Origin of the sequence: Psychrobacter sp. Ps4 (assembly GCF_022129285.1) — a bacterium.
Lineage (GTDB): Bacteria > Pseudomonadota > Gammaproteobacteria > Pseudomonadales > Moraxellaceae > Psychrobacter > Psychrobacter immobilis_A.
Genome location: NZ_JADQAK010000005.1, coordinates 57,672 through 115,342, shown reverse-complemented (window position 1 = coordinate 115,342; position 57,671 = coordinate 57,672). Strand labels below are relative to the sequence as shown.

Genomic DNA, 57,671 nt, shown 5'->3' with positions numbered 1-57,671 from the left:
ACGGTGCTTTGGTCGTCAACCTTACTAATCTCATTACTCTCATTGCTCTCATTGATGTGACGACTGTCACTAAAATTTGTCGTTTCATAATATTGTATTAACGTGTCAGCGCTAGCCGGTAATGCTGTACTAATTATAACCTGCTGCTGCTCATACATCTGCCACAGTGCTTGTAAATGATGCTCAAAGCCGTATTGTTGTATTTGCTGCGTCAATAGCTCAATATCTGCATAAAGATGCACGCGCTGACCTAGACTTGCCAGCACCACGGCGCTAGTAATGGCCTCAATGCTATGACCAATAAGCACACAAACTTGCTTGCTTGCAGTGCTTTGTGGTTTAGATTCATGCGTATATTTAGGTGTATTGTCATTTATAGAAACAGCGCTCATGCGTTCACCTTTAATGATTATCGACTTAGTAGCAAAACGATCAAGACAACTGCTGAATATGTTTTAACAGCTGGTTAGTGGAGCTGTCAAATTGGCTCTCGCCTGCTTTCTGCATGGCATCATGAACGGACTCTGCCATCTGCTTACCCATCTCAACGCCCCATTGATCAAACGGGTTAATATCCCAAATGCTGGCCATGACATAGACTTTATGCTCATAAAGTGCAATCAGTGCTCCCAAACTGTGCGGCGTTAGCTCGTCGATAAGTAGCGTGGTTGAAGGCTGATTGCCACGGTAATATTTGTATTTATCAGCGGCAGAAGCTACTTGAACCTCAGACTCTTGGAGCGCGGCATTACCAAAAGCCAGCACTCGGCTCTGTGCTAGACAATTGGCCAAAGACAGCTCATGCTGCTGCTGTAATGGCGCGTTTTGCGATTGACCACTATAGCGGCGCACACAAGCGATAAAGTCACAAGACACCTGCTGTGTGCCTTGATGTAGCAACTGATAAAAGGCATGCTGCGCATTGGAGCCAATTTCACCCCATAGAATCGGGCATGTATCATAGTCAATATGATCGCCATGCTGGGTAACCGATTTACCATTACTCTCCATCTCAAGCTGGGTTAAGTAGCTTGGTAAATAGCTGAGACGACCATCATAGGGCAATACGGTATGAGCATTTACCTGTAAAAAGGTACTGTTCCAAACAGCAAGCAAACCCAACAATACTGGTAAATTTTCCGAAAAATCAGCCTGAGCAAAGTGCTCATCCATACTATGCGCACCAGCCAATAATGCTTTAAACCCATCTATACCGATACGAATAGCAATAGCAAGACCAATCGCTGACCATAAAGAAAAACGACCGCCAATCCACTCCCAAAGCTGCAGCTGGTGCTCAGGATGAATACCCCAAGCACGCATTTTTTCGCTGTTAGCGGAGATACCAATAAAGTGGCGGCGTAGCACACTGTCTTCAGTACCTGCACGCAGCTTGGCAGTGGCAAGCAGCCATGACAAGGCTGTCTTAGCATTAGATAACGTATCAACCGTACCAAATGACTTGGACGAGATGATAAACAAGGTCGTTTCAGGATTGAGGTGCTTCAGCAAATTATCAAGCTGAGTACCGTCCATATTAGAGACGAAATGTACTTCAATGTCGGTATCTGCCCACTCATCTAGCGCGGTCGTCGCCATAAGCGGCCCAAGGTCAGAGCCACCAACGCCAATATTGACCACATCCGTGATGGCTTTACCAGAAAATCCGCGCCATGTACCACTACGGACACGTTCAGATAAACGTGCTACTTGCGACAGACTATCATGCACATCAGCGACGACATTTTGCCCATCAACGTCTAGTTTGGCAGACTCTGGCAATCGTAGTGCTGTATGCAAGGCAGCACGCTCCTCGCTAGTATTGACCATCGCACCTTGCATAAGTGCATCAATCCTTGTGGGCAATTCACAGCTTTCTGCTAGCTGCAAAAGACTTGCCAGTACCTGCTCGTCAATACATTGCTTGCTATAGTCCATATATAGCGCGCCAGCTTGCATGCTAAAGCGCGTTGCACGACTGTCATCTTGTGCAAACAAAGCTGCCAGTGACCATGGCTGCTTTGCTAGCATTTGTAGCTGCTGCCAGTATTTAGAGTTTCGAGCACTGTTATAAGCGCTATTGCCCTTTATCTCAGCCATCAGCTATTCATCTTCTACTAATTGCTGCTCGGCAAAATATATAAATGCTTGCATATATGAGCGCATATCACCTGCATCATAGCTATCGCCGCGCATGGTCGTGACATTCACGCCGTATTCACTAATCAAGGCATCAATCGCATCGGTCAGCTGAATTTCACCACCGACCGAGGCTTCGGTATTGGCCAAATAGTCAAAAATGTGATTGCTAAAGACATAACGACCAACGACTGCTAACTTAGAAGGAGCATCGGCTAAGTTAGGCTTTTCTACAAATCCTGCGACTTTGAAGCTGGCATTACTATCTGCTTCACCATCTTCCCTGCTCTCCTCACTAAACGCTTCATGCAGTTTGGCAATACCATATTTATGCACATCTTCATCAGCGACTTTATCGACCAATATCTGTGAATGGTTATCTTCAGCAAAAGCATCAATCATAAAGGCTAAGTTATCAGCAGCCATATCGCCCGTAAAAGGATCAAGTACAACGTCGGGCAATAATACGGCGAAATCGTGCTCACCAATAATGGGGCGAGCCGCGAGTACCGCATGACCCAAACCTAATGCTTTACCTTGACGTATCATCGATACGGTCACATCGTCTGGCAGCCAGTTTAAGCTATCGGCTAGCTCATCTTTACCTTTATGACGCAGCTGGTTGTCCAGCTCAGCATTGATATCGAAGTAGTTTTCAATCGCGCTCTTTTGTGCATGACCAACCAAGACAATATGCTTAATACCAGCAGCAATCGCCTCTTCAACCACATAATGAATGGCAGGACGATTGCCAAGTGGCAATAGCTCTTTTGGCACAGCTTTAGACAATGGCAACATACGGGTACCAAAGCCTGCAACAGGGATGACGGCGTGAGTTATTTTTTTCATAATTTTTAAACTTTATTAAAAGAGGTGTGAGATAAAGGTTATATTTTATAAAAACTAAGCTAGATTATAGCCATTCGGATTCGTACTTTGCCACCGCCAGCTATCTTGGCACATCTCAGTAATTGATAATCTTGCTTGCCACTCTAACAGGTTTTTCGCTTTATCAGCACTCGCGTAGCAGCTGGCTATGTCACCTGCGCGGCGGTCTGCGAATTGATAAGGAATTGGTTGTCCAGAAACGTTAGAAAATGCCGTTACTAACTCTAATACAGAAGTCCCTTTACCAGTGCCTAAATTAATCGGTAAAAATCCTACTGGTGCCACTTGTCGCTCTAAATAATTTAACGCAGCGACATGACCTGTTGCCAAGTCAGTGACATGGATAAAATCACGCACGCCAGTACCATCAGTAGTTGGATAGTCATTACCAAAAATATTAAGTTTGGCAAGCTTACCAACAGCGACTTGCGAGATATAAGGCATCAAATTATTTGGGATATCATTAGGGTCTTCACCAATCTGCCCTGATGGATGCGCCCCTACTGGATTAAAGTATCTCAAAGGGATGAGATTCCAGCTTTCATCCGATACAGCAAGATCTTCTAATATGTGCTCAACTACCAGCTTGCTCTGACCATAGGGATTGGTGCAAGAGCGCTTTGAGTTCTCATCAATTGGCAATACTTCAGGATCACCATAAACAGTCGCAGAAGAAGAAAAAACGAGGTTTTTGACATCATACTCAGCCATCACTTCTAGCAAGGTAATGGTACCACTGACGTTGTTATTGTAGTATAGCAATGGCTTGGCAACAGATTCACCAACTGCTTTTAGTCCAGCGAAGTGAATCACGCCGAAGAAATGATGAGATAAAAATACTTGTCTAAGTGACTCAGCATCGCGAATATCGCCTTCGATAAACTCAATAGGCTGACCAATGAGAGTAGAGGCACGATTGATTGCTTCACGACTACTATTAGATAAATTGTCGTAAACTACAATCTCATAGCCAGCTTCATGCAGTGCGATACAGGTGTGTGTGCCAATATAGCCCGCACCACCCGTGACTAGTATCTTGTTTTTCATAATATCGACCCATTATTTTTTAAAGCTATTATTTTTCGAAGTAGATATTCGTTTTTACTCGTAAATGCAACTATACTGGGAACGATAAAACATTGCCAACGTAAATGCCCCAATCATGCCTATCTGCTCTTCCGCTATCAATCTAAGCCAGCCAACATATTATGAAATTTAACGCTTACATCCGACCGCTATTATCAGGTTATTATAAACATAATCGTCAGCCAAAACAGCGTTTGGCGTTAGTCGTTGGTATGCTGCCATGGCAAGACTTGGTTGGTGATTGGGTATTGGAGTCGTCGCATATTCAAATACAACGGCATTTCGATATGCGCTACTTCGCTATGTGGTTGAAGCCATTTATCAAGCATGTAAACCCTGTTATCTATATTTGGGGTTATAAAGCGCCTGAGTATTTTATTGATTATATCCGCAAGCAAGGTCTAGATATTTTCTTTTTAGAAGATGGATTTATTCGTTCAGGTCCTGATGATGAGAGCGATGCGCCACCATTATCTATCGTCATGGACAGTCAAGCACCTTACTTCGATACCACGCGTCCAAACGATTTGACTGATCTCATCGCCAACTTTGACTTTGAACAGGACGGCTATGATGAAGCACTAGCACAAGAAATGCTCAATTATTACGTTTCTCATCGCGTGAGCAAATACAACCATCAGCCTTATGTCAATGTCATACCACTATATGGCGTTAAGAGTAAAAAACGTATATTAGTATTAGGCCAAGTGCCGCATGATGATTCATTAAAATATGGTGGCGGTATTGGTATTACGTTGCTTGATGTGGTCAATCAAGCAATTGAAGAAAATCCTGACGCACAAATCATTGTGAAACCACATCCAATGACACTCGATGATTTATCTATCGTCCATATACTCACTGAGCTAGATTGTCTTATCCTTACCCAGCCTATTCATTTGGTCGATGCTTTAGAAACAGTCGATCACGTATATACAATTACGTCATTAGGTGGCTTTGAAGCATTATTGAGAGGCAAAAAGGTCACCGTATTAGGGCGACCTTTTTATGAAACTCTGTGTCAAACAGAAAATACTAGATATCAGTACTTCCTATTATGCTACCTATACAGTCAACAAAGTCACTGTGTAATATTGGCATGAATTTTCAAGAATGTAGAAGAATCTTCTATCAACTTAGAGTTGCCTTGCTCAATCAAGATTTTATCAGCCAATTCACGTAAAGCACCAAAACCACCTTTGGTTTCCAGCACTAAATCACATTTAACCTTGACATACTCAGGAGCATCAGCAACAGCCACTGCTACACCACAGCTGATAAAAGCTGGTAAATCAATAGTATCATCACCGATATAGACAGTATTCACTTTAGTAGTGTTTGCACGCTGAATAATCTCTTTACAAGCCACTTCTTTATTTTTGATACCTAGCAGAAAAATATCAATTCCTAAGTCAGAAATTCTTTTTCTCAAAGACTGTGAATCCCTACCTGATAACACCGCCACCTTCACTCCAGCTTGTTGCAAAAACTTAATACCTAAACCATCGCGGACATGAAAACGCTTAATACATTCGCCATTTTTATCATAATAGATACCACCATCTGTCAATACACCATCGACGTCAGTAATAACTAAATTAATACTAGAAAGTAAAGACTTAGTGCTATCTAATGCTAACGACTGACCTTTAAGAATAGCGATTACTTTCTCCAAATCTTCTGGAGTATCAACGCCCGGACCTGTCTCCATTACCTCAAAAGCATGGATATCTATGTCACTATCAAGTAATCTTAGCTGCTCAAGCTGCTCTGCTATCTCAATACTAGATTCATCTAATTGAGCATATCTCTCTAAAATAGACTTACGATAAGCATATACACCGATGTGTTGCTTATAGTCAGTCTGTACTTCTTTATCTCTAATAAAAGGTATAGGGGAGCGACTAAAATAGCAAGCACGACCACTGTGAGATGTTACCACTTTGACTGTATTAGGATCTTTAGCCTGATGCGCACTAATAGAATGATAAAGCGTTCCAACTTCAATTAATTTATCTGCTGTCATAGCACTAATTAGCAGCTCTAGATCCTCAGGACGAACCAAAGGCTCATCGCCCTGCAAGTTGATATACAGATCAGCATCAATTTTACTCATTACTTCTACTAGTCGGTCAGTACCTGAAGCATGAGTTGAGCTTGTCATCACTCCCTTGCCACCAAAACTGTTAACTACTGAAAGAATCCTTTCATCATCTGTGGCCACTACTACGCTAGCGCCTTTAACAGATGCTGCTTTCTCATATACATGCTGAATCATTGGTTTACCCAAAATATCAGCAAGCGGCTTGCCGGGAAACCGTGAAGATGCATAGCGTGCAGGGATAATAATTGCAACAGAGTCCATCTAATACACCTTTAAATACATTTTATTGAATATCAATGCTTGGTAATGATTTGATTAAATCATCAACCTGCTTCATCTGTTGCAAGAATGGCTCTAACTTATCTAGTGGCAGTGCACTTGGCCCATCACATTTAGCTTCACTAGGATTTGGATGTGCCTCTAAGAATAGTCCTGCAAGTCCAGCAGCCATGCCAGAACGAGCCAATTCTATAATCTGGTCTCTGCGGCCTCCTGATGCATCACTACCTGAGCTTCTAGTCTGTAGTGCATGCGTCACATCAAATATAATAGGTAAATTATTACTGACACGTTTCATTACACCTAGACCAAGCATATCGACCACTAGATTGTCATAACCAAAACAGCTGCCACGCTCACAAAGCATTAATTTATCGTTACCCATCTCGTGAAATTTATTAATGATATTTTTCATTTGCTCTGGACTAAGAAACTGCGGTTTTTTAATATTAATCGGCCGACCTGTTTCTGCTATCGCTTTTATCAAATCCGTCTGGCGTGCTAAAAAAGCAGGTAACTGCAAGATGTCAATTACTTCAGCTGCTGGCTGACACTGATATATTTCATGGACATCTGAAATAATGGGTACCCCAAAAGTCTCTTTAACTTCTTGTAAAATCTTTAACCCTTCATCTAATCCAGGACCACGAAAAGAATGTATTGAAGATCTGTTTGCCTTATCAAAGCTCGCCTTAAAAACGTATGGGATACCAAGCTTTTGTGTGATGTCGACATACGCCTCACAAGCTCTTAGCGCAAGGTCTCGTGATTCAATGACATTGATACCACCAAATAAGACAAAAGGCTTGTCATTACCAACGCTAATAGTTTCAGTAATTTTCATATCATACTTCCTCATCGTTATGACTATAGCAGCCATTTATATTTAGTTAATGCCTGCTTGCACTAAGTCACGTAAAGCCAATACCCCAACCAATTTGTCATCTTCTAATACGATAAGCTGATTGACCTTTTTTTGTCTCATGATGTCTAATGCTTCTGAGGCCATCATGTCCGGATAAGCTGTAATCGGCGTGTTTTTCATCACACTCGCAATAGGCTGATCCATATCCTGATTGATCGTGAGCAGTCGACGAATATCACCATCTGTTAGTACGCCATAGCCCTGAACATCATCTTTGACAACTGTCATGCCCAGTCTTTTTTCGGTAATCTCAAATAAAGCTTCGAGAATACTGGTACTGCCTGATACTAAAGGAATCTCCTCGCCTGATTTCATCAAGCCACTGACATGGGTCAATAGCTTCTTACCTAAAGATCCGGCAGGGTGTGACAAGGCAAAATCTTCAGAGTTAAAACCGCGAGCTTCAAGCAAGGCGATAGCCAATGCATCCCCCAATACCATAGTAGCGGTGGTACTTGAGGTAGGCGCTAACCCTAACGGACAAGCTTCTTCAAAGTCGCCAAGCGTTAGGGCAATATCAGCTTCTTGTGGTAAGCGACCTTGACCATTTTTGCTAATGCTGATTAGAGGAATATTCAGATGCTTGATAACGGGCAAGAGAACATTGATCTCATCACTGTTGCCTGAGTTTGAGATAGCCAATACGACATCACCTTTTACAATCATGCCTAGGTCGCCATGACCCGCTTCACCCGGATGCACAAAGAATGCAGGCGTGCCAGTAGATGCCATAGTTGCAGACATCTTACGGCCGACTAGGCCTGACTTGCCCATTCCTGTGATAACAAGACGCCCTTTGCAGTTTAGGATAGTTTCGCAAGCTTTTTGAAAATTTATATCAATATCTCTTTTTAAAGATTTTAGAGCATTTATTTCAATATCTATTACTTCTCTTGCGCTCTTTACATATTTCATAAAAATCTACATATCTCATATCAAAATTTATATTATATTATTCAAAATAATTTACTGCCTTCAATATTGTAGCCTTATCAAGTAAAGCATCATGCGTAGCATTTTCAGTTCTTTTCACTATAAAATGAGATCTGCGCTTAAGGAGTGAATGTATTAAATTCTCAGCTGCTAATTTATCTGCCATATAATTACCGTACTCAATATATATATTTACTACTTCGTTATATCGATAAACTAATTTATCTAAATCATACCAATCATCACCGATTTGACGTATTATCTTCTCCCAGTTCCTATAAGCATGAGCTTGCGCAGAGGAATAATCAACCTGTGGGTTACTAACTATAGCGGAATTTAATGATAGATAAAAAGCAAAATAAATTGCTGCATAACCTCCCATAGATGAACCGATAGCAAATACTTGATTCGACTCTACATTACATAAGCCCATATACTCTTTTATAATTTTAGCGTATTTATCTCTTTCAGGCTTCTGTGGATTGCCAAGATAATATTGAAGCGAGTCATCCTTTATAAATAGATAGCTACTTTCATCCCAACTTTCATTTTCATCCCAAAACCAGCTATATCTATCATATTTATCAACATGCATACTTGAAAAGAAAACTAATAGTCTTTTAGGTTTTGAACTTGGGTAAAATATTACCTTTTCACCCAAAACCTCATTAGTATATTTCTCTCGAACATAATCCTTGTCCCATTTCATAACATTTTTATCCTTTCTAAAAAATAGAATCATAATCCTTATAAGGTATGTAAGGTCTAACAAAAGAACCATCACTACAGTTGAAAAGACCTATATTCTTTTCAGATAGAAAATTAAATGCCTTTCTCAGATTAAAAATCTGTACAGAAATAAATGGATCTGGAAATTCTATTGCTTTCTCTTTATAAAAGCGCATGCTGCCACTCATATAATTCAAATCCACCCCCAGTAAAAATATATCCTTGCAACCCAAATAATATGCTAATTGAATCGCAAGCATAGTAGTTGAACATCCAAAATAATACCCATATTCTAAATTCCCACTAAAACCGTCTCTACCTATAGCTCTTATATAATAAGTTCTATTAAAATACTCCTTATCATCATATGCCTTAATTTCCTCACGAAATACTCGTATAGTGTTTTGATCTAACATAGCAGTTGCACAATCACGTTTGTTAGAATTTGTAATAAACCTAACATCTGATACTACATAGTAATTAGATTTTATATTGTATTTTTTCTCTAAGATAGTAGACGAATTCATTCCTATTATAATATCATTTTTATTTATTCTAGAAAGATCAAAACTAGAGAGGGAAGGGCCATTACCCAAGATAAACACTCTGCTACCTTCTTCTAACCCACATAAAGTATTTATAGAATTATGAGTCATGAAGAACCTCATTATATATTTTTTTATATTGAGAGATTAAAGCAGAAGGATCTAAATTATTCTTTGCATAATTAAAAGATTTCTTTTGATAATCTCTTATTAAATCATAATTAGCCACTAGATTTAATATATCTTTTTTAAAATCTTTTGTATTTGTATAATAAAATGGTATTTCTTCATTAGATTTTATTGATAGATTAAATATAGATTTTGTAAAATAATCAGCAGCATTTATTGTTAGGTTTCCAGCCGTTAAACCCTCTAAAGAAACCTGATGAAAAGAGCCTGTTACAATCTCATCAATTGTAATATGACAGGTACGCCTTATTTCAAACAAAGTATCTGGCTTCATATTACTAGCATTTATATACTTTATCATACCAATATTATCTAGACTTTCTAAAACCTCTACCATATTTTTCGAATATTTATTATTCCATCTTCCAGGACGTAAGTGTGTAGGAGAATAAATTACTCTAACTAATTCATCATTTTGAATTAGATTTATAGATGGTTTCCTTACAATTATATTTGGCACTGGGATAAATTTCTGATATATGCGTGGTTGGTACTGTGCAACCGTTAAATGCTCTTCAAATATTCCTTCAAATTTTCTATATTGAGGAAAAAATAGCGGACCTTCCTTTAAGGGACTATGTATATGATATATATATTTACATCTATCATTAATTCTAAATATTTTTTCAAGATTTTCCTCTTTTATTGAGTTATGTATATGAACAATATCTGCGCCTTCAATAAAATGATTTATGATTTCTTGATTTAGCACTTCCTCGTTATTGAGGACAAGAGAATCTCTAGTAAACTCTTTATATAACGTACCGTTATTTGGATAATCGCTCTCAACTATATGTTTTGAGTTATAGTCTACAAGATCATTAGTCAAATTAGATATGTTAGCAGGAGATCCAACTAGTGGAGTATTAGACCAGTGTACTATATTAATGGATGACATTGAACCTTACACCTTTCTTTAGTAAAAACATCAAATTATCTTCAACATTTATATTTTTATAAATATCAGAAACTACTTTAGGATATTTATTATATATAGACTCAAGCAAACCTAAAGATACAATATCTGAAAATAAATCTAAACACATATCATGAAAGTTATTAGATTTTAGATCAATATTTTTATCTTTAAGCATAATAAATCCATCATAGTCTGTATTATTAAAATCTTTAAATATCTCACTTTGACTATCATGATAACCTAGTATCGGCAATAAAAAATCCAAATCTCTATGCACATTGTCTTTAATAAATTTATCGATAGAACTTTTCATTCCTAACAAATCTTCATAAAGATAAATAGTTTGATAATCATATTTCTTAAATTTCATATTAGAGTAAGTAACTATATTAGTAGAAGAGCGACTTACTTCATTAACTTCTGAACCTGACGTATAAACAATTATAATATTCTTTTCATATAAACTATAAGTAAAAAGGTCAACTATATGATCAGTAGGGTTAAATAATATAATATTTCTAAATTCATTTAAGTAAGAAAGATTGCCATAATTAACTTTATCAAATAAATTAAATCTAGGTAAATGACTATCGTGATTTACTTCAAACTTGCCAATGAAATTATTCGAAGACATAAACAGTTTTTCTTTGTTCTTCTTGTAAACACTTTCCAATCTATATATTTCATCAATACTACTGTTACTAAATACTATTAAATTAGAGTTCTTAGGGATATTTACTTTTTTGAAAGTTATTTCCTCATTTTTTTTTATATAGAAGAAAAACCCTTTGTTTAATGTAAGTCCCTTATTACTAATTAAATTATTCGAACTAATTTCTGTTGATTTTTTTTTATTATCACTACTTGTATTAGCAGTATTTGACATATCTGACAAAAAATATTTATCAACAGCGCTAGTTAAAAACACATTTTTTTTTATAAATTTAAAATCTCTTAAAAAATGATAAGGATCTTTAATAGCTTTTCTGCTATATTTCAGCATTTTTCTTGAATTCCCGTTAGTAATTTCTTGGTCTAATTTAAGATATATAACGTTTCTATAATTATCAATCTTTTTTTTCATTAGTATTGATTTCCTATGTTTAAACAAAAGAGGATAAGTAGTTAATATATAGTAAAAATAATCCAATAAAAACCTGTCAGTACTAATGTTTTTTCCTACGATCATATCTTTAATATGAGAAGAGTACATATTGTTAATATTTATAGACAAAGAATTTTTACTCACAATATCTGCATGATATTTTTTATCAAAAATAATAGATTCAAATTTATGTTTTAAGTCATGTTTAGAGAAAGATTCTACTGTGTAAATATATTTTTTATCTATATATTCAGTTGCTCCAATGTGCTTCCAAGTTAATACTTTAGTACCACATGCAACACTTTCAATTGCTACCATCGAGAAACTTTCATAATAACTAGGAATAATACATAGGTAAGACTTAGAAAGATAATAAAACTTAGTTTCATCGTCGATTATTTTTTTGAAAAATATATTATCATTTTTTACATTTGGAACATCAGGTACAAGCGCAACAAAAACTATGTCCTTGTTATTTTTAAATTTTTCAGCTAAGTACTCAAAGTAATAAATCCCTTTTAACTTCTGCCACCGTCCAAGAAAAACTATTACTTTTTTATCTTTAAAAAAACCTTTTTCATGAAATGTAGGTTTATAGTTTATGACACTTTTTGAACCTTCGAAAGATACGGGATTCGGCATTATAGAGACATCTTTTGGTAAGGTATTAAAAGCCTTAGTTACAAAGAGATTTATTTTCGATGGAGATGATACCCAAAGTGCCTTATTTATTTCTTTTTGTTCATCTAGTAATATAGATTGTTCAATACTCAATCCTTGAATAAACTTACCTATAGTTCTTGAACCGTGTAATCTAATATGTATGGGGTACTTTTCGTCTATATACCTTGAGGTAGTATATGTTTCTGGAAATTCAATACAGGCTATAGTGTTAAAATCATGACTATCCAGTTCCTTTTTTAATCTTTTAGAGAAATTTTCGATTGTTTCATTACCATTTATACTTATGATATAGATATCGAAATCTTTACACAATATCTCTTCTGCATATTGAACATACTTAGTTATACCACTATTAGGAGAATTAATAGGATCTACAAAGAAATATTTTTTCATAACATATTCTATATAAGAAAAGACACCCCATTGTAGGGGTGTCTTTGTTTCTTTGCAATGCAGTTTTGGTAGTTAAACTGTAGACTTATGCCTATCTTACCAACCAGTAACTTCTTTTAGTTTCTCGCCAAGCTTAGATGGGTCACGTGTATACGCGATACCAGCATCTTCAAAGGCTTTGAATTTCTCTTCAGCCGTACCTTGACCACCAGAGATAATCGCGCCGGCATGACCCATACGCTTACCTTCTGGAGCGGTAACACCAGCGATATAACCAACAACTGGCTTAGTCACATGGTCTTTGATATAAGCGGCTGCTTCTTCTTCAGCAGTACCACCAATCTCACCGATTAGGATGATCGCTTCAGTTTGTGGATCTTCTTGGAACAGTTTCAATGCGTCAATTTGGTTCATACCGGGGATAGGATCGCCACCGATACCGATACAAGTTGATTGACCAAAACCAAGCTTAGTGGTCTGAGCAACGGCTTCATAAGTCAATGTACCAGAGCGTGAGATGATACCCACTTTACCTGGCAAATGGATATGACCTGGCATGATACCAATTTTGCACTGACCTGGCGTGATAACACCTGGGCAGTTAGGACCAACCATGCGTACGCCTTCAGCTTCTTCGATATAACGTTTTGCTTTTAGCATGTCTAAAGTAGGCACGCCTTCAGTAATAACGATAATCAATTTAACACCAGCATCTACCGCTTCAACGATAGAATCTAGTACAAATGGTGCTGGTACGTAGATAACAGAAGCGTCAGCTTGGGTGGCTTCCATAGCTTCTGCCATCGTGTTGAATACTGGTAGGCCTAAATGCGTTTGACCGCCTTTACCTGGGGTTACGCCGCCGACAACTTTAGTACCGTATTCGATCGCTTGCTCAGAGTGGAACGTACCATTTTTACCAGTAAAACCTTGTACCAATACTTTGGTATCTTTATCGATTAATACACTCATTATTTATTCCTTGTATTCGGTTGTCTTGCAATAGCCACTTGATGATGTGTTATCCATTAAATGTTAATGATAAATTTATACCAACAAGCTGCTATTACGCGTTGACTACTATGCTTAAGCACATATATTTAGAGGACTATGCCTCAAATATATTAAGCTTTAACAGCATCGACAATTTTTTGAGCCGCATCTGATAAGCCTTGGGCAGAAATCAATTTCAGACCAGACTCTTCTAGGATTTGCGCGCCTTTTTCAGCGTTGTTACCCTCTAGACGGACAACAACAGGTACTTTTACGTCAACTTCTTTGATAGCAGCGATAATCGCTTCTGCGATCATGTCACAACGTACGATACCACCGAAGATGTTGATTAGAACACCTTCAACGCTGCTGTCTTCAAGAATAATCTTGAATGCTTCAACAACGCGATCTTTAGTTGCGCCGCCGCCAACGTCCAAGAAGTTAGCAGGCTTGCCGCCGTACAATTTGATGATGTCCATCGTTGCCATTGCAAGACCAGCACCGTTAACCATACAACCGATATTGCCTTCTAGAGCAACATAGTTTAGGTCAAACTCAGCCGCTTTAAGCTCACGCTCATTTTCTTGTGACTTGTCTTGTAGTGCTGCGATTTTAGGCAGACGATACAGTGCGTTTGAATCAATACCAATTTTGCCATCAACACAAACGATTTCGCCATTTTCACGAACCGCTAGAGGGTTGATTTCTAACAAGGCAAAATCGTTATCGATGAATGCTTGATAAGCACCCGTCATCAATTTAACGAATTGATTGATTTGCTTGCCTTCTAAACCTAGTTTGAATGCCACATCACGTGCTTGGAAAGGCATCAAACCAACTAAAGGATCAACGTTTACTTTAAAGATTTTTTCTGGGGTTTCGTTAGCGACTTCTTCGATATCAACGCCGCCTTCGGTTGATGCCATGAACGTTACGCGACGCGTAGAACGATCAACGACTGCACCAAGATATAGCTCAGTTTGTACTGGATACATATCTTCTGCAACCAATACGAAGTTAACTGGTTGGCCATCAGCGTCAGTTTGGAAAGTAACCAAATTGGTACCGATTAGCTCTTCAGCAACTTGCTTGGCTTCTTCACGAGTTTTAACCAGCTTTACGCCACCCGCTTTACCGCGACCACCAGCATGTACTTGCGCTTTAATAACCGCAATGTCTGTTGGCGTTTTATCAAAAGCAGCAGCAGCTTCGTCGCCGTTATAGGCAATTATGCCTTCTTGAATCGGCAAACCATAGCTTTTTAATAGCTCTTTTGCTTGATACTCATGTAAATTCATTGATTGTATCCTTTATTTTTTACAATTAATAAAAAGTGAAAACAAGTGCGCGTATATACATATTAGACAGGCATATGGCGCACTCATGACCGTGGTGGAAGCCATAACGACCCCACCGCGATCAGGTTATAAGTTGGTACTGATCAAACTAACGACTTATTTCTTACGCTTTTTACGCTGAATGGCGTGAATAGCACGGCCATCAGCAGACAGAGCAGCTTCATGCACGGCTTCTGAAATGGTTGGATGAGCAAAAGTCATCAACTGCAAATCTTCGATACTAGAGACAAATTCCATCGCAATCATACCCTGATGGACGATATCACCAGCACCAGCAGAGATAGCATGCATACCTAATAGGCGATCTGTTTTAGCATCAGCCACGACTTTGATAGAGCCTTCTGCTTCGCTTTGAGCCAATGCACGGCCGTTCGCTGCTAGGTTGAATGAACCTGTTTTAACTTCGTAGCCAGCGGCTTCAGCTTCTTGCTCAGTCAAACCAACCCATGCGATTTCTGGATGGGTATAGATGACGTTAATGATCGTGTCATAATTAACTTGGGCTTTTTCGCCATGAATGCGCTCAACGGCCATCATGCCTTCTTCCATCGCTTTATGCGCAAGCATTGGACCACGAACCAAATCACCGATGGCATAAACACCATCAAGATTGGTTTTACATTGATCATTCACGTCGATAAGACCACGTTCAGTCAATTGAATGCCACTGTCATCACCAAGTAATTTTTCAGAATAAGCACGGCGACCAACACAAACGATCAGTTTGTCGAAGCTTTCTTCAGCTGACTCGCCTTTGGTTTCGCTCGTGACAACAACTTGATCGCCTTTGACTTCAGCATTAGTTACTTTGGTATCAACGCGGATATCAAGACCTTGCTTCTTCAGCATTTTGCCCGCTTCTTTTGCGATATCTTTGTCAGCGGCTGCTAAGAAACTTGGCAACGCTTCATAAACAACCACTTCAGCGCCTAGACGACGCCATACTGAACCAAGCTCAAGACCGATGACACCAGCACCAATCACGCCTAAACGCTTAGGTACAGCAGTGAAGTCAAGGGCGCCAGTAGAGTCAACGATGCGATCACCATCAGTTTTAGCAACTGGGATATCGATCGGCACAGAACCTGCCGCAAGAATCACGTTTTTAGCAGTGATGGTCGTTTCTGCTTCATCTGCAAGCGCGGTAAATTTAACTTTTTTATCAGCGCCCTTGCCGTCTTCTAACGTGCCCCAGCCTTGTAGCCAGTCAACGCCATTGCCTTTCAATAATGCTGCAACGCCGCCCGTCAATTGCTTAACGATACCTTCTTTACGTGCAATCATTTGCTCAATATCGATAGCAACGTCGCCGGTGCTGATACCATGTTCAGCAAGGTCATGCTTCGTCGCTTCGTAACGATGCGAGCTATCAAGTAGTGCTTTTGATGGAATGCAACCAACGTTTAAGCAAGTGCCGCCAAGTGCTGGCTCACCTTTATAAACACGTTTTTCGATACAAGCAACGCTCATACCTAACTGACCTGCACGGATAGCGGCTTCATAACCACCAGGACCGCCGCCGATGACGACTAAATCATAATTGTCTTTCATAGTACGTTCCTATTTTTAATTATCGTTCTAATTGTAAATATCGTTTACACTGAGGATTGTCTCGTTAATAAATAAGCCATATTTTGGTTCCAATTTTTTCACTTTACGGTAAATACACCATATCAGCGAAGCATTCTTATTTATTAATAAACAACTAGCACCACTGTTTAGACTAAAGTTAAAAAGCTTGTATCAGCGGTTGCCAATACAAGCTTAAAAGCTTACAGGTCTAGGAGCAACATAGCTGGATCTTCAACCAATTCTTTGATGGTTACTAAGAACTGTACCGCTTCTTTACCATCAATCATACGATGGTCATAAGACAATGCAAGATACATCATCGGTAGAATTTCAACTTTACCATCAACAGCCATTGGGCGGTCGTTGATCGCATGCATACCTAGGATAGCCGTTTGTGGTGGGTTCAAAATCGGTGTTGACATCAATGAGCCAAATACACCGCCATTTGAGATAGTGAAAGTACCACCAGTCATGTCATCTAGACCAAGTTTGCCTTTTTGAGCCAAGCCACCAAGCTCACGGATACGGCTTTCAACATCAGCCATGCTCATGCGATCGGTATCACGTAGTACTGGAACAACCAAACCACGATCAGATGATACAGCAACACCGATATCGTAGAAACCATGATAAACAATGTCATCACCGTCTAGTGACGCGTTTACTGCTGGGAAGCGCTTAAGTGCTTCGGTTGCCGCTTTCACGAACAATGACATAAAGCCTAAACGTACGCCATGACGTTTTTCGAACTGGTCTTTATATTTAGCGCGCATGTCCATTAATGGCTTCATGTTCACTTCGTTAAACGTCGTTAGCATCGCCGTTTCTTGTGAAGCTGCTAGCAGACGATTGGCGACTGTCTTACGTAGACGCGTCATTGGAACACGTTTCTCAGTACGCTCACCCATTGATTCAGCCACTGGACGGCCGCTATCAGATTTGATGCTGCTGTCTGCTTTCAATGTTGGGTTAGCCATATCCGTTTTGGTCACACGACCGCCGCGACCACTGCCTTCCACTTCTTTAGGATCAACGCCAGACTCTTTCGCTGCTTTACGAACCGCTGGGCTTTGATCTTTATGATCCGCTTCGTCTTTTTTATCTGCTGCTTGCTTAGCTTGTACTGGTGCTGCTGGTTGATCTGGATCTACCGCAGGAGCATTATCTGCACTGGCGCTTGCACCAGCTTCGAATTGACCAATGATCTCGTCAGACAACACGGTATCATCAACCTGCTTAACGATTTTGGTCACAACGCCGTTATCAGGCGCTACAACTTCTAATACGACTTTATCAGTTTCGATTTCAGCCAATAGGTCATCACGATTGACTTGCTGACCTTCAGTGACATGCCACTCAACGATAGTACCGTCGGCAACTGATTCTGGAAAAACGGGGGCTTTGATATCAGCCATCGATATACTCCTTAGATTGGGATGTTCATATTTGTTATTAAGTCGTGATAGGCAGTCAGTGCCATCTTGCATAGCGATCTTAGATAATACTATCTAGATTTTATTACAACATACTGACTGTTATCGCCTGATTCATTTATCTTCAATAATCTGTTACTTAGCCAACTCATCGACACTGATACCAAGACCACCAGCGATCAACGCTTGCTGCTGCTGAGCATGCAGTTTCGGTGACCCTGTGGCAGGTGCTGCACTCGCAGGACGAGCCACTGGCTCCATGACTTTCGCCTTGGTTGGGTGTGGTACGACGATACGGAACATATGCGGTGCTAAATAATACCAAGCGCCTTGGTTCAGCGGCTCTTCTTGCGTCCAAACGATCTCAGCCAAGTTGCTGTATTTTTCAATCTCAGCCATCAAACGCTGCTCTGGTAATGGGTAGAGCTGCTCAATACGAACAATAGCGACATGATCTAGACCTAATGCGCGGCGCTGCTCAAGCAAGTCGTAATAAACTTTACCACCACAAAGCACCATACGAGTGACTTTGTCTGCATTTTGGTTGTCCATCTCTGGCAGTACCGTTTCAAACTTACCATTCGCCAGCTCTTCAAGTTTTGAAGTGGCTAGCTTATGACGTAGTAAACTCTTCGGCGACATGACAATCAATGGCTTACGAATTGGGCGAACTGCTTGACGACGTAGCGCATGATAGATCTGCGCAGGTGTCGTTGGCGTTATTACTTGCATATTGTCTTCAGCACATAGCTGTAAGAAACGCTCAAGACGAGCAGATGAATGCTCAGGACCTTGACCTTCAAAACCGTGTGGTAATAACATAGTTAAACCACAAACGCGCTGCCACTTGGTCTCACCACTTGAGATAAACTGGTCAATCACTACCTGCGCGCCGTTGACGAAGTCACCAAACTGCGCTTCCCAGACGATCAAGGCATTTGGTACTGTCGTTGCATAACCATATTCAAAGGCTAATACCGCTTCTTCTGACAACAGTGAGTTATAAGTGGCAAAGCGGGCTTGAGTGTCACTCATATGAGCCAATGGCACATACATACTGCCATCATTGATATTATAGATTTCGCTATGACGATGTGAGAAAGTACCCCGACCCACATCTTCACCAGTAATACGTACCAATACTTTATCGTTATCGACTAGTGATGCGTATGCCAACGTTTCAGCTGCACCCCAGTTTAATGGCTCTTCGCCTGTCTGCATGGCCAAGCGCTGCTCAACCACTTTTTGGACTTGGCGTTGTAACTTATAGCCTTCTGGCATTTCCGCCATACGACGTCCATACCCTTTTAGAATCTCGATGTCGACACTGGTATCCCAATCATCCACCAAATCGTGACCTAAATAAGGTTTCCAATCGACGAACAATTCTTCGTTAGGCTCATTAACCAATGAGTTTGCAACATAGTCACCACGGTCTAAAGACTCACGATAGTCATCTTCATACTGCTTTTCTTCTTCAGCATTCAAAATACCGTCTTCGATGAGTTTTTGTGCATAAATCGTACGAGTCGTTGGTAGCTTCTTGATAACTGCATACATGAGTGGTTGAGTCGCTGACGGCTCATCGGCTTCATTATGACCATTACGGCGATAGCAGAACAGATCGATAATGATGTCTTTATCAAACTCGTGACGGTAATCTAATGCTAACTGCGCGGCAAATACGACCGACTCAGGATCATCACCATTCACATGTAGGATAGGTGCATGTACCATTTTTGCAACGTCAGTACAGTACTCAGTCGAACGCACATCTTCTTGACGGCTGGTCGTGAAACCGACTTGGTTATTGATCACAATATGTACAGTACCACCAGTGGTATAAGCACGGGTTTGTGACATTTGGAACGTTTCTTGAACCACGCCTTGACCAGCAAACGCAGCATCACCATGAATAACGATTGGCAATACTGAATTACCGCCTTTATTGTCTAAAAGTGGCTGATCGTTGCGACGCACCTGACGGGCACGTACAGAGCCTTGCAATACCGGTGCGACAATCTCAAGATGTGATGGGTTAAATGCTAAAGCCAAATGCGCTTCACCGCCTGGCGTCATCACGTTTGATGAAAAACCATTATGGTATTTAACGTCACCTGAGCCTTTTTCTGGCTGTACTTTACCATCAAACTCGTCAAACAAGTCTGCAGGGTTTTTACCTAAGATATTGACCAGTAGGTTTAGGCGACCACGGTGAGCCATACCAATGACCATCTCTTTAGTGCCATAACCGCCTGCACGTTGGATGATTTCATTGATAGCAGGGATAAAGCTTTCGCCGCCCTCTAGTCCGAAACGCTTAACGCCCGTATATTTACGTGCTAAGTATTTTTCTAGACCTTCAGCTGCTGTTAGGCGCTCAAGAATAGATAAGCGCTTTTCTTTATCAAACTTGATGTAACCTAAGTTGGTTTCTAGATACTTTTCCATCCAGCGTTTTTCAGTACTGGTGGTAACGTGCATGTATTCAGTACCAATGTAACGGCAGTAAACACGTTCCATAATTTCGATGATTTCACGCAATGGCGCTTCGTCTTTACCGATATTTAAATCATTGGTAGGAAATACTGTATCAAGGTCAGCTTCTGAAAGATTATGATAAGCAAGGGTCAAATCTTCCACTTCTGCACGTGGATGTAGATTTAACGGATCAAGCTTGGCGCGGCGATGGCCACGGCGACGGTAAGCTGAAATTAGCTGTTGTACACCCATGTGTTTAGGGTTGGCACAGTCGGCTAAGCCTGCATTTTTATCAGGCGCTTGAGTGTTAGCTTTGTTGGCAGTTTGGTTGCGAGCAAGCAACAAAAACTGCTCCTTAATAGCGTTATGCTGTGCATCGTTTGGCGATTTGTATTGTTCAAAATACGTCTGCCAATCGGTATCAACGCTATCAGGGTCGTTTAGGTACTGCTCATAAAGAGCTTCTATATAGCTGGCGTTGTCAGCAGCCAGTTCTGTATGTCCTAGGCTTGCGGCTTCTTTAGTTATACTATTCATAATAATCGTCTATTTGATAGATAAATGAATGGAATCGTGCTTATTATTGTGTAATCTGTTGTATGTGAGACATCTAAATACTTAATGCTATAAAAACTCAATCGTATTCTGTTCAGTACTGATTTATGAACCACACTTATTACTATAAAAGAAGTACGCTTGTCTGTGCTTTTGCTTATGACAGACAGTGATGCTAAATAGTGATAATAAGTGCCATTACAATACCTATATTAAAAATATAATTATTTGTGAACGTCCAGTTTTGTTATCTGACTCGTCTCACAACATTAATTTATATATACTGAAGTTAGTCATAACCAATTCATCAAAGATAAACGATCGATGAATTATTGACGCCTTCAGCTGGCCTATTATTTGGCTATCCTCGCTGGAACGTTTGGTTATTTCCGAGCTATCATTGCTTTTATGGCAAACATACGTTGCTGTATAGAGTAGCATGACAGCGTTTCGCGCCATAGTTTGTTTGTTCAATACTAACTATTTAGGTAATGAATATCTACTATCATTTTGGGTGCATTATTCCAGTCTATTACTTGTTTTGAATACTTATTTATCAGTAAGTTAAACATTAATGACTGATAGTGGTTCGTCAAAACGACTAATTATTAAAATAATGCGCTATTCTAACATTTAACGTGGTGAATATCTCTGGCTGAATACTTTTTTTCTAACAGCAATTATATAGATTGCTGACGTATATATCATGCCTTCTTACATACAACCAACGTATTGATAGCCCAGCCTTACCTTTAACCATGTCGAATAATCGTCTCTATAAGCCCTATCTGGCACTGAAAAAATTAAATAATTTTAGATATATTGTTCATAAAAAACACCACCTAATGATTAGGTGGTGTTTTTCGTACGCTATCTGCAAAAAAACCAGACAATTATAAACGATTAACCTGCTTGGTCAATGAGCATATTACGTAAGTGACCAATTGCTTTGGTTGGATTTAAACCTTTTGGACAAACTGATACACAGTTCATGATACCGCGGCAACGGAATAGGCTAAATGGATCATCTAAACGCGCTAAACGTGCTTGCGTATCACCATCACGGCTATCAGCCACGAAGCGATAAGCATGCAGTAGTGCTGATGGACCTAAGAATTTATCAGGGTTCCACCAGAACGATGGGCAGCTGGTTGAACAGCATGCGCATAGAATACATTCGTACAAACCGTTTAGCTTTTCGCGTTGCTCAGGTGACTGCAAACGCTCAGTTGGCGGCGCTGGCTGGTCATTGATCAAGTACGGATGTACTTTCTCATATTGCTCATAGAATTGGTTCATATCAACAACCAAATCGCGAACAACAGGTAGACCTGGTAATGGACGAACCGTGACTTTTTCTGGCAGAGTGTTCATGTTAATGAGACACGCTAGGCCATTTTTGCCATTGATGTTCATGCCATCAGAGCCACAAATACCTTCACGGCAAGAGCGACGGAAGGTCAGTGTTTCGTCTTCCTTTTTCAGGCGTAATAACACGTCAAGCAACATACGATCTGAGTCTAGCAACTCAATCGTATACGTTTGCATGCGCGGCGCTGCGTCCAGATCAGGATCGTAGCGATAGATTTCGATGGTGCGAGTACCTCGGCTCATAATGCTAAACTCCACACGTAGGTGATGGCGGGCATACAAAGGTTGCAGCATATCAGCGCTATTGATTAGCCCATATTGACAGTAATTATCAAATATCAACTAATCATATTGTCACGCTGGCATGAGCATGTAGCTGGCGGTCACCTTTTAATAAATGAATAAAAAATAAAACGTTTACGCTGTTCGTATCGCTAAATTGCGCAGTCTAAAATTAGTAGACGCGAACTTTCGGTTCGATATAATCAACCGTTAGTGGTACTTTACGAACTGGCTTATAAATGATGCGATTGCCTTCAGAATACCATAAGGTATGCTTCATCCACTCGTGGTCGTTACGGCCATTTGGTGCGTAATCATCATCTTCTGGACGGTCATAGTCAGACACACTATGAGCACCGCGGCTTTCGTGACGCATTGCCGCTGATACCATCGTCGCTTTGGCCACTTCATACAAGTTAGCCACTTCGAATGCTTCAATGCGCGCTGTGTTAAATACTTGTGATTTATCAGCCAAATGGATTTTTTCAATCTTGTCACCAAGCGCTAAAATCTTTTCAACACCTTCGTCCATCATCGCTTGCGTACGGAACACACTCGCATGCGCTTGCATGGTCGCACGAATCTCGTCAGCCACGTCTTGGGCATTGTAGCCTTCAGTCGACTGTTGCAGCTTGTCTAGACGACCGACCGTATAATCTAGCACGCGTGGATCTAGAGGCTTATAGTTATGATCGGCATGATGGAATTCATCAACGATATGTTTACCAGCAGCACGACCAAATACCAATAGATCAAGCAAAGAGTTGGTACCTAAACGGTTGGCACCGTGAACACTGACACAAGCACATTCACCGATAGCATAAAGACCTTTGACCACGTTGCCTTTTGCATATAGACCGTCTTCATCCGTACCTGCTTCTAGATCAGGCTTAATGACTTGACCATGGATGGTAGTTGGAATACCGCCCATCATATAGTGAATGGTTGGAATAACGGGAATTGGCTCTTTGGTGATATCAACGTTAGCGAAGTTTTTACCAATCTCAAATACCGATGGCAAACGCTTCATGATAGTTTCTACACCCAAATGGGTCATATCCATTACGATATGGTCAGCGTTTGGACCACAGCCGCGACCTTCTTTGATCTCTTGATCCATAGAACGAGAAACCAAATCACGTGGTGCCAAATCTTTCACGGTTGGCGCGTAACGCTCCATGAACGCTTCGCCATCTTTGTTACGTAAGATAGCACCTTCACCACGGCAACCTTCAGTTAACAGTACGCCTGCACCGTGGACACCCGTTGGGTGGAACTGCCAAAACTCCATGTCTTGTAATGGAATACCAGCACGAACGGCCATGCCAATACCGTCACCAGTATTGATATAAGCGTTAGTAGAAGCAGCAAAGATACGACCTGCACCACCTGTCGCTAAGACAGTAATTGGTGATTGGAATACGGCAACCGTACCTGTTTCTTGCTCAAGCGCGATAACACCGTTGATATTACCCGCTTCGTCTTTAATCAAATCAAGCGCAATCCACTCGATAAAGAACTCAGTGCCTTGCTGCAAATTCTTCTGATACAACGTATGTAATAGCGCGTGACCCGTACGGTCAGCTGCAGCACACGCACGTTGTACGGCTTTTTCGCCATAGTTCGACGTATGACCACCGAATGGGCGCTGATAAATCGTGCCGTCTTCGTTACGGTCAAACGGCATGCCCATGTGCTCAAGCTCATAGACTACTTTAGGCGCTTCACGGCACATGTATTCAATCGCGTCTTGGTCACCTAACCAATCTGACCCTTTAACAGTGTCATAAAAGTGGAAATGCCAGTTATCGTTGCTCATGTTGCCCAAACTTGCGCCGATACCGCCCTGAGCCGCAACTGTGTGCGAACGGGTTGGGAATACTTTGGTCAAAACGGCAACTTTCATGCCCGCTTCTGCCAAATGTAGTGAAGCACGCATACCTGAGCCGCCGCCACCAACGATGACTGCATCGTAGTTTAGCGTCTTAATATTACTAATGGTATTATCTTGTCTAGTTGCCATTACGGTTTTCCTAATGCCTATTAATGCTTAGAAGTAAATAAAAAGGCTGTCTCAAAATCATCCTATTGCTGGACAAAACACTTTATTGTCTTGCCACTATTTGCAATGATCAAAGTGGACGACGCTCACAACCTTTAACCACCTAATTTGCATATCTATCGTTATATTGGGTTCGTTCACTGACTAAACCATAGCGCACCTATGATATAAGTGACTGACTAAGTCAATGATGTCCAACGCTATGATTGGCTATGACTATTTTTGGCTACTAACGGATGACTTTGACATTTGCTAGTCGCGTCCGTTATTGTTTATAGATAGTAGAGGTGATAACTCATTGGTTAAACAGCAACCACACCAAAACCAGTACCCCAAAAAATCATGATGCCCCAAAATAGAAACACTAAAATAGCGATAATCATCAATGACTGTAGCACTAAGCGTAGACCTGCTGCGCTTGAGCCCAATTTGCCAGTCGTGATATAGTCGGTGAACACGGTCCACATACCAACCCAAGCATGACCAGCTAGGGCAAGTACCGCCACCAAGCTAAATAGGCGCATCGGTAAACTGGTCATAAATGATGACCATTCAAGATAGGTAACATCGCCGTGCGTCAAAAAGAAGCCCAGCAATACCACACTATAAACGGCTAAAACGACAGCGCTAATACGCTGGATAATCCAATCGCGTGAGCCTGAACCTGTCAGACCAGTCGCACTTTTGATTCCTGAATCATTTTTTATCATTAGAACATCACCCATACAAATGACGCGACAATTAGAATCGCTGCAATCACAAAACTAACCATAGACGCAGTGCGGCCAGATTTTAGCTCTTCGTTCATGCCCATATCAGCAAATAAGTGCTTAATGCCCATCACAAAGTGATAAGCAATCGCGGCAACAAATATCCATGCTAAAAAGCGCACAAGTACGTTGTCAAATACGGTTTCAAAGCTCTCAGCCGAAGCCAATGAGTTCTGTAGTAACCACAGCATGACAGGAATCAATAAAAATAAAATAATGCCAGAGATACGATGCAAGATAGAGGCGATCGCAATCGGTGAGCGATTAACGCTAATCACTTGGCTTAAAGGCAGATCAATAGGTCGGTTGCTTTTCACAGCGGGCATCCTTTTTGCGGTTATACTCCTGTATCTGCTATCAACGCTTGATATCACTGATGTCGATTAAGCATTGAGCAACACACGAGACGAATAAAGTAAGGAAGAGCTAGCTGACTTCGTTTAGTTTGCGCTAAATATGAAGAAAGGATCGTGGGGTTCAAGGTATTGATAAACTGTTTAATATCGCTCGTCAAATCGACAGGTCTATAAAACAACCCGTCTATTATACAACAAAGAAAATAAACATGAGTAAGATCGATTAACTAGTCTATTTTTACTGGTCATATCAATAAAGACAGCGCTACTCCGTCATCGATATCAATACAGCCCTTTTACTAATGACTTAAAAATAGAACAGTTAACAAAAGCATTCAAACCCTGGATTACAGATATTGTCTATCAAAACGCTAGCGCGTCGTTGCTCTGGTGCTACTCAGCCATAACCGAGTATGAATAGAAAAACGACACTACATCATGACCACTTATCAATTCGCACAAAGCGAGTGCCAGTTAAGTTCCTACAATTATAAAATGACTGGGCGATAATTACAAATTTATCCCCTAAGTAGTAAAAGGCAAACGCTAGGTTAACAAATAAATAGACAGCGGTCATACGTATCTGCCAAAATTGCTCAATTTTGAGGGAATTTACGCCAAACTCAATTTGTCTACTACGCATACTCTGTCTGTTTTTAACCCGAATATTAATAAAACCTGCTACATTATTATCGTAAAATCCTTTAAAAATTATGCGGATAATGTAGCTGTACTTACTGTCATAAAAACAAGCTTTCTAAGCAAAATAACCAATCAGACATATTTTGATACAAAAATTACAGTGAATAAACACGACTAAACCGTGCCAATTGGTGCTATTGATGGTAAAAGTCTTTTCAAATCATAAGTAATTACTGCTAATATACCCTGCGTATTAAATGAGTTAAATGCATTTTTATGATTTGACTAACGATAGACCGAGGGTATGCGTCTGTCGTAATTTTATTCTAACAAGCTAAAACCAATGGAGAGCAATTTATGGCTGACACTAATGCCAAACTAACCGTCAATGGTAAAGAATACGAGTTTCCTATTATCGAAGGTACTTTAGGGCGTCCAGTTCTAGATATTGCTGCTCTACAAGAATCAGGATTTTGGTCTTATGACCCTGGTTTTAAAGTAACCGCCCCTGTTGAATCAAAGATTACTTATATTGATGGCGGTAAAGGTGAGCTACTACACCGCGGCTACCCTATCGATCAATTGGCAAACAATGCTGAATATTTAGAAGTGGCTTATGCCTTGATTCATGGCGATTTGCCGAACGCTGAGCAAAAAGCAGATTTCTTTGAAAAAATCCGTAAGCATACGGGTGTTCATGATCAATTGCGTAAGTTCTTTGAAGGCTTCCGCCGTGACGCACATCCAATGGCCATTATGGTTGGTGTCGTTGGTGCTTTATCCGCGTTTTATCATGAAGCATTAGATGTCAGTAACGAAGAGCATCGTGAAATCACGGCTATCCGTCTAATCGCTAAAATGCCAACGCTTGCTGCGATGAGTTATAAATACTCGCAAGGCGAACCGTTCATGTATCCACGCAATGACTTTAGCTATGCTGAAAACTTCTTATACATGATGTTTGCCACGCCTGCTGATGTTGATTACCAAACCAATGACGTCATCACTCGCGCCATGGACAAAATCTTTACTTTGCATGCTGACCACGAGCAAAACGCGTCAACGTCTACGGTACGTCTAGCTGGTTCTACTGGCGCTAACCCTTATGCGTGTATCGCTGCTGGTATCGCCGCCCTTTGGGGACCATCACATGGCGGCGCGAACGAAGCCGTGCTTGAGATGTTAGATGAGATCGGTTCAGTTGAAAATGTGCCTGAATTCATGGAAAAAGTGAAAAGCCGTGAAGTGAAGCTCATGGGCTTTGGTCATCGCGTTTATAAAAACTTTGACCCACGCGCACAAGTAATGAAAGAAACTTGTGACGAAGTATTAGGCGCATTGGGCATCAATGATCCTAAGCTTGAGCTTGCCATGGCACTTGAGAAAATCGCTTTAGAAGACCCGTTCTTCGTTGAGCGTAACTTGTATCCAAACGTTGATTTTTACTCGGGCATTATCCTTAAAGCCATCGGTATCCCAACGTCAATGTTTACCGTTATTTTCTCATTGGCTCGTACTTCTGGTTGGATCAGCCATTGGTTAGAGATGCACAGCACACCGTTCAAAATCGGTCGTCCACGTCAGTTATACACTGGTGAAACGCATCGCGACTTCGTTAAAGTTGAAGACCGTAAATAGTCACTTATATTTTAGTTTTTAGAACCATAAAAAATCCCGCCATCGTGCGGGATTTTTTATGGTTCTTGTTTTATGGTTCTTACCGTCTCATTTGATACGGTTAGCCACATTACATTTTATAGAAACCCTATCCGTTACTGAATGAATAACTGAGTGAGTGACAGAATTGCGGCTACTGGAATTCTTTTAGTGTTTGCTCATATTTGGCAATTTGCTCATCATAACCTTTAATGGTGTCATTAAACTTAGTCATAAGCGTCTCAAATTCTTTTTGTTGATTCAGTTTCATCTGCTGCATATCAATCACTTGCTGAGCTTCTATCTGCTCCCAAACTTGATGCTGAATAATCAAACGCGCTAATGCTGGGCTCTTGGCACTGAGCCTACCGGCAATTTCTGCATGCTCAAATAACTGCGGAGCCAATGTCGCGATATTGATTAACGTATCAACATCTTCTGCGCTAAGAGGCGTCGTCACAGGCTGATAAAGCGCTTCTATCGCTTGCTGGTAGCTTTCGATGATTTGATCTTCTGTTAGCATGACAGGCTTACGCGGCTCAAGGCTAATGCGCTTTAACACCGTTAAATCACGCTCGCCAACTTCCGTACTGGTATTGATATCAGCCTCAGCGGAGATATCCACTTCATCATTTGTGGTGTCAGCAGATAGTGAGCTGCTATCAGCTGTGTCATTTTTATTCTCCATCACGTTATCAGTATTAGTATCGCTAGCAGTATCATCATTAAGCAGCAATGAATCCTCACTATCTGAGCTATCAGCGGCTTGTAGGGATTCATACTCTGCTTGTAAACGACGCTGTAGCCTTTGTGCTTGCGCGACATATATGGGCTGAAACTGCTTTATACGGGCAGCAGCAGAATCACTTGGGCGCATAGGCTGACTGTCTTCAGTGCTCGTTTTTTCAACGCTCTGACTGTCTTCTGGCGCAGGTTGAGTCTCTGCTTGCTGCTGACAACCACTTAACAGCAGTACGCCGCTAAGTGTTACCGCAAGCAAGGTTGACGAGTGCTGTAAAAGGGTGTTGTTTTGATTGATAGAATTATCAACCACACCTTTCTTCATTTTATAATTAGGCTTTTTTGGCAAAAATTTAAACATAAGGGTACGTGTCCTTGTTAAGGCAAAATAATAAAAACCAAAGTCGTCATGGCAATCCATTGCCAATGGATATCACTTCATATTGTCGTCAGACTTCACGATTAAAAATGGAGTACAAGCTTCTAATGCTTGACAGTCTTGTCCACGCTGACGACGAATAAAATAATCCTGAACCATACGCGCCTGCTGTTCGATACCGTAGTTAAAGAAGGATTTGCCTGTCTTGAGCACATAATCATAACGGCGATCAATAAGCGCACCGCGCACCACTTTTAAGCCTTGCTGTAATTGCCATACATGGGTTAATTCATGTATCAGCCAGCTTTTTTTACTCAATGAAGCATCGCTAAAATCTATTATCCAATCTGCTGGGTTAAAATAAATATTGCCATTAGGACTAACGGCATAATGTTTCAACACCCACCAAGCAGTCTTGAGCTGAACCTCATCGAGATTGATACTGTCGCCAAATACTGAGCGCGCCAGCGCTATCTCACCTGTAGTAAGCAAACGTGATTGCTGCTTGGCACTGCCATATAAATAGCGAGCAAACAAGCGCTGCAATATCGGCGGAGACATCATGACGGTAATACCTTATGCCTAATGAATGGATGATCAAAAATGATAGATCGTAAATCGCGCGTATCGCGCGTGATATCTGCGATCTATCAATGCTGTTGAACCGTTAATAGGGATAAAAGCATAAAAATCAAAGTGTTTGGGACATAAGCTGTACACTTGATTGACTTTTATTAACGTAAATCTGCGTTAGCCTATTGTGTATGCCACATACCAAGACACATACCAAATAGCATCTTTATAAATTAGCCTACTTTCACCATTAATGTCTAATATTCATTAGTGCGAAAATCATGCCAAACAGACAGATATGGTCTTTTTCCATAGCAATGATGAATGTAATCTAGGATGTAGTCATTTAGATGCAACAATAAAAACCCATTAATCACTGTCGTTATGAACTAATTGATAGCTGTTTAAATTGATAATAGAGATTTCTATGCCGCCTAATTTTCATGCCGATACACCCCTTGCTCAGCGTATGCGCCCAACGACACTTGATGCAATCATTGGTCAGGAACATCTACTAGCGGCAGGTGCGCCCTTGCGGCGTTTGGTCGAACAAGGGCATCTGCCATCGATTATTTTGCATGGTGAAGCTGGCATCGGCAAAACGACTATTGCCATGCTGCTGGCTGATGCTGTTGGCAGACCTTTTCATGCCTTGTCTGCCTTGAATACTGGGGTCAAACAGCTGCGAGAAGTGTTAGACAATAAGAACTCATTGGCATTTGAATCGCCAGTGGTGTTTATCGATGAGATACACCGCTTTAACAAGGCTCAGCAGGATGCCTTACTGGGCGCGGTCGAATCTGGTGATATTACCTTGATTGGTGCGACAACTGAAAACCCGTCCTTTAGCATCAATAATGCGCTGCTATCACGTTGCCAAGTGTATCGTTTAGAGCCACTGACGCCTGAACAAATCAGTGCGGTATTGCAAAGGGCAATTTCAGAAGATTCAGTGCTGAAAAATTTGACGGTTGATTTACAAGCACAGGACACTATCAGCCAACTGGCGCATGGCGATGCTAGAAAGGCGCTGAATTTATTAGAGCTGGCTATTCAAACGGCGGACACTAAGCAATCACCCCTCGTCATTAACGATGAATTGGTCGCTCGTGTCGCCCAAACAGCTCTAGTTCGCTATGACAAAGATGGCGAGCAGCATTACGATATTATCTCGGCGATGATAAAGTCCGTACGTGGCTCAGACCCTGATGCTGCGCTTTATTGGATGGCGCGGATGTTAGTTGGCGGTGAGCCTGCTGATTTTATCGCGCGGCGTTTGGTCATCTTGGCCAGTGAAGATATTGGTAATGCCAACCCTAATGCTTTACTGCTTGCCGATGCAGCATTACGTAGTGTGCAATCAATTGGTATGCCAGAAGCGCGTATTATCTTGGGACAAGTAGTGGTTTATCTGGCGACCAGTGCCAAAAGTAACAGCACTTATAAAGCCATCAATGCTGCCATGACGTTGGCAGAAAAAGATGCCTCTCCTGTGCCGCTACACCTACGTAATGGCGTAACCAAACTGATGCGCAATCAAGGCTATGGTCAAGGTTACGCCTATCCACACGATTATCCCAATCACTATTATCCGCAGTCTTATTTACCAGATAATTTAGTAGGTACCAGCTTTTATGAATTTGCCGACAACCAGCGCGAGCAACACAGTAAACAGTTTATGGATTGGCTAAAAAGCCAAGCAGCCAGTAACGACTGATGGCTCACAATATAGGTTAGCCCATTGCTTACTGCGTCATTGAATATATGAATCGTCGGGACCATTAGTAATACTTATCACTATATTTGACAGACTGGCCCATATAGTTTTGAGATGAATCAGCACAGTGGGCTGAAAAGCGTTAAAATGTCCTCATATTGATATATAAGCAATGATTAGATAATGTCTACGGTGGATCAATTTGATCCGATGCACTTTGCCTAACCGCAACAGCGCTCTGTAGCATCTACTGTTACAATAGACAGATAATGCTTTGTATTCCACATCACACCTATCTATAAATAATAAAATATTGAGACTTACTATGAGTTTAAATACGATTCCTGAGATTATCGAAGACATTCGTGCTGGCAAGATGGTCATCTTAATGGATGATGAAGACCGTGAAAATGAAGGTGATATCATTATGGCAGCGACCCATGTGCGCCCTGAAGATATTAACTTTATGATTACTCATGCACGTGGTTTGGTCTGCTTGACCTTGTCACAAGCACGCTGCCAACAGTTGGCGTTGCCGCTGATGTCTGATCGTAACGAGGCAAAATTTAGTACCAACTTTACGGTCTCTATCGAAGCCGCTGAAGGCGTTACAACGGGTATCTCTGCTGCTGATCGCGCTCGTACAATTCAAGCAGCGGTTTCTTCTTCGGCAAAACCTGAAGACATCGTCCAGCCTGGACATATCTTCCCAATCATGGCTCAAAATGGTGGCGTCTTGCATCGCGCTGGACATACAGAAGCTGGTTGTGATTTAGCACGCCTAGCAGGGCTTGAGCCCGCAGCAGTGATTGTCGAAATCATCAATGCCGATGGTACGATGGCTCGCCGTGATGATCTAGAGATATTTGCCGAAGAGCATGGCATCAAGATGGGTACAATTGCTGACCTCATCAACTACCGCATCGCGAACGAGCAAACGGTAGAAGAAATTGAGTCGCGTCCTTTTGAAACGGAATACGGCACCTTTACGCTACATCGCTTCCGCGAATTTGGCGCTGATGAAACGCATTTGGCTTTGGTAAAAGGCGATGTGAGCGAAGGCGTCAGCACTGTCCGTGTCCATGGTTTTCACCCACTACGCGACTTGTTTGCTGCCAAAAATGATATGACGGGTCGTAGTGGCTGGAGCGTACGCTCAGCGCTGGAGGAAATTAGTAATTCAGATCGCGGCGTATTAGTTTGGATTGGTAGCAACCAGCCAATAGATTTAGGAGAGGCGTTAGACAAAGCGGCAGACAATGAATCGCAATCGACCATTGCTCAGCAGCCGTATCGCAGCATTGGTGTTGGTGCACAGATTTTGCGTCATTTAGGCGTTCGTGATATGCGTTTATTATCATCACCCATGAAGTTTTACGCATTATCAGGCTTTGACTTGAACGTCATCGATTTCGTACATGCGCCAAAGCAAGATTAATGTTTGATTGACTGACTGTTTGACTGGCTAATTCGATATCAGTCAAATAGCAAAAGGGCACGCTAACGTTACGTTAGCGTGCCCTTTTTTCACATATTTAATATTCAGTGCTAAAGCTTTGGTGTATGACCAACTTTCGCTTCTAATGCCAATAGCCGAGCGCGCTCTTCCTCTGTCCAAGCTAATTTACGCTTTCCCTCACTATCGAGACGTACCACGACTGCCTCAGCTGTCGCGACGATGGACGCTTGCGCGGTGCTATAGTAGCTATATTCCATCACGATACTCGTATTGCCCAAGCGCTGACAGCGCACTCCTAATAGCAAAGTATCAGGATAAGTCACAGGGCGTAAATACTGGCAGCTAGATTGTGCCAATACCGTCACCATATTACCATCAAACATACCTAGCGCCTGCAAATAGCCAATTCGTGCTGATTCAGCATAACGGTAATAAATCACATTATTTAAATGGTTAAACGCATCCATCTCGCCCCAGTGAATGGGCTGGTGATGAATAATGGGATAATGAGACAATTCGTCAGGATGATTATCTGCGATATTGGAGGCTGCATGTGCTGCTTGATTCAAACTGTCCATAACGTCACTTCTCTTATTTTTGTATTCATAAATCTATCAATCAACATCCATTGAACCACTAACGCTGAGATTTATCCAAAATCTGAGTGGTCAACAATGGCGTTGGTTTCGGTGCATTGGCAATCAATTTATCTAACCAATCTATGACTTCTGCGATATTTGTGGGAGAAGATCTGGTTGGTAGGTTCTTGTCGGTAGAGGTTTGTTTTTTGCCTGTGGACGCAGCATTAGAGGAACTTTCAGTATTAGTCATGGCTGCCTTTGGCGCTGACTCTTGAGGAATATCAGACTTCGGCACCAAGGTTTGTAGTTGATTTCGTGCTTGACGCAAATAACCAACCAGCTGCTCTTGTTCGCGCATATTGCTGGCTTGACTGGCCAGATTTAAGGTCATAATCACTTCGTGAATGGTCAGTTGTTTGCGCGAGAGGCTCATATTATTATCAGCGCTATTGTGCGATGTCGCCTCACTACTCACACGCTTATAGCTGTGCAAAAACTCTTGAATATTTTGGATGGCGAGGTTTTGTAGCTGCCAAGGACTAGGCTGAGTGCTGCTCGCCTGCAAACGTTCGATGTCTTTCATCAAGCTTTGTTTGATCACAACCGTTAGCGCTGGAGCAATCTCATTGCTACTTTGCGAAAGCTGCCAATGCAGACCACGCAACAAATCAATAGCCGCACTGTCGTTATTGTCTGCCAACAATCTATCAGCGGCTTGTATCTGAATACGCAGTAAATCTAACTGGTTTTGCGCTTGGCTACTGGCGGCAGATCGAGGCTCTGGCAGCGTCTGCTGACTCATCGCAAATAGACGGTCATCCATCTCATTCAGACGGCTGACGACTTGCTCGTTGCTTTGCAAACGCTCATTAACACTATGTTGGAAACGCTGCTGGCTGATGTAGAGCCACAATAGGGCTGCCATAAGCAACAAGATAACCAGCCACTGCAGGCGCAACAAAAACACATTTGCTTGTCGGCGCTGCTGAGTAGCAGAAGGTTCCTGAGATAACGATTCAGAATTTATTGACATAAGGCAGCACCGTTATTTTGGCTAAAACAAGTTTAAAGCGAATAAATAAAAAGTGAAACATAATAGATAAGGACAGATCATCGGTTGGTACATTTATACATTTAACAGGCTTTAGCATGGATAGCAGCAAGAATGGTTTCTGGCGCCAAATCTTCCACACGCCAATAACTTAACTGCTGCTCAGCGACCATATTGGCTAAACGCTCACCCAACACCACATAAGAAAAGTCTGACAATTTATAGGGCAAAATAGCAGGAGTTTCTCTGGCTGTTTCTTGCTCTAATGCCTTTTCTGTTACAGCCCGAACGATGCTTTCCCAATGTTCAAAGGCTGTACCGCTACTGACCACAACGATTGGCTTTGGCTGACTAGCTGATGTATCTTGCATACCATTGCGAGCTAAAACCCCTTGTAGCCACTGCTCGTATTGAGCCATCGCCTCGACTGGCATTATGCGCTCATACCAAGCAATGCTATCGATATGCACACCGCGTGCCAGCAACGTATCGACCAATAATCGCCTACCACCCAATCCGCGCCACACGAGCAACTTGTCACCTGCTTGCAAACGCTCAATCTCAGGCATCGCTAGCATACCTTCGTTATTGGCAATATGAGGCTGAAGCACTTGGTAATTCGTTGCCTCGATTTTGGCATTGTTTAATACCGACGCGGTCGCTTCACCCACGGCAATCAAATAGCTCGGCGCTTGCAGAGCATTAATTGCTATATCTTTTCGCTCATTATTATTATCATCGTCATTGTCATGGTTTTGAGCTTGACGCTCATCTTCAAGCGCTTGCCACACAGCCAGTCCTGAAGCGGCTGCCGTTGGGCTAACAATCACAAGCGCCTTATAATTGCCTGCTAGCCACTGCCGCATCAGCGTCATGTCTTGCTCAGTCGTTGGGCGCGATTGTAACGTCAACATTGGTATCTCCACCACCGTCAGCCCTGCTGCTTGTAGATGATCCGTCAATGCAGCGGCACGCTCCACTGGGCGAGTATTAATGACTACTTGCGTGAGTGATGACTCATTATTTGATTGACCGTTAGCAATAAGCTGGGCGTGATTTAATGTTGATGACATAGACGTACCATGACAAAAGACTGATAGAATTGGCTTAACGATAGCCCTAGCATCAATAATACTGGGGCTATGACTAAGATAATCAAAATACTGGTATGTTATTCAGGATGATAAATCGCTGATAAGATATCACCCGCGCCATCGGCAAGCAGTATATTGGCAACATCAATACCAAGCTGATTAGCCTGTACTTCTTGCTCGGCTTGTGTGCCAATCAACGTGACGCGTTTTTCTGCTTTTAGCAGCTCGCTGCCATCCGCTTGACCGACGCGGCCACGTAGCCATAACACATTGCCGTTGTCGTTATTGCCATTGTCACCGTTATCATCATTGTTGCTGCTCGTTTCATCCGCCATTTGTAACACGGCATAAGCGGCGATCGGCACTTGGCAGCCACCCTCTAAGTGACGGTTTAGCGCGCGCTCAGCAATGAGGCGGATACGAGCTTTATCATCATTCAGTGGTGCCAGTAATGTTAACACTTCATCATCACCTTCACGGCATTCGATCGCTAAGGCGCCCTGACCAACCGCAGGCAGGCAGGCATTGATATCAAGCTCGCCGCGTATGCGCTCATCCAGCTCGATACGCTGCAAACCACTGGTTGCTAAAATAATCGCATCATACTCGCCAGCATCTAGCTTGCCCAAACGTGTACCAACGTTACCGCGTAGGGTTTTGATTTGTAGGTCTGGGCGATAGGCTTTAAGCTGACACTGACGACGCAAACTTGACGTGCCAACGACTGCCCCTTGCGGCAACTCATCAATACTATTATAGGTGTTAGACACAAAAGCATCAGTCGGTGAGGCGCGTTTGCAATAGACGCCCAGCATCAAGCCTTCAGGAAGCTGCATCGGTACGTCCTTTAATGAATGTACCGCGATGTCCGCTTGTTTGTCATATAGTGCTTGCTCAAGCTCTTTGACAAACAAACCTTTACCGCCTATTTTAGCCAAAGGTGTGTCCAAAATCTTGTCACCCTTAGTGACAATTTTTAGCAAGTTAATCGTCAATTCAGGATAAAAATCTAGTAGACGAGCACGGATATGCTCAGCTTGCCATAGTGCTAAAGGGCTCTGACGCGTGGCGATATTCAAGGTAGTCAAAGCAGTTTGCTGCGGATTGCTCATAAAGGGCCTCAATAAATTCGATACTGTTCACGTCAGTACTATGCAGGTCAGTATTAAACAATACTGCAAATTTTCCACAAAAAATGGGCGATATAAACCATATATAGTCAATGCTGACGCAAAAAAATACCCCTATTTAAGCATAAATAAAGGCTTGATGATATGGGATGATTATTTCACGGTTATTTTGCTGTTATTTCACTAGACAAACCGCAGCTTACATGCTTTGAATCTTGTCACGTAATGCAGGTAAGTGACGGCGGCTAACCGCGAGTGTCTCATCAATGCCTTTAAAGCGTATTTGATATTGTCCTGCATCCAACGTTTCTAAAAAGTCCAAAAAGCTAAGGTTGATGATGGCATTACGGTGCACCCGAAAAAGCCGATCCTCAAATTCTTGTTCAAGCTCTTTTAGCGTCTCATCAATCAGGACAATGCCATCTTTGTGACGGACTTTGACGTACTTTTGATCGGCGGTAAAATAATAGATATCTTTGAGCTTGATGAGCTCAACGCCTCGGTGAGTACGAGCAGCGATATGCTCACGTACTGGACGCGCTGTTGGGTCTTCGAGTTTACGAATCTCATTTAACTGCGCCGCGTTCAAATTTTTCGCTTTATCTAGTGCTTCTAGTAACTCGTCTTTATTGGCAGGCTTTAATAAATAACCAATCGCATTGGCTTTTAGCGCGGCAATGGCATAATGATCATAAGCGGTGACAAATATAATGGCTGGCGGATGCTCAAGTTTGGCAAGCTCTTGCGCACAGCGCACCCCATCCATCTCAGGCATACGAATATCTAATAATATGATGTCTGGCTGCTGAGTTTTGACAGCGATAATGGCTTCTGCACCCGTGGTTGCTTGAGCAACGACTTGATGACCTGACTCCTGTACAATTCTAACCAAACGCTCACGTGCTAGTGGCTCATCATCACAAACTACGATACGCATGCAAACTCCAATCCCAGGATAAAATTAGTATTTTTTTCAATGACCTTACCAACATATTAGCACTCATTACCAATCACTTAGCATAAAAATCTTTAATTATTTCATAAAACAATGACTGGCTATATTGACGTTGATAGCCTTGTGCATTGAGTTTTATTGCGATGCATTTATCGATAATAATTTTTATGGGGAATCATGGCTAAATACAAAGTAAAACAACCCATTCCATTAGCTATAGAGATGGTGCAATAAGTATGCCATACCTATTTCTTGAGAAATAAAATACAAAATTAAGCCCAAAAAAAACGATCATAAACTAACATCTTGCAGCGGATAGTCGATGACGGTAATAATTCGACTACTGGTAACGCTACTTTTAATATCCGCACTTTGACCGAAATAAGCCCGTAAACGTTCCGCTTGAATATAAAAGTTCATGTGCTGACGTAAATCATGGTTAATAATCATGGTTTTTTTCGGCAGCGCGACACCAATCGTAATCACAACCCGATGCTGCTGCCAAGTGACTCTAATATTGATATAAATGGTTTCAGTGGTCATCTCCACCACATTCAGCAGCATTTTTTCTAGCACGCTCTGTAAGGTCAAGGCGGTAATCACCATGTCATACATGACATCCTCGTCAGGCAATTGCCAACTCACTTCAAGCTTATCCGCTAAGCGGCTAGACTCAATCGCTAGATAGTGCTCACAAAGAGCAATTTCTTCTTCAAAACTAATCTCTCGTGCCCCATTGAAACTGGCACGGAATAAGGCAGAAACGTGCTGTAATAAAGCAGAAGCTCTTGCTGGATTGGACTCTATCAGTGACACAAGGGTATTAATGGTATTAAAGAAAAAATGCGGGGCAATTCGCGCTTTGATCACATCATTTTGTGCACTCAATTTCTGCTCAAACGATTGTTTGAGCGCATTCGTCTCACGATAACGACGTAAAAAATACAGTAAGAACACCAAGGTAAAGCCACCACTAATCAATACATTAAATAATATATTTAGAATAAAAGTCTGACGATCATATTCAAACCAACCAATATTAATCATCACCAGCATGACTAAAATCATGGATATGGTAGATGCCACCATGAGTAAGGCAAGCACATACATGCTGGCTTTAGGTATACTCATGCCCTTAAAAATGGGGCGCAAATAATCAATGAGGTATAAGGAAGGAATAATACTCAAGGTGTTTTGCAGGACTCTGCTAAACAGCTGAATCAAAAAATCTGACCACGTGGCAATATCATAGCGATTTATTACCGTGACAAATAGTGACCAAAAAAAGATATAAATGAACCACTGCCAAGGCTTCATGACTTCCATGAGCTTAGGAATAAAAAACTCTAAGCGCTCCGCTAGTAAGGCAACCTCATCCTTTGCTATACTTGAGCTCTTATTCTGCTGACTTGTCTTGTACCGATATGAACGCCAATTCTTCAAAACCTAGTAGTCCCGAATCAAATGTAAACCCATCTGTCTCTGATTCTAGCACAGATGCTCCGATAACAAATAACGCTGCACAAAACAACCCTGTAAGCAGTCCTTCAAACAGCCAAGGTCAGCAGATGTGGGGCGGACGCTTCAGTGAAGCGACGGACAGCTTTGTCGCTGCCTTCACCGCCTCTGTTGGCTTTGATCAACGCTTTGCGCGTCACGATATTCAAGGCTCAATCGCCCACGCGACCATGCTGAAAGAATGTGACATTTTGACCGCTGACGAAGTAGCCACCATTATTGATGGTCTGCATCAGGTACTGCGCGAGATTGAGGCTGGCGAGTTTAACTGGTCAATCGCGCTAGAAGACGTGCACATGAATGTTGAGTCGCGCTTGACTGACATCATCGGCGCTGTTGGTAAAAAACTGCATACGGGTCGTAGCCGTAACGATCAGGTTGCCACCGATATTCGTCTTTGGCTACGCGAAGAGACTGATAATATCATTGCCTTATTAGTACGCTTGCAAAGTGGTTTACTTGATTTGGCTGAGCAGCATACTGACACTATTATGCCCGGCTTTACGCATTTACAAACGGCGCAGCCAGTGAGCTTTGGTCATCACGTCATGGCGTGGTTTGAGATGTTATATCGCGATACCGAACGTCTGGTCGATGCGCGCCGCCGTATTAATCAGATGCCACTTGGTAGTGCTGCCCTTGCTGGCACGACATTCCCAATCGATCGTACCATTACTGCTGAGTTGTTAGGTTTCGAAGGTATTTGCCAAAACTCGCTTGATGCCGTATCAGACCGTGACTTTGCGATTGAATTTACCTCAGCCGCTTCTATCTTGATGATGCATATGTCACGGATGAGCGAAGAGATTATCCTATGGATGTCAGCGCAGTTTAACTTTGTACAAATCCCTGATCGCTTTTGTACTGGCTCATCTATCATGCCGCAAAAGAAAAATCCTGATGTGCCAGAGTTGGTCCGCGGTAAAGCAGCACGTGTTTTTGGCCAATTGATGACACTCCTTAGCCTGATGAAAAGCCAGCCACTGGCTTATAACAAAGACAACCAAGAAGACAAAGAGCCGTTGTTTGATTGCGTCGATACGCTTACCGGCTGTTTATTGGCTTTTGCTGATATGCTACCGAATATCACTCCAAATAAAGAAAACATGCGCGCCGCTACGATGAAAGGCTATGCGACTGCGACTGACCTTGCAGATTATTTGGTACGCCAAGGCGTGGCGTTCCGTGATGCTCATGAAGTGGTGGGTAATGCCGTTGCTTTGGGTATCAAAGAAGGTGTTGATTTGAGCGATTTGTCATTGGCACAGCTACAGCAATTTAGCGATGCAATCGGTGATGATGTCTTTGAATATTTAACGCTAGAAGGCTCATTAGCAGCCCGTGACCACTTAGGTGGTACAGCGCCAAATCAAGTTAAGCAAGCAGTTGCTCGCGGTCGCAGCCGTTTAGAGGTATTTGCGTAAAGGCGCATTGTTGACCAGACAGCTTTTACCATAAAAAACACCCGCCCCTGCTGCGGGTGTTTTTGATACCATGATGGGGTAAAGTAAATTCAGCTAATAATATTTAAGTCACTTATGCTGAATAAGTGCTAACTAATACCATTCACAGAAATTAGAGTAGCAAGGAAAACGAGTGAAAGTACTACGCCTTGTAGGCTAAGCGAGTTTGACACAGCCAATCTTACTTTTTGGGTTTGGTATAACTATTCTCATGAGTGATTCAATAATATATTCTTATAATAACCAAACCCTAATAAGGAGCGCCTCATGACTGAGACTTTTAATCCACAAGCCAATACGGTATTTTGCCGTAAGTATCAGCAAGAATTGCCAAAGATGCCGCACCCGCCTTTCCCTAATAAAAAAGGTCAGGAGCTACAAGAAACGGTATCTGACAAAGCGTGGAAAGAATGGCTTGAACAGCAAACGATGCTGATTAATGAAAACCATCTAAGTATGTTAGATCCTGCTGCCAAAAAATTCCTCACCGAACAACGTGATAAATTTTTAGATAATGAAGATTATGAGCGTGCACAAGGTTGGACGCCAGAGAGCTAATTGTTTTTATTATTGCCACAATATAAAAAATGCGCTATTTAATATAGCGCGTTTTTTTGGATGTAAAATTAACGATGAACTGTTTTTTTTAGCCCTCATCACCGTTTGAGTCTACAACATCCGTGGCTGACTTGATGGCAGGTTTAGTGGCAGACAGGGTACTGACTTGGCGCGCCGCCATACGGTCATTGGCTTCTTGCACCGCTTTTTCTACCAGCGCATAGTCGGAATGACGCACATCTTGCCCACTAATATAGTTAATCACCAGTTCTGCAATATTTTGTGCATGATCGCCTACCCGCTCAAGCGCGCGCAATACCCACATAATATTAATGACTTTTGAGACGTGCCGTGAATCTTCCATAATATAGGTCATCAAAGCACGGATGGCTGACTGATACTCATCATTGACCATGCTATCGTTACGCATGACCTCAAACGCTTGCTCAGCATTCGATTGGCTAAATGCCTCTAGCGCATTGTGCAGCATCAAACGAACCTGATTGCTAAGATGTTGAACTTCTGCATAGCCATATGACAGTTTACCTTGTGCCGCAATTTTTTTGGCCATCTGAGCGATTTTCACGGCTTCATCACCGATGCGTTCTAAATCAACCACGCCTTTACTGATGGACATGACCAAGCGTAAATCACTGGCGGCGGGCTGACGTTTTGCGACCAATAGCAAGATATGCTCATCCAACTCGACTTCCATTCGATTGATATCAAAGTCCATATCAATCACCTCTTGCGCCAGTGTCTCATTTTTATCGATAAGCGCATGGATCGCTTTCGCCACTTGGTTGGCCGCGCTATCACCCATGTATAAAAACAAACGGATAGCTTCATCAAGGTCTTGGTCAAAACTTTTGGAGATATGCTTATCGCTTTGCATAAGAGGTATTCCCTAAAATCCATATTTTGGTAGCGCGGTGTGGCTGTTGAGTCGAACAGATTGGCTCATGATATCTTATTGAACGTATCGAGCACGTCGTCCTTGCTCAGACCGCGATGTTAGCCATAACGACCCGTAATATAGTCTTCTGTGGCGGTTTGGGCAGGCTTGGTAAATATCTGGTCGGTCTCGCCCATCTCAATCATATCGCCTAAGTACATATAAACGGTATAGTCAGACACGCGCGCGGCCTGTTGCATGTTATGCGTAACGATGGCAATGGTGTAATCCTGCTTTAAGTCTTCAATCAAATCTTCGATAGCACCTGTCGAAATAGGATCTAACGCTGATGTCGGCTCATCAAGCAATAACACTTCAGGCTTGGTCGCGACGCTACGTGCGATACACAAGCGTTGCTGCTGACCACCGGATAACGAAAGCCCTGACGCTTTCAATTTGTCTTTCACTTCTGGCCATAGTGCGGATTTTTTCAGCGCCCATTCCACCCGATTATCCAGCTCAGCTTTGCTTAATTTTTCATAAAGACGTACCCCAAAGGCGACATTGTCATAAATGGACATCGGGAATGGGGTAGGTTTCTGAAAGACCATACCGACTTGGGCGCGTAGCAAATTGACATCGACGTCTTTGCCCAAGATATTGTTGCCATCAAGATTAATATTGCCTTCTGCCCGCATCCCTGGATATAAATCATACATACGGTTGAAGGTACGCAACAGCGTCGATTTTCCGCAACCTGAAGGACCAATGAAAGCAGTGACTTTTTTATCAGGAATATCGATATTGATATTTTTTAGCGCCTGAAAGTCACCATAATAAAAATTCAGATCCCGAATTTGCATTTTTGCAGCAGGCATGTTTTTGGGAATATCATGAAGCGTTTGTTTGGTTAGGCTGGCAATATCTGGCTGCTCCATTTGTGCTGCCGTCGACATCGGTCTGTTTAATAAACTGTCTGTTGTTGGATTAAATTTATCTGCCGCATTGAATTTATCGACAGGCTTTTTTGTACGGATTTTGCTCATGACGTCATTCATAATGTGTTCCAATCCAGCTCAATGAATATAAATGGAAGTAAATGCTCGAGGTAATCTAGGACAAGCCTTAATTTACCATCAGCCTTTATTTAGCCTGACCTCTACTACCGATGAATCTCGCCAAAATATTTAATACCAAGACAGAGGTCGTGATCAGCAACGCTGCCGCCCACGCTAAGGTATGCCAGTTATCATAAGGACTCATCGCAAACTGGTAGATGGTATTGGGTAAGTTAGCAATAGGCTGGCTCATATCGGTACTGAAATATTGGTTGTTAAGCGCCGTAAATAGCAACGGTGCTGTTTCACCAGTGATTCGAGCAAATGCCAGTAACACCCCAGTGGTCAGTCCTGCTCTAGCCGCCTTAATCGTTACTTGAGTCACCATTTTCCACTTGGGTGTGCCAAGTGCGTAGGCCGCTTCACGAATGCTATTAGGAACCAGATTGAGCATATTCTCAGTGGTACGCACGACCACAGGAATAACGATTAATGCCAATGCTAACGCGCCTGCCCAACCAGAGAAACTTTGACCTTTTACCATCAATGCATAAATAAAGAGACCGATGACAATCGAGGGTGCGGATAGCAAAATATCATTTAAGAAACGCGTTACCTTGCCAAGCATACTGCCTTGAGCGAACTCAGATAAATAAATACCCGTCATGAGGCCAATAGGTGCACCGATAAACAAACCTGAAAACGCGAGCATTATTGAACCGACAATGGCGTTACGCAGCCCGCCCGCACTCATCGGTGGCGGTGTGTCAGCAGTAAAAATAGGCAGCTGCACAATACCTTGAAAGCCTTCAACAAAGAGCGTCAACAAAATCCAAAACAACCAAAACAGTCCAAAAACCATCGCCGACATGGCAAAGCCTAGACCTAACTTGTTGGTCAAACGGCGCTTGTTATAAAGGCTTTGATTGTAGCGGCTAGCGCTGTTTGGCTGAGTCGGTAGTGGTGCATTGATCGCATTGTTAGCAGCCATACTATTTATTTCCCATATCTTTTATCAATATCTATCAATGTTTATTGATGTCCAATCAATCCGTAAAAGACCTATCAAGATTGTCAAACGACTACCGATTGCCTGCCTTGTGATCCATGCGCATGAGCATGAGTTTTGCTAGAGATAGTACAATGAAGGTGATGACAAATAAGATTAAGCCTAAATGTAATAAAGAAGCCAAATGTAGCTCACTCGACGCTTCGGCAAACTCGTTGGCTAAAGCTGAGGTAATAGTGACACCAGAGGTAAACAGACTCGGACTGATGTTAAAGGCATTACCAATCAAGAAAGTCACTGCCATCGTCTCACCCAATGCCCGACCCAGTCCTAAGATCACGCCACCAACCACGCCAGCTTTGGTATACGGCAAAATGATCTTGAACATGACTTCCCACGTCGTTGCGCCCATACCATATGCCGACTCTTTGAGTAGGTCTGGCACGACCGAAAAAACATCGCGCATGGTGGCGGCGATAAATGGAATAATCATGATGGCCAGTACCAACGAGGCGGTAAACATACCCAATCCCATTGGTGCGCCCGTAAATAGCTTGCCAATGATAGGCAATGGACCGACGTGCTCAATAAACCAAGGCTGAATATGATCGCCAAAGAACGGCGCAAAGACAAACAATCCCCACATACCGTAAATGATAGAAGGAATACCCGCTAATAACTCAATGGCAATACCAAGTGGTTTTTTGAGGAAGGTTGGGCACATCTCGGTCAAAAATATGGCAATGCCAAAACTGATTGGTACTGCAATGAGAATAGCTATAAATGACGTTACTAGCGTGCCATAAATAGGGGCAAGAGCCCCGTACTCATTGGCGACCGTATCCCAATTATTACTGGTATAAAATCCAAGACCAAATGTTTGAATGCTCGGCCACGCTCCGATGATTAAGGAGACTAAAATGCCGCCCAACGATAAGAGTACTAATATGGCAAAAGCCTTAGTAGCATTCACAAACAATAAGTCATAGCGCTTTTGTTTAGCCAGTTGGGACCTTAAATCATTCATAAGTGTCTCAGCATTAAATAGAATCAAGTCAAAATAGTAGAAGCATTCATTCGGTTTTATCACAACAAACTTGTCATCAAACTTGCTGTGATAAAACCTCTCAAATAACTACCGGAGAATAGTTATTCGAGAGGATAACTCGAAAGGGACTAGTAAGGCACTGACAAGGTATTAAAGAATATTTAGCAGAAACAGGTTACTGAGCAGGCTTATACACAGGCTGTCCATCACTGCCTTTTACCTCGTTCCATTTTTCCTTGAATAAGGCAACCGCTGCATCAGAGAATGGTACGTAATCGAGTGCCATAGCATCGTCATCACCTTGGGTATAAGCCCAATCAAAGAAGTTCAACACGCCAGCCACTTGCTGAGGATTCTCTGGTTGCTTATGTACTAGGATAAAGGTCGCAGCAGCGATCGGCCATGCTTGCTCAGTCTCAGAGTTGGTGATGACTTTATAAAAGCCTGCTTGCTGTGACCAGTCGATATCACCTGCCGCAGCAAATGTCTCAGCAGATGGCTGAACGACGTTGCCAGCAGCGTTTTTCAATGCAGTATGTGACATGTTGTTTTGCTTGGCATAAGCATACTCAACGTAGCCGATAGAGTTTTTCATACGATTTACGTAGCTTGAAACCCCTTCGTTACCTTTACCACCTGCACCAGTCGCAGACGTTGGCCATTTGACTGTTTTATCAACACCAACTGTGTCTTTCCAGTCTGGCGAGACTTTAGCAAGATAATCCGTAAAGTTAAACGTTGTGCCAGAACCATCTGAGCGGAATACTGTCGTAATAGCTGCATCAGGCAAAGTCAAATCTGGGTTCATGGCTTTGATGGCTGGGTCATTCCAGTTGCTAATCTTACCCAAATAGATGTCTGCCAACGTTGCACCGTCTAATTTCAACGCGCCCGGCTCAATACCATCGATGTTGACGATTGGCACGACGCCACCGATAACCGTCGGAAACTGAATCAAGCCTGCTGCGTCTAGCTCTTCAGGCGTCATCGGCGCGTCAGACGCCCCAAAATCGACTGTTTTTGATTCGATTTGTTTGATACCACCAGAAGAGCCAATCGATTGGTAATTGACTTGGCCACCGGTAGCAGCGTTGTAGTCGTAAGACCATTTAGCATAAATAGGCTGCGGGAACGATGCCCCTGCACCCGTGATATTCATAGCGATATTCTCAGCAGATTTAAAACCTGCTGCAGAAGCAGATGTTGTCTGAGTAGTTGCTTCAGTGGTGGTGACAGCGCTACTGCTATCCGCAGCTGGCTCTGTCGTTTCAGTCGATTTATTACATGCCGTAAGCACTAATGTACAACTAACGGCCACTGCTAATAACGAATAACGCATGTAGGACTCCTAAAGTTTAACAACGATACAAAAAAGCATTGTTTATGACATGCGTGCTATCTTGCCAAATCTTTATGACAGTTTAATGACAACCTCCAGAATCTTTCATTCGCTTTACATAATATTTAGATAAGCTATCTACAGCTCAGTAATATCAAGTGATTTCAATCACTGGTACTCTAGAGTCGTTCTCATAAAAACATCGAACCTCAAACTCAACGCCTGATATTTTCATCTAAATATCATTAGCCCTCATTGCAGAACTTTGTTAGTATTGATGTGATTTACAACACTGACAGACTCGGGGTGCGGTGTATTATCGGCTCACTTTATAAGCTTTCCTTATTAAAGTAGTCGCCTTTATACATTCGCTGAGAGATCACCCGCCGAACCTGATGCGGTTAGTACCGACGCAGGGAAGTCTTAAGCACTTTGTTATTTATGGCAAAGGACGTGCAGAAATGCCTTTTTTATCCTCATTACTATCTTAATGTGCGTGATGTGCTATTAAGTAGTGAAGACTGATATAAAGCTGCGTCCAACGTTTGATGAGCATCATCCGTGACTATATTATTTGGTCGTAGGCTGATGCTCATGAGCTGAATTTGTCTGGATCACAGATGCTCCCCCCGCAGCTACTGGCGGTGTTGCTTTTATTCAAAAACCAACACGCTAGGACAGCATATGACAACTTTATTAGCCACTTCTCCTTCTCAAAAACCTTCTAAGACAGATGCGTTAAAGACCCCTGCTCACCGCAGTGCCAGTGATGCGCGCTTCGAGGAAGATGCGCGTGATTTGCATCGCATCTTACCTGCTTCGCGCAAAGTCTATATCGAAGGCTCTAGATCCGATATTCAAGTACCCATGCGTGAAATCACCCTTGATCCTACCCCTGTGCAAGGCGTCCCTGAAAGCGAATGGGAGCAAAATCCACCGTTTTATGTCTATGACACCTCTGGCGTGTATACCGACCCCAACGTCGAGATTGATTTGACCAAAGGCTTGCCGAAACTGCGTGAAGGTTGGATAAATGAGCGCGGTGATACCGAGCAATTAAGCGGACTGTCTAGCTTTTATGGAATGGCACGCGCCCGCGATATCAGCACTGCCAATCTACGATTTGCTCATATCGATAAACCTCGCCGCGCCAAAGATGTCGATGGCAAAGCTGGCAACGTCACGCAGATGTACTATGCACGCCGCGGCATTATCACCCCTGAGATGGAATACATCGCCATTCGCGAAACGCAAAAACAGCATGAGCTGACCGATATGCGTCAACATGACGGTGAAAACTTTGGCGCTAATACGCCGACGGTTATCACTCCTGAGTTTGTGCGGAGTGAAGTGGCTGCAGGTCGCGCCATTATCCCAAATAACATCAATCACCCTGAATCTGAGCCGATGATTATCGGGCGTAATTTTTTGGTAAAAATTAATGCCAATATTGGTAACTCAGCGCTCGGCTCTTCTATCGATGAAGAGGTGTCTAAAATGACGTGGGCCACGCGTTGGGGTGCGGATAACATCATGGATTTGTCGACTGGCAATCATATTCACGAAACGCGCGAATGGCTGATTCGTAACTCGCCAGTGCCGATTGGTACTGTACCGATTTACCAAGCGCTAGAAAAAGTCGATGGCGTGGCTGAAGATTTAACGTGGGAGATATTCCGCGATACGCTGATTGAGCAAGCCGAACAAGGTGTCGATTACTTTACTATCCATGCGGGTGTTTTATTAGAGTACGTGCCGCTAACTGCTGGACGCTTAACGGGCATCGTCTCGCGTGGCGGATCTATCATGGCGCAGTGGTGCATGTTTCATAATAAAGAGAGCTTTTTATATACTCATTTTGAAGATATATGTGAAATCATGAAGCAGTACGATGTGGCGTTTAGTCTAGGCGATGGCTTACGTCCAGGCTGTTTGCAAGATGCCAATGACGAGGCGCAATTTGGTGAGCTGCGTACCCTTGGCGAGTTGACCCAAGTGGCGTGGAGGCATGACGTACAGGTCATGATTGAAGGTCCGGGGCACGTGGCGATGAACCGTATTAAAGAGAATATGGACTTGCAATTAGAAGTTTGTGCCGACGCACCTTTTTATACCTTAGGACCCTTAACCACCGATATCGCACCCGGTTATGACCATATCACCAGTGCAATTGGTGCGGCAATGATCGGCTGGTTTGGTACCGCGATGCTGTGCTATGTGACGCCAAAAGAGCATTTAGGTCTGCCTAATAAAAAAGATGTTAAAGACGGTATCATCACTTATAAAATCGCTGCTCATGCCGCCGACCTTGCCAAAGGACATCCGGGCGCACAAGCTCGTGATAATGCGTTATCTAAAGCCCGATTTGAATTCCGCTGGGACGACCAATTCAATCTGGCGCTCGACCCAGATACCGCCCGTGAGTTCCATGATGAAACCTTGCCTAAAGACGCGCATAAGACGGCGCACTTTTGCTCGATGTGTGGACCTAAGTTTTGCTCGATGAAAATCACTCAGAACGTGCGGGATTATGCGGCAGGACTGGATAAAGATGCCGCTAACCAAAAAGTTATTTCATAAATAGATGACTTAATGGATATGAATCATTTGATTGAGGTGATAAATATACTAGCGAAGGATGTCAGTTATATAGAGAGATGTAGGCAACCTATATAGCAGCGCATCAAAAAAGCTCAAACCTGATAATCAGGTTCGAGCTTTTTTTAAAATAACTCTTAACATCTTTAAAAACTAAATACTCAATTCAGTGGATATTTTTTCTCAATTTTTCGAATTTCATCAATACCTCCAGATTCTAGCTTGGAAACAATGTAAAACTCTTTGTCACTGCCAAAATTATCTAGGGCATTATTGAGTCCTTTTATGTACTCATAAAACTCTGCGTAAGAATAAACTTCTTCATTATAGCGAATATCAGGTTTATCTATATAGAGGTATGCAGAACCTTCGCACTGTGTTACTTCACCTTTGATATTTGTCTCAGCCTCATAGGAGCTTGATGTCAATATTTTATTGCTGTTGTAACTCATACATACTTTCTGTCCGCCTCTATTCATTGTTTCAAACTTATAACTATCCAGTTTTTGATTTAAGTTGGATTTCAGTTCTGAAAAATCTGTCTCATTTGCTGAAGCATCCAAATTACCCAAAACAACATCTACTTCTGTCAGAGAACTCAGCATAACTTTGTCGTTAGTGCCTCCCATCGCACTGAGTAAACCAATATGGTGAATACCTTTGCGAGATAGTTCATCAATAATTTGCTGTACTGAGCTCGTAGTGCCAAGGACGTCATCACTATAAGCCACGCCAATCCATGCCATTGTCTTCCCCCACGCTATTTCTTGAGTGAGATAGGGTTCAATAGTTACACCCAGAGCTTTCAAAGCCTTACTTTTATCCTCAGGTAAGTTGGCTGCCAGTACTGCCGTATCCTCTTTACAAAAAGTATTGTTGTTCAAATGATTGATAAAATTTGATAAATCCTGAGACTGCATTGATAGCTCTTGCTCACCAAGCGTTAACGCTCGAGAACACGTATAGCGAAGAAACTCAGCTTCACGTTTACCTTTATAGAGCTTGTAGCTATTACTACTGGTGTCTACAAGATTTCCAGATAGCATGTTGAAAATATCAGGTAGACTTGGGTTTTTATCTTGTAGCAAATCTTCAAAAGAGGCCATGGTAGCAAGATTGCCTTTGTTGACAGTCACATAGCTATCGCTTTCAGGGTAAAAAATCCTAGTAGTTTCAATACTGTCAGCGTTATATAGGTTTCCAAGGTGAGTCCCAGAAATTGGCAAAACCTTATACATTTTCCCAGTTTCGTTATTTAACCTAGCAGGTGCGCGAATGTACTGATCGACGTCCTCGCCTTCTTCAGCCGCCATTTCGTTAGAAAAGGTGACATCTGGCACCTGTGGTTCAATCTTATCTGGTTTAGTAGTTGGTATGACTGGCGTCTCTGGCGTACCACCACTATTTTTATTACCGCCATCACTACCACCACCGCAGCCATAAAGTGCCAACATAGAAGCCAAAGCCAAACTTAGATAGCGTTTATTCATCAATACATATCCATTTAGGTTAACGGTAGATCAATATAGAAGTGAACTTAATTTCGCTAATAATAAATTGAAAACGATACTAAATCAATACAAATAAACAAAAAAATCCCAACAGATCTTTTATCTGTTGGGATTTTGGTGAGTACAAATTATAGCTTTTAAACTCTATTTGTTGAAATACAGTTGTTAAACTTTCGACGCCTCATAAATCTCTTCGATAGATGTGTTGATAGTATTAGCAAACTCATCATCACTTTGCTGTTTGCTCAATCCTTCGGTAAAGGCACGTGAGAAGCTGGCTATCATACCGGGGTTTTGCTTAAGCTTGGCACAAGCATCGCCACGGCTGTAGCCGCCCGATAACGCCACAACTTTTAATACTTTTGGATGATCAATCAGCTCTTGGTAAAAACCCGCTTCTTCTGGTAAAGTCAGTTTTAGCATGACTTGCTGGTCGTCAGTCAAACGATCCAGATTGTGCAAAATGCTGGTCTTTAGTATGACTTCACATTCATGTTTTTTGCTACTGTCGATATCGACTTCAGGCTCTACGATTGGCATCAGGCCTTTTGAGAGTATCTGTCTTGCCACATCGAATTGCTGTTGCACGACCAGCTCAATGCCATCGAAATTCGGCTCATAAATTACTGAGCGCATTTTGGTACCAAATACTGGATAGTTTTTGGCTTTATCGAGTAACAAATCTAAATTTGGCATCGGACGCATCACTTGGACGCCATTCATTTGCTCAGCCAAACCCTTATCCACTTTTAAAAATGGGACGATATTTTTATCTTCCCATAGATAATTGGCCGTCGGTTTGCCATTGACCTCACGTTCCATCGTGTCTTCGAACAAAATCGCCCCAAGCACACGCTCATTATCAAAAGCCTCACAAGTCATGATACGCGCGCGCATCTCATGCACTTGGTCGAACATGGCTTCATCGTTGTCATAATCATCGCCTATGACACCATAATTCTCTAACGCTTTTGGTGTACTGCCACCACTTTGATCAAGTGCCGCAATGAACCCTGAACCATTTTTAATACGTTGTAGCTGTTTTTTATATTGGTTTTGATATTCCATTGAGAGTGCGTCCTATTGTTATTGGTTGAGGTCAAGTGTCACAAAGTAAATCGCTTTTTATTGGCTTATATCAGCCTTACTGTTTGTAGACAACCTTATCATAGGACGCTCTTTGTGCCTATATCTGATAAGTTAACGCGTTGATAAAATAATTATCACCTATCCTATAAGCAAACTCACTAGGCTGAACGTTTATGCTAAAAACAGCACTGCCACACAGCAAATGGCTAATAATAAACCCAATACATTAATACGGTTAAGCGACTCCTTAAACACACCAACCCCTATCAAGGTTGCCACTGCAATGACACCGACATTCATACCGGTAAAGACGATGCTAGGCGACTCGGATAATAATTGATGCGCACGTACATAAGCATAAATATTGCCCATATTGAGCGCACCTAATAACAATCCCCCTGCCAGCGCATCCCCCTGCCAGCGCACCCGCGTAATCAGCAAATACATAAACAGCAATAATCCTGCTAAACCAAAACTGACAAATAATGTCAGAGGAAAAGCAGTGCCCTGCTTGGCAACTTGCTTGAACAAGATATCAATAATGCCATAGCCTGCCCATACGCCAAACAGCCATAGCGGTGTATGCTTCGCTTGTCTGCTAATCTGACCCTGCTGTGGACGATAAATCAACGCTCCGAGTGCTAGAAAGCCTAATAACAGCCCAAATATTCGCGTGCTGGTCAGTACTTCACCAAACAATAAAAAAGCCGCGACGATAGGAATAATCAACGATAGCCGCTGAGCCGCATCGGTTGCTACCATTCCCACAGATTCAATCGCCCTTCCAAGGACAATAAACACGGCGGGAAGTAGGATACCAAGAGCAATAATAATCGCCCAAGCACCGCCAAGTGCATTCATGCCACTGACGTCTGGCTTCAATAAAAACCACGTCAGCAGAAAAGCGACCGGATAGCCTGCGACGATGGTCTGGCGTATGTCTATATTTTTCTGTCGTAACACTTTTAGCAATACTGAAACGGCGACACTACAAAGCACCGCTATCGTCAAATATATCATGAGCTATTACCTTGTTAAACTGCCACTTTACGGGGGTATTATTCGGTCATCATTCATATACTGAAGACAAAGCGCGAACTGCCAATCAGGATAAAGCCATAGAATGTAACAAAGTATTTCTTACACAGCAATCTATTTATTGGCTTTTATTCGACTGCTGACAAGTAGCTCTTTAGCGGTCAATTTACAATTAGCATGCAGGTCTGATTGGGAAGTTTGCTAAAATAGTACTCAATCCTAATAACAAAAGTAAAGATTCAAAATAACGAGTAATGTCGTTGATTTTGGCGTACTGCTATTGATGTTTTATGACTGCCTATGAATGCTCTATTTCGATTTTTTGAAACTCGCCTCCCTGCCTTTCCTGAAACCCCTATGCCGCTACCTTCACCCCGTGATGGCATGCTAAAGTTCTTGTGGGCGTGTACCAACGGTTTACGTGGCTGGCTATTGATATTTATGATTTTGTCTGCGGGCATTGGCATCTATGAAGCGATGCTATTTGCTTGGATTGGGAATATCGTTGACTGGCTAGGCGTCTATACACCGCAGAATCTGTGGTTAGAAAAAGGCGATATGCTACTGCTCATGCTAGCTGTCATGATCGTGAGTCCGCTATGGATTGCATTGTCATCATTCATCCATTTTCAGACCTTGCAAGGCGTCTTTCCCATGCAAATGCGCTGGCGCTTTCACCAGCGGATGCTTGGGCAATCGATGCAGTTTTATCAAGATGAATTTTCTGGACGTGTCTCAGCCAAAGTAATGCAAACTGCATTGGCCGTACGCGATACGGTCATGACCGTCACCGACATGTTTATGTATGTCACCGTTTATTTTATTACGTCAGGTGTCATTTTATTTAATCTGGACAGCCTATTATTAATCCCGTTTATCGTTTGGCTAGTCTTGGTTGCGCTGACCATTTGGTACTTTATCCCTAAGCTCAAACAAACTGCCATTGTGCAAGCCGATGCCCGTGCCTTGATGACCGGCCGCATTACCGATGCTTACGCCAATATCATGACCGTCAAGCTATTTAGCCATTCACGCCGTGAGCTGAGTTATGCCAAAAATGCCATGGGGCAATTTTTAGGTACCGTCCATGCACAGATGCGCTGGGTCAGTTATTTAGAAGTATCAACCCATCTAATCAGTGTGATTTTGGTTAGTGGCACTGCAGCTATTGGCTTATATTTATGGCAACAAGGCGCGGTCGGTGTCGGTGCGATTGCTGCCGCGACAGCCATGGCACTACGTTTAAACGGTTTGACTCGTTGGATCATGTGGCAAACTGCCAGTCTATTTGAAAGTATCGGAACCGTACAAGATGGCATGCGTACCTTATCAGCGCCGCAAAAAATCATTGATAAGCCCAACGCACCCGCTTTGAAAGTCACCGAAGGTCGTATCGTTTTTGATCATGTTGATTTCAGTTATGAGAATGATAGCGACGCTGTTGAAGGCGATAGCTTAGATACAGTGAAAACATCAGCAACGCCTACTACGAAGACTAAACTGCTCGATAACTTTTATTTAGATATTAAACCTGGCGAAAAAATAGGCTTGGTTGGGCGCTCAGGTGCCGGTAAATCCACCTTGGTTAATTTATTGTTACGCTTCTTTGATGTTGATAGCGGTAAAATTCTTATCGATGGACAAGCAATTGATGAAGTCACCCAAGAGTCTTTGCGCCAACAGATAGGTATGGTGACGCAAGATACGTCTTTGCTACATCGGACAGTACGTGAAAATATCGCTTACGGTCGTCCTGATGCAACCGACGAAGAAATTATTACCGCTGCCAAACAAGCGCAAGCATGGGACTTTATCAAAGACTTATATGATGATAAAGGCAATACAGGGCTTGATACCCAAGTCGGTGAGCGCGGCGTCAAGCTCTCTGGCGGTCAACGTCAGCGTATCGCCATCTCACGTGTTATGCTAAAAAATGCGCCCATCTTACTATTGGACGAAGCGACCAGCGCCCTTGACTCTGAGATTGAATTTGCCATTACCGAAAGCCTCAATGACATCATGACAGGTAAAACGGTCATTGCGATTGCCCATCGTCTCTCTACCATTGCCGCACTTGATCGATTGGTGGTCATGGATAAAGGTCAAATTATCGAACAAGGCAGCCATGATGAGTTGTTAAATCTACACGGTGTTTATGCTCGCTTGTGGCACCGACAAAGTGGCGGATTTTTAGGTGAAGACAGCTAAGTACAATCATTAATTTTCATTGGAAATCAGACACAAGGAGGTGTGTACATTATGAAAGCATTTGCAAAAAATATTAATATTAGTGGAAAACAAGCGCGCTACTATAACCTTAGCCAGCTTACGCCATCGATACAGTCATGTACTGCCTCTCGCGTGCCAGCACACTTTTATGGTGGCAATAGTTTTACCGTTGGTACTTATAGTCCCTTATTAAATGCGCTGGCAACTGACTTCAAAATCAGCTCGCTTGCGCTTCGTGGCTATTGGTATGACAAGCCGCAGCGGCGGCGTCTTACGCGCGAGCAGGATGCTGAGATACTTATTGAGTTTTTAGAAAAAACGCAAGACAAACCCATCGTTGGTATTGGTCATTCGCAAGGAGCCACTGCCACTGCCATCGCTGCAGCCCAGCGCCCAGATCTGTTTTCACAGCTATATTTAATAGAGCCTGTGACCTTTACCAAACCACAAGCCAGACTCTATAATCTATTGCCGCGTAAGCTTCTGCTTAGTCGCGAACCATTTAAAAGCACTCTCACCAAACAATCTACTTGGGCAAGCATCAATGATTATTATGAGAACTTACGCGCTCAACGTGCTTATAGGCGCATGAGTGATGCGCATTTGCGGGTATTTGCAGAGCAAAGTTTATCCAAAGATACCAGTGGCAGTTACACGCTGATATTTGCGCCTGAGCAAGAGCTCGCCAACTATTTCGGTGCGCCGCATATCGATACCGCCCTCAAGCAATTGAGCTGTCCTTATACCCTTATCACTGGCAAGCCGACGTTGTTTATCAACCATAAAGTGCGACAACAATGGCAAAAATTCGTCCCTGATGACAGCATCATATCTTTATTAGATTACGGTCATCTACTGCCGATGGAAGCACCTGAATTATGTGCTCAAGTTATCAATGAGCATTATCATAGTCATAAATAAGCTGAGCCGTCTAAGTGATGACTGACCTTTTTGCGCCTACACCGACTGATAACCTATTGCCTTACGATGGTCAGGTCAATGACTTAGGGGTAGTTATTAATGATGCTAACGCTCTGTATGAGAATTTACTAAATGAGCTACCTTGGCAGTCTGACATCGTGACGTTGTTTGGTAAAACACATGTTACCACTCGCCAAATCGTCTGGATGGGTGACCACGATGTCAGTTATCATTACTCTGGACAGACGCGTCGAGCCATTCCATGGACAAAGCAGATGTTGCACGTAAAACGACATATTGAACAGCAGTTATCAAGCAGTGGTATCAACGTTGATTTTAATTCTTGCTTACTTAACCACTATCCCTCTGGTGCTGATGGCATGGGCTATCATGCCGACGATGAAAAAGAGCTGGGCGCGCAGCCGATTATCGCTTCTTTATCGCTCGGTGCTAGGCGAAAATTTGTTTTTAAGCATAAAACTATTAGACAAGAGAATAAGCCCGTCAAAGTTGAGCTATATCTTGAGTCCGGTCAGCTTATCGTTATGCATGGCGATACGCAGGATTTTTGGAAGCACACCATTACAAAAACCAAAACTGTCGCATCAGGGCGCATCAGCCTCACCTTTCGAAAAGTGCTATCGCGTTAAATTAATGCAACTTAATATAAGCTAGAGCGCGTCCTCGTTTTGAAAATGGTGATAAAAATGAGCTAAACGGTAGCCAAACAAGGAAAATAGCACCGTTAATATCGGAATATTAACAGTGCTATTTGATGCAGTCTAGAAAGATTTAACCATTTTTAGCCCACTTAGTCGCATGCCTTCAGATTGAAGACATGTCCTAGCTCACTTTTAAAACGATCTTGCCAAAAGCAGCACCTTTTTGTAGCTCATGATGAGCCGCGACCACTTCAGACAAAGGATATGTTTGCTGAATACGTAGTGTTAGCTTACCATCTGCAACGAGCTGTAAAACTCGCGCCATATCTTCACCACTACGCTGCGCCTTATAACCTGCTACCTTTAACTGTTTCTGGCTACCCGCCTCTTTGAGTTTATCCACCCAAATCGTTGGTAACACATTGACGCGACCACCAGATTTGAGCACGCTAAGCGCTCGCACGCCTGCTTCATTACCGACCAAATCCAGTAGCACATCTGCCTGTAATTCAGGGAATTCACCATCTTTGGTATAATCAATCCAACCTGTAAGCTGATTGGTATCTATTATTTCATCAAGCTTGGCATATTTTTCTGGTGAGCAAA

At 42.3% G+C, this 57,671-nt stretch carries 47 protein-coding genes and 1 riboswitch (2 of these 48 cut by a window edge); of the genes, 10 read left to right on the top strand and 37 right to left on the bottom strand.

All coding sequences use genetic code 11. The features are described from left to right. The 4 genes in view from I3252_RS04750 to galE are tightly spaced (at most 54 nt apart) and all read right to left on the bottom strand, a layout consistent with a single transcriptional unit that may run on beyond the window. A protein-coding gene (locus I3252_RS04750; protein WP_238034376.1) for a UDP-glucose/GDP-mannose dehydrogenase family protein crosses the window boundary here: on the bottom strand, positions 1-392 show its 5' portion. The gene continues 1,039 nt to the left of window position 1, outside the view; the window shows 392 of its 1,431 coding nt (coding positions 1-392); its start codon is at positions 390-392; its stop codon lies off the left edge, out of view. Between the two features lie 40 nt (positions 393-432). After that, positions 433-2,100, bottom strand: coding sequence for a glucose-6-phosphate isomerase (pgi, locus tag I3252_RS04745; protein WP_269129627.1), 1,668 nt, complete (start codon positions 2,098-2,100; stop codon positions 433-435). 3 nt (positions 2,101-2,103) lie between these two features. Next, positions 2,104-2,988 (bottom strand): UTP--glucose-1-phosphate uridylyltransferase, encoded by an 885-nt coding sequence (locus I3252_RS04740; protein WP_238034375.1) that lies wholly within the window; start codon positions 2,986-2,988, stop codon positions 2,104-2,106. A 54-nt stretch (positions 2,989-3,042) separates the two neighbouring features. After that, on the bottom strand, positions 3,043-4,074 hold the full coding sequence (gene galE / locus I3252_RS04735) for a UDP-glucose 4-epimerase GalE (RefSeq protein WP_238034374.1): 1,032 nt from the start codon (positions 4,072-4,074) through the stop codon (positions 3,043-3,045). Positions 4,075-4,235: 161 nt separating this feature from the next. Here galE and I3252_RS04730 point away from each other — a divergent pair, with 161 nt between their 5' ends. Further along, positions 4,236-5,216 (top strand): hypothetical protein, encoded by a 981-nt coding sequence (locus I3252_RS04730; RefSeq protein WP_238034373.1) that lies wholly within the window; start codon positions 4,236-4,238, stop codon positions 5,214-5,216. Here the strand turns inward: I3252_RS04730 and kdsB are convergent. The 16 genes from kdsB to sdhC form a co-directional block, all read right to left on the bottom strand. After that, entirely contained in the window at positions 5,195-6,478 is a 1,284-nt protein-coding gene (gene kdsB, locus I3252_RS04725) for a 3-deoxy-manno-octulosonate cytidylyltransferase (protein ID WP_238034372.1), read from the bottom strand. The genes I3252_RS04730 and kdsB overlap by 22 nt on opposite strands. A gap of 22 nt (positions 6,479-6,500) precedes the next feature. Continuing rightward, entirely contained in the window at positions 6,501-7,355 is an 855-nt protein-coding gene (gene kdsA, locus I3252_RS04720; protein WP_238034404.1) for a 3-deoxy-8-phosphooctulonate synthase, read from the bottom strand. Positions 7,356-7,382: 27 nt separating this feature from the next. Next, complete coding sequence (locus I3252_RS04715) at positions 7,383-8,336, bottom strand: KpsF/GutQ family sugar-phosphate isomerase (protein ID WP_238034371.1); 954 nt, start codon at positions 8,334-8,336, stop codon at positions 7,383-7,385. A 37-nt stretch (positions 8,337-8,373) separates the two neighbouring features. Beyond that, the gene (locus tag I3252_RS04710; protein WP_238034370.1) at positions 8,374-9,063 is read right to left on the bottom strand and encodes a hypothetical protein; all 690 of its coding nucleotides are present in this window, start codon (positions 9,061-9,063) and stop codon (positions 8,374-8,376) included. 16 nt (positions 9,064-9,079) lie between these two features. Beyond that, positions 9,080-9,739 carry a 6-hydroxymethylpterin diphosphokinase MptE-like protein gene (locus I3252_RS04705; RefSeq protein ID WP_238034369.1) on the bottom strand — a complete coding sequence of 220 codons (660 nt, stop codon included), beginning with the start codon at positions 9,737-9,739 and terminating at the stop codon, positions 9,080-9,082. Then, a complete protein-coding gene (locus tag I3252_RS04700) occupies positions 9,729-10,715 on the bottom strand; it encodes a hypothetical protein (protein WP_238034368.1) in 987 nt (328 codons plus the stop codon). The genes I3252_RS04705 and I3252_RS04700 overlap by 11 nt, the downstream gene beginning before the upstream one ends. Then, positions 10,702-12,918, bottom strand: a complete 2,217-nt coding sequence (locus I3252_RS04695; RefSeq protein ID WP_238034367.1) for a glycosyltransferase — start codon at positions 12,916-12,918, stop codon at positions 10,702-10,704. The genes I3252_RS04700 and I3252_RS04695 overlap by 14 nt, the downstream gene beginning before the upstream one ends. A 96-nt stretch (positions 12,919-13,014) precedes the next feature. Next, positions 13,015-13,890 carry a succinate--CoA ligase subunit alpha gene (gene sucD / locus I3252_RS04690; protein WP_045455414.1) on the bottom strand — a complete coding sequence of 292 codons (876 nt, stop codon included), beginning with the start codon at positions 13,888-13,890 and terminating at the stop codon, positions 13,015-13,017. Between the two features lie 152 nt (positions 13,891-14,042). Beyond that, the gene (gene sucC / locus I3252_RS04685; protein WP_055123662.1) at positions 14,043-15,209 is read right to left on the bottom strand and encodes an ADP-forming succinate--CoA ligase subunit beta; all 1,167 of its coding nucleotides are present in this window, start codon (positions 15,207-15,209) and stop codon (positions 14,043-14,045) included. Between the two features lie 156 nt (positions 15,210-15,365). Beyond that, positions 15,366-16,820: a dihydrolipoyl dehydrogenase gene (gene lpdA, locus I3252_RS04680; RefSeq protein WP_238034366.1), complete on the bottom strand. Its 1,455-nt coding sequence runs from the start codon at positions 16,818-16,820 to the stop codon at positions 15,366-15,368. A 221-nt stretch (positions 16,821-17,041) separates the two neighbouring features. Continuing rightward, the gene (gene odhB / locus I3252_RS04675; protein ID WP_238034365.1) at positions 17,042-18,256 is read right to left on the bottom strand and encodes a 2-oxoglutarate dehydrogenase complex dihydrolipoyllysine-residue succinyltransferase; all 1,215 of its coding nucleotides are present in this window, start codon (positions 18,254-18,256) and stop codon (positions 17,042-17,044) included. Positions 18,257-18,409: 153 nt separating this feature from the next. Further along, positions 18,410-21,292: a 2-oxoglutarate dehydrogenase E1 component gene (locus I3252_RS04670; RefSeq protein WP_238034364.1), complete on the bottom strand. Its 2,883-nt coding sequence runs from the start codon at positions 21,290-21,292 to the stop codon at positions 18,410-18,412. Between the two features lie 921 nt (positions 21,293-22,213). Beyond that, complete coding sequence (locus I3252_RS04665) at positions 22,214-22,924, bottom strand: succinate dehydrogenase iron-sulfur subunit (RefSeq protein WP_055123743.1); 711 nt, start codon at positions 22,922-22,924, stop codon at positions 22,214-22,216. A 211-nt stretch (positions 22,925-23,135) separates the two neighbouring features. Then, positions 23,136-24,986 (bottom strand): succinate dehydrogenase flavoprotein subunit, encoded by a 1,851-nt coding sequence (gene sdhA, locus I3252_RS04660; protein WP_055123666.1) that lies wholly within the window; start codon positions 24,984-24,986, stop codon positions 23,136-23,138. A 341-nt stretch (positions 24,987-25,327) separates the two neighbouring features. Further along, positions 25,328-25,714, bottom strand: coding sequence for a succinate dehydrogenase, hydrophobic membrane anchor protein (gene sdhD / locus I3252_RS04655; protein WP_227500963.1), 387 nt, complete (start codon positions 25,712-25,714; stop codon positions 25,328-25,330). A 20-nt stretch (positions 25,715-25,734) separates the two neighbouring features. Further along, positions 25,735-26,121 (bottom strand): succinate dehydrogenase, cytochrome b556 subunit, encoded by a 387-nt coding sequence (sdhC, locus tag I3252_RS04650; RefSeq protein WP_083475612.1) that lies wholly within the window; start codon positions 26,119-26,121, stop codon positions 25,735-25,737. Between the two features lie 1,029 nt (positions 26,122-27,150). Here sdhC and gltA point away from each other — a divergent pair. Beyond that, the gene (gene gltA, locus I3252_RS04645) at positions 27,151-28,431 is read left to right on the top strand and encodes a citrate synthase (protein ID WP_055123667.1); all 1,281 of its coding nucleotides are present in this window, start codon (positions 27,151-27,153) and stop codon (positions 28,429-28,431) included. Positions 28,432-28,603: 172 nt separating this feature from the next. Here gltA and I3252_RS04640 read toward each other — a convergent pair whose 3' ends face one another. Further along, entirely contained in the window at positions 28,604-29,551 is a 948-nt protein-coding gene (locus I3252_RS04640; RefSeq protein WP_238034363.1) for a hypothetical protein, read from the bottom strand. Between the two features lie 72 nt (positions 29,552-29,623). Continuing rightward, entirely contained in the window at positions 29,624-30,130 is a 507-nt protein-coding gene (locus I3252_RS04635) for a type IV secretion protein Rhs (RefSeq protein WP_238034403.1), read from the bottom strand. Positions 30,131-30,569: 439 nt separating this feature from the next. Here I3252_RS04635 and I3252_RS04630 point away from each other — a divergent pair, with 439 nt between their 5' ends. Together I3252_RS04630 and ribBA are read left to right on the top strand one after the other, a co-directional pair. After that, complete coding sequence (locus I3252_RS04630) at positions 30,570-31,859, top strand: replication-associated recombination protein A (RefSeq protein ID WP_238034362.1); 1,290 nt, start codon at positions 30,570-30,572, stop codon at positions 31,857-31,859. A 325-nt stretch (positions 31,860-32,184) separates the two neighbouring features. Further along, positions 32,185-33,297: a bifunctional 3,4-dihydroxy-2-butanone-4-phosphate synthase/GTP cyclohydrolase II gene (gene ribBA / locus I3252_RS04625; protein WP_238034361.1), complete on the top strand. Its 1,113-nt coding sequence runs from the start codon at positions 32,185-32,187 to the stop codon at positions 33,295-33,297. Between the two features lie 110 nt (positions 33,298-33,407). Here ribBA and I3252_RS04620 read toward each other — a convergent pair whose 3' ends face one another. The 6 genes from I3252_RS04620 to I3252_RS04595 form a co-directional block, all read right to left on the bottom strand. Then, positions 33,408-33,896, bottom strand: a complete 489-nt coding sequence (locus tag I3252_RS04620; protein WP_238034360.1) for a thioesterase family protein — start codon at positions 33,894-33,896, stop codon at positions 33,408-33,410. A 58-nt stretch (positions 33,897-33,954) separates the two neighbouring features. Then, positions 33,955-34,932: a hypothetical protein gene (locus I3252_RS04615; RefSeq protein WP_238034359.1), complete on the bottom strand. Its 978-nt coding sequence runs from the start codon at positions 34,930-34,932 to the stop codon at positions 33,955-33,957. Positions 34,933-35,033: 101 nt separating this feature from the next. After that, a complete protein-coding gene (locus tag I3252_RS04610) occupies positions 35,034-36,023 on the bottom strand; it encodes a uroporphyrinogen-III synthase (protein ID WP_238034358.1) in 990 nt (329 codons plus the stop codon). Between the two features lie 98 nt (positions 36,024-36,121). Continuing rightward, positions 36,122-37,156, bottom strand: a complete 1,035-nt coding sequence (gene hemC, locus I3252_RS04605) for a hydroxymethylbilane synthase (protein ID WP_201552350.1) — start codon at positions 37,154-37,156, stop codon at positions 36,122-36,124. Between the two features lie 217 nt (positions 37,157-37,373). After that, a complete protein-coding gene (locus tag I3252_RS04600; RefSeq protein WP_045443089.1) occupies positions 37,374-38,111 on the bottom strand; it encodes a LytTR family DNA-binding domain-containing protein in 738 nt (245 codons plus the stop codon). 309 nt (positions 38,112-38,420) lie between these two features. Then, positions 38,421-39,572, bottom strand: a complete 1,152-nt coding sequence (locus tag I3252_RS04595) for a histidine kinase (protein ID WP_201552348.1) — start codon at positions 39,570-39,572, stop codon at positions 38,421-38,423. A 125-nt stretch (positions 39,573-39,697) separates the two neighbouring features. Here I3252_RS04595 and argH point away from each other — a divergent pair, with 125 nt between their 5' ends. Both argH and I3252_RS04585 read left to right on the top strand, forming a co-directional pair. Next, positions 39,698-41,071: an argininosuccinate lyase gene (gene argH / locus I3252_RS04590; RefSeq protein ID WP_198330504.1), complete on the top strand. Its 1,374-nt coding sequence runs from the start codon at positions 39,698-39,700 to the stop codon at positions 41,069-41,071. Positions 41,072-41,377: 306 nt separating this feature from the next. After that, positions 41,378-41,668: an oxidative damage protection protein gene (locus I3252_RS04585; RefSeq protein WP_045443086.1), complete on the top strand. Its 291-nt coding sequence runs from the start codon at positions 41,378-41,380 to the stop codon at positions 41,666-41,668. Between the two features lie 88 nt (positions 41,669-41,756). On the opposite strand, the gene phoU is transcribed toward I3252_RS04585, so the two are convergent. The 5 genes from phoU to pstS all read right to left on the bottom strand — a co-directional run bounded on the left by phoU (position 41,757) and on the right by pstS (position 47,017). Next, positions 41,757-42,563 (bottom strand): phosphate signaling complex protein PhoU, encoded by an 807-nt coding sequence (gene phoU, locus I3252_RS04580; protein WP_227694012.1) that lies wholly within the window; start codon positions 42,561-42,563, stop codon positions 41,757-41,759. A 119-nt stretch (positions 42,564-42,682) separates the two neighbouring features. After that, positions 42,683-43,441 carry a phosphate ABC transporter ATP-binding protein PstB gene (gene pstB / locus I3252_RS04575; protein WP_226950285.1) on the bottom strand — a complete coding sequence of 253 codons (759 nt, stop codon included), beginning with the start codon at positions 43,439-43,441 and terminating at the stop codon, positions 42,683-42,685. Positions 43,442-43,706: 265 nt separating this feature from the next. Next, positions 43,707-44,612, bottom strand: a complete 906-nt coding sequence (pstA, locus tag I3252_RS04570) for a phosphate ABC transporter permease PstA (RefSeq protein ID WP_201552346.1) — start codon at positions 44,610-44,612, stop codon at positions 43,707-43,709. A 91-nt stretch (positions 44,613-44,703) separates the two neighbouring features. Further along, a complete protein-coding gene (gene pstC, locus I3252_RS04565) occupies positions 44,704-45,657 on the bottom strand; it encodes a phosphate ABC transporter permease subunit PstC (protein ID WP_201552344.1) in 954 nt (317 codons plus the stop codon). A gap of 196 nt (positions 45,658-45,853) precedes the next feature. Further along, positions 45,854-47,017, bottom strand: coding sequence for a phosphate ABC transporter substrate-binding protein PstS (gene pstS / locus I3252_RS04560; protein ID WP_201552342.1), 1,164 nt, complete (start codon positions 47,015-47,017; stop codon positions 45,854-45,856). A 292-nt stretch (positions 47,018-47,309) separates the two neighbouring features. Continuing rightward, positions 47,310-47,453, top strand: a riboswitch (TPP riboswitch). A 248-nt stretch (positions 47,454-47,701) separates the two neighbouring features. Between pstS and thiC the strand changes: the two genes are divergently transcribed. Next, positions 47,702-49,597 carry a phosphomethylpyrimidine synthase ThiC gene (gene thiC, locus I3252_RS04555; protein WP_227694010.1) on the top strand — a complete coding sequence of 632 codons (1,896 nt, stop codon included), beginning with the start codon at positions 47,702-47,704 and terminating at the stop codon, positions 49,595-49,597. A gap of 179 nt (positions 49,598-49,776) precedes the next feature. On the opposite strand, the gene I3252_RS04550 is transcribed toward thiC, so the two are convergent. From I3252_RS04550 to I3252_RS04540, 3 genes are all read right to left on the bottom strand, one after another. Then, complete coding sequence (locus tag I3252_RS04550; RefSeq protein WP_201552340.1) at positions 49,777-51,105, bottom strand: hypothetical protein; 1,329 nt, start codon at positions 51,103-51,105, stop codon at positions 49,777-49,779. A 186-nt stretch (positions 51,106-51,291) separates the two neighbouring features. Continuing rightward, the gene (locus tag I3252_RS04545) at positions 51,292-52,194 is read right to left on the bottom strand and encodes a fructose bisphosphate aldolase (RefSeq protein ID WP_201552338.1); all 903 of its coding nucleotides are present in this window, start codon (positions 52,192-52,194) and stop codon (positions 51,292-51,294) included. 192 nt (positions 52,195-52,386) lie between these two features. Continuing rightward, the gene (locus tag I3252_RS04540) at positions 52,387-53,235 is read right to left on the bottom strand and encodes an EamA/RhaT family transporter (RefSeq protein ID WP_238034357.1); all 849 of its coding nucleotides are present in this window, start codon (positions 53,233-53,235) and stop codon (positions 52,387-52,389) included. Positions 53,236-53,553: 318 nt separating this feature from the next. On the opposite strand from I3252_RS04540, the gene I3252_RS04535 reads away from it, so the two are divergent. From I3252_RS04535 to I3252_RS04525, 3 genes are read left to right on the top strand one after another with little or no spacing between them, the layout of a single operon-like run. After that, entirely contained in the window at positions 53,554-55,461 is a 1,908-nt protein-coding gene (locus I3252_RS04535; RefSeq protein WP_201552334.1) for an ABC transporter ATP-binding protein, read from the top strand. 51 nt (positions 55,462-55,512) lie between these two features. Continuing rightward, complete coding sequence (locus tag I3252_RS04530) at positions 55,513-56,403, top strand: alpha/beta hydrolase (protein WP_201552332.1); 891 nt, start codon at positions 55,513-55,515, stop codon at positions 56,401-56,403. Positions 56,404-56,420: 17 nt separating this feature from the next. Beyond that, positions 56,421-57,053 (top strand): alpha-ketoglutarate-dependent dioxygenase AlkB, encoded by a 633-nt coding sequence (locus tag I3252_RS04525; RefSeq protein WP_201552330.1) that lies wholly within the window; start codon positions 56,421-56,423, stop codon positions 57,051-57,053. Between the two features lie 193 nt (positions 57,054-57,246). On the opposite strand, the gene I3252_RS04520 is transcribed toward I3252_RS04525, so the two are convergent. Then, a protein-coding gene (locus I3252_RS04520; protein WP_201552328.1) for an NADP-dependent oxidoreductase crosses the window boundary here: on the bottom strand, positions 57,247-57,671 show its 3' portion. It continues 580 nt past the right edge of the window; 425 of the gene's 1,005 nt are visible here — the last part of the coding sequence; its start codon lies beyond the right edge, outside the window; its stop codon occupies positions 57,247-57,249.

Excerpts from the sequence above, each read along its gene's own strand:
- pgi (WP_269129627.1), bottom strand. The coding sequence starts at position 2,100 with ATGGCTGAGATAAAGGGCAATAGCGCTTATAACAGTGCTCGAAACTCT.
- I3252_RS04740 (WP_238034375.1), bottom strand. The coding sequence starts at position 2,988 with ATGAAAAAAATAACTCACGCCGTCATCCCTGTTGCAGGCTTTGGTACC.
- galE (WP_238034374.1), bottom strand. The coding sequence starts at position 4,074 with ATGAAAAACAAGATACTAGTCACGGGTGGTGCGGGCTATATTGGCACA.
- I3252_RS04730 (WP_238034373.1), top strand. The coding sequence starts at position 4,236 with ATGAAATTTAACGCTTACATCCGACCGCTATTATCAGGTTATTATAAA.
- kdsB (WP_238034372.1), bottom strand. The coding sequence starts at position 6,478 with ATGGACTCTGTTGCAATTATTATCCCTGCACGCTATGCATCTTCACGG.
- kdsA (WP_238034404.1), bottom strand. The coding sequence starts at position 7,355 with ATGAGGAAGTATGATATGAAAATTACTGAAACTATTAGCGTTGGTAAT.
- I3252_RS04715 (WP_238034371.1), bottom strand. The coding sequence starts at position 8,336 with ATGAAATATGTAAAGAGCGCAAGAGAAGTAATAGATATTGAAATAAAT.
- I3252_RS04710 (WP_238034370.1), bottom strand. The coding sequence starts at position 9,063 with ATGAAATGGGACAAGGATTATGTTCGAGAGAAATATACTAATGAGGTT.
- I3252_RS04705 (WP_238034369.1), bottom strand. The coding sequence starts at position 9,739 with ATGACTCATAATTCTATAAATACTTTATGTGGGTTAGAAGAAGGTAGC.
- I3252_RS04700 (WP_238034368.1), bottom strand. The coding sequence starts at position 10,715 with ATGTCATCCATTAATATAGTACACTGGTCTAATACTCCACTAGTTGGA.
- I3252_RS04695 (WP_238034367.1), bottom strand. The coding sequence starts at position 12,918 with ATGAAAAAATATTTCTTTGTAGATCCTATTAATTCTCCTAATAGTGGT.
- sucD (WP_045455414.1), bottom strand. The coding sequence starts at position 13,890 with ATGAGTGTATTAATCGATAAAGATACCAAAGTATTGGTACAAGGTTTT.
- sucC (WP_055123662.1), bottom strand. The coding sequence starts at position 15,209 with ATGAATTTACATGAGTATCAAGCAAAAGAGCTATTAAAAAGCTATGGT.
- lpdA (WP_238034366.1), bottom strand. The coding sequence starts at position 16,820 with ATGAAAGACAATTATGATTTAGTCGTCATCGGCGGCGGTCCTGGTGGT.
- odhB (WP_238034365.1), bottom strand. The coding sequence starts at position 18,256 with ATGGCTGATATCAAAGCCCCCGTTTTTCCAGAATCAGTTGCCGACGGT.
- I3252_RS04670 (WP_238034364.1), bottom strand. The coding sequence starts at position 21,292 with ATGAATAGTATAACTAAAGAAGCCGCAAGCCTAGGACATACAGAACTG.
- I3252_RS04665 (WP_055123743.1), bottom strand. The coding sequence starts at position 22,924 with ATGAGCCGAGGTACTCGCACCATCGAAATCTATCGCTACGATCCTGAT.
- sdhA (WP_055123666.1), bottom strand. The coding sequence starts at position 24,986 with ATGGCAACTAGACAAGATAATACCATTAGTAATATTAAGACGCTAAAC.
- sdhC (WP_083475612.1), bottom strand. The coding sequence starts at position 26,121 with ATGCCCGCTGTGAAAAGCAACCGACCTATTGATCTGCCTTTAAGCCAA.
- gltA (WP_055123667.1), top strand. The coding sequence starts at position 27,151 with ATGGCTGACACTAATGCCAAACTAACCGTCAATGGTAAAGAATACGAG.
- I3252_RS04640 (WP_238034363.1), bottom strand. The coding sequence starts at position 29,551 with ATGTTTAAATTTTTGCCAAAAAAGCCTAATTATAAAATGAAGAAAGGT.
- I3252_RS04635 (WP_238034403.1), bottom strand. The coding sequence starts at position 30,130 with ATGTCTCCGCCGATATTGCAGCGCTTGTTTGCTCGCTATTTATATGGC.
- I3252_RS04630 (WP_238034362.1), top strand. The coding sequence starts at position 30,570 with ATGCCGCCTAATTTTCATGCCGATACACCCCTTGCTCAGCGTATGCGC.
- ribBA (WP_238034361.1), top strand. The coding sequence starts at position 32,185 with ATGAGTTTAAATACGATTCCTGAGATTATCGAAGACATTCGTGCTGGC.
- I3252_RS04620 (WP_238034360.1), bottom strand. The coding sequence starts at position 33,896 with ATGGACAGTTTGAATCAAGCAGCACATGCAGCCTCCAATATCGCAGAT.
- I3252_RS04615 (WP_238034359.1), bottom strand. The coding sequence starts at position 34,932 with ATGTCAATAAATTCTGAATCGTTATCTCAGGAACCTTCTGCTACTCAG.
- I3252_RS04610 (WP_238034358.1), bottom strand. The coding sequence starts at position 36,023 with ATGTCATCAACATTAAATCACGCCCAGCTTATTGCTAACGGTCAATCA.
- hemC (WP_201552350.1), bottom strand. The coding sequence starts at position 37,156 with ATGAGCAATCCGCAGCAAACTGCTTTGACTACCTTGAATATCGCCACG.
- I3252_RS04600 (WP_045443089.1), bottom strand. The coding sequence starts at position 38,111 with ATGCGTATCGTAGTTTGTGATGATGAGCCACTAGCACGTGAGCGTTTG.
- argH (WP_198330504.1), top strand. The coding sequence starts at position 39,698 with ATGTGGGGCGGACGCTTCAGTGAAGCGACGGACAGCTTTGTCGCTGCC.
- I3252_RS04585 (WP_045443086.1), top strand. The coding sequence starts at position 41,378 with ATGACTGAGACTTTTAATCCACAAGCCAATACGGTATTTTGCCGTAAG.
- phoU (WP_227694012.1), bottom strand. The coding sequence starts at position 42,563 with ATGCAAAGCGATAAGCATATCTCCAAAAGTTTTGACCAAGACCTTGAT.
- pstB (WP_226950285.1), bottom strand. The coding sequence starts at position 43,441 with ATGCCTGCTGCAAAAATGCAAATTCGGGATCTGAATTTTTATTATGGT.
- pstA (WP_201552346.1), bottom strand. The coding sequence starts at position 44,612 with ATGGCTGCTAACAATGCGATCAATGCACCACTACCGACTCAGCCAAAC.
- pstC (WP_201552344.1), bottom strand. The coding sequence starts at position 45,657 with ATGAATGATTTAAGGTCCCAACTGGCTAAACAAAAGCGCTATGACTTA.
- pstS (WP_201552342.1), bottom strand. The coding sequence starts at position 47,017 with ATGCGTTATTCGTTATTAGCAGTGGCCGTTAGTTGTACATTAGTGCTT.
- thiC (WP_227694010.1), top strand. The coding sequence starts at position 47,702 with ATGACAACTTTATTAGCCACTTCTCCTTCTCAAAAACCTTCTAAGACA.
- I3252_RS04550 (WP_201552340.1), bottom strand. The coding sequence starts at position 51,105 with ATGAATAAACGCTATCTAAGTTTGGCTTTGGCTTCTATGTTGGCACTT.
- I3252_RS04545 (WP_201552338.1), bottom strand. The coding sequence starts at position 52,194 with ATGGAATATCAAAACCAATATAAAAAACAGCTACAACGTATTAAAAAT.
- I3252_RS04540 (WP_238034357.1), bottom strand. The coding sequence starts at position 53,235 with ATGATATATTTGACGATAGCGGTGCTTTGTAGTGTCGCCGTTTCAGTA.
- I3252_RS04535 (WP_201552334.1), top strand. The coding sequence starts at position 53,554 with ATGAATGCTCTATTTCGATTTTTTGAAACTCGCCTCCCTGCCTTTCCT.
- I3252_RS04530 (WP_201552332.1), top strand. The coding sequence starts at position 55,513 with ATGAAAGCATTTGCAAAAAATATTAATATTAGTGGAAAACAAGCGCGC.
- I3252_RS04525 (WP_201552330.1), top strand. The coding sequence starts at position 56,421 with ATGACTGACCTTTTTGCGCCTACACCGACTGATAACCTATTGCCTTAC.